41 protein-coding genes, 2 tRNA genes and 1 riboswitch (2 of these 44 cut by a window edge) are annotated in these 57,671 nt (G+C 58.8%); of the genes, 14 read left to right on the top strand and 29 right to left on the bottom strand.

What is annotated here, in order from left to right:
* The 13 genes from L1A08_RS15430 to cysS form a co-directional block, all read right to left on the bottom strand.
* A protein-coding gene (locus L1A08_RS15430) for a quinol:cytochrome C oxidoreductase (protein WP_238757339.1) crosses the window boundary here: on the bottom strand, positions 1 to 124 show its start. 1,100 nt of this gene lie to the left of the window's left edge; the window shows 124 of its 1,224 coding nt (coding positions 1–124); it begins with the start codon at positions 122 to 124; its stop codon lies off the left edge, out of view.
* A 148-nt stretch (positions 125 to 272) separates the two neighbouring features.
* The gene (locus tag L1A08_RS15435; RefSeq protein ID WP_238757340.1) at positions 273 to 1,619 is read right to left on the bottom strand and encodes a quinol:electron acceptor oxidoreductase subunit ActD; all 1,347 of its coding nucleotides are present in this window, start codon (positions 1,617 to 1,619) and stop codon (positions 273 to 275) included.
* Positions 1,620 to 1,709: 90 nt separating this feature from the next.
* Entirely contained in the window at positions 1,710 to 3,125 is a 1,416-nt protein-coding gene (gene nrfD / locus L1A08_RS15440; RefSeq protein WP_238757341.1) for an NrfD/PsrC family molybdoenzyme membrane anchor subunit, read from the bottom strand.
* 49 nt (positions 3,126 to 3,174) lie between these two features.
* Positions 3,175 to 6,513 (bottom strand): TAT-variant-translocated molybdopterin oxidoreductase, encoded by a 3,339-nt coding sequence (locus L1A08_RS15445; protein ID WP_261362885.1) that lies wholly within the window; start codon positions 6,511 to 6,513, stop codon positions 3,175 to 3,177.
* Positions 6,514 to 6,570: 57 nt separating this feature from the next.
* Positions 6,571 to 7,254, bottom strand: a complete 684-nt coding sequence (locus tag L1A08_RS15450; RefSeq protein WP_238757342.1) for a cytochrome c3 family protein — start codon at positions 7,252 to 7,254, stop codon at positions 6,571 to 6,573.
* Positions 7,255 to 7,773: 519 nt separating this feature from the next.
* Entirely contained in the window at positions 7,774 to 9,411 is a 1,638-nt protein-coding gene (locus tag L1A08_RS15455) for a flotillin family protein (RefSeq protein WP_238757343.1), read from the bottom strand.
* A 27-nt stretch (positions 9,412 to 9,438) separates the two neighbouring features.
* A complete protein-coding gene (locus L1A08_RS15460) occupies positions 9,439 to 10,107 on the bottom strand; it encodes a hypothetical protein (protein ID WP_238757344.1) in 669 nt (222 codons plus the stop codon).
* A gap of 203 nt (positions 10,108 to 10,310) precedes the next feature.
* A complete protein-coding gene (locus L1A08_RS15465; protein WP_238757345.1) occupies positions 10,311 to 11,567 on the bottom strand; it encodes a 3-keto-disaccharide hydrolase in 1,257 nt (418 codons plus the stop codon).
* A 296-nt stretch (positions 11,568 to 11,863) separates the two neighbouring features.
* The gene (locus L1A08_RS15470) at positions 11,864 to 13,225 is read right to left on the bottom strand and encodes an enolase C-terminal domain-like protein (RefSeq protein WP_238757346.1); all 1,362 of its coding nucleotides are present in this window, start codon (positions 13,223 to 13,225) and stop codon (positions 11,864 to 11,866) included.
* Between the two features lie 41 nt (positions 13,226 to 13,266).
* Positions 13,267 to 14,157 carry a hypothetical protein gene (locus tag L1A08_RS15475; protein WP_238757347.1) on the bottom strand — a complete coding sequence of 297 codons (891 nt, stop codon included), beginning with the start codon at positions 14,155 to 14,157 and terminating at the stop codon, positions 13,267 to 13,269.
* Between the two features lie 26 nt (positions 14,158 to 14,183).
* Positions 14,184 to 15,773 (bottom strand): S41 family peptidase, encoded by a 1,590-nt coding sequence (locus L1A08_RS15480; protein WP_238757348.1) that lies wholly within the window; start codon positions 15,771 to 15,773, stop codon positions 14,184 to 14,186.
* A gap of 1,016 nt (positions 15,774 to 16,789) precedes the next feature.
* Positions 16,790 to 17,275 (bottom strand): DinB family protein, encoded by a 486-nt coding sequence (locus L1A08_RS15485; RefSeq protein ID WP_238757349.1) that lies wholly within the window; start codon positions 17,273 to 17,275, stop codon positions 16,790 to 16,792.
* 12 nt (positions 17,276 to 17,287) lie between these two features.
* Positions 17,288 to 18,805, bottom strand: a complete 1,518-nt coding sequence (gene cysS / locus L1A08_RS15490; RefSeq protein WP_238757350.1) for a cysteine--tRNA ligase — start codon at positions 18,803 to 18,805, stop codon at positions 17,288 to 17,290.
* A 352-nt stretch (positions 18,806 to 19,157) separates the two neighbouring features.
* On the opposite strand from cysS, the gene L1A08_RS15495 reads away from it, so the two are divergent.
* The 5 genes from L1A08_RS15495 (at position 19,158) to L1A08_RS15515 (ending at position 24,924) form a co-directional block, all read left to right on the top strand.
* Positions 19,158 to 20,117: a DUF1559 domain-containing protein gene (locus tag L1A08_RS15495; RefSeq protein WP_238757351.1), complete on the top strand. Its 960-nt coding sequence runs from the start codon at positions 19,158 to 19,160 to the stop codon at positions 20,115 to 20,117.
* A gap of 190 nt (positions 20,118 to 20,307) precedes the next feature.
* The gene (locus tag L1A08_RS15500; RefSeq protein ID WP_238757352.1) at positions 20,308 to 21,375 is read left to right on the top strand and encodes an NAD(P)/FAD-dependent oxidoreductase; all 1,068 of its coding nucleotides are present in this window, start codon (positions 20,308 to 20,310) and stop codon (positions 21,373 to 21,375) included.
* A gap of 227 nt (positions 21,376 to 21,602) precedes the next feature.
* The gene (locus tag L1A08_RS15505; RefSeq protein ID WP_238757353.1) at positions 21,603 to 22,784 is read left to right on the top strand and encodes a M24 family metallopeptidase; all 1,182 of its coding nucleotides are present in this window, start codon (positions 21,603 to 21,605) and stop codon (positions 22,782 to 22,784) included.
* An 8-nt stretch (positions 22,785 to 22,792) separates the two neighbouring features.
* On the top strand, positions 22,793 to 24,004 hold the full coding sequence (locus L1A08_RS15510) for an aminotransferase class I/II-fold pyridoxal phosphate-dependent enzyme (protein ID WP_238757354.1): 1,212 nt from the start codon (positions 22,793 to 22,795) through the stop codon (positions 24,002 to 24,004).
* On the top strand, positions 24,001 to 24,924 hold the full coding sequence (locus tag L1A08_RS15515; RefSeq protein WP_238757355.1) for an alpha/beta fold hydrolase: 924 nt from the start codon (positions 24,001 to 24,003) through the stop codon (positions 24,922 to 24,924). Before L1A08_RS15510 ends, L1A08_RS15515 begins: the two co-directional genes overlap by 4 nt.
* On the opposite strand, the gene L1A08_RS15520 is transcribed toward L1A08_RS15515, so the two are convergent.
* A complete protein-coding gene (locus L1A08_RS15520; RefSeq protein WP_238757356.1) occupies positions 24,912 to 25,691 on the bottom strand; it encodes a rhomboid family intramembrane serine protease in 780 nt (259 codons plus the stop codon). The genes L1A08_RS15515 and L1A08_RS15520 overlap by 13 nt on opposite strands.
* Positions 25,692 to 25,942: 251 nt before the next feature.
* Between L1A08_RS15520 and L1A08_RS15525 the strand changes: the two genes are divergently transcribed.
* The 6 genes from L1A08_RS15525 (at position 25,943) to L1A08_RS15550 (ending at position 32,596) form a co-directional block, all read left to right on the top strand.
* Positions 25,943 to 26,206, top strand: a complete 264-nt coding sequence (locus tag L1A08_RS15525; protein ID WP_238757357.1) for a type B 50S ribosomal protein L31 — start codon at positions 25,943 to 25,945, stop codon at positions 26,204 to 26,206.
* A gap of 100 nt (positions 26,207 to 26,306) precedes the next feature.
* Positions 26,307 to 27,380 (top strand): peptide chain release factor 1, encoded by a 1,074-nt coding sequence (gene prfA, locus L1A08_RS15530; RefSeq protein WP_238757358.1) that lies wholly within the window; start codon positions 26,307 to 26,309, stop codon positions 27,378 to 27,380.
* Between the two features lie 242 nt (positions 27,381 to 27,622).
* The gene (gene prmC, locus L1A08_RS15535) at positions 27,623 to 28,522 is read left to right on the top strand and encodes a peptide chain release factor N(5)-glutamine methyltransferase (RefSeq protein ID WP_238757359.1); all 900 of its coding nucleotides are present in this window, start codon (positions 27,623 to 27,625) and stop codon (positions 28,520 to 28,522) included.
* Between the two features lie 185 nt (positions 28,523 to 28,707).
* The gene (gene murA / locus L1A08_RS15540) at positions 28,708 to 30,042 is read left to right on the top strand and encodes a UDP-N-acetylglucosamine 1-carboxyvinyltransferase (protein WP_238757360.1); all 1,335 of its coding nucleotides are present in this window, start codon (positions 28,708 to 28,710) and stop codon (positions 30,040 to 30,042) included.
* Between the two features lie 376 nt (positions 30,043 to 30,418).
* Positions 30,419 to 32,188, top strand: coding sequence for an aspartate--tRNA ligase (gene aspS, locus L1A08_RS15545; RefSeq protein ID WP_238757361.1), 1,770 nt, complete (start codon positions 30,419 to 30,421; stop codon positions 32,186 to 32,188).
* Positions 32,189 to 32,239: 51 nt separating this feature from the next.
* Positions 32,240 to 32,596 carry a putative quinol monooxygenase gene (locus L1A08_RS15550; RefSeq protein WP_238757362.1) on the top strand — a complete coding sequence of 119 codons (357 nt, stop codon included), beginning with the start codon at positions 32,240 to 32,242 and terminating at the stop codon, positions 32,594 to 32,596.
* Positions 32,597 to 33,043: 447 nt separating this feature from the next.
* Here the strand turns inward: L1A08_RS15550 and L1A08_RS15555 are convergent, their stop codons facing one another.
* On the bottom strand, positions 33,044 to 33,811 hold the full coding sequence (locus L1A08_RS15555) for a protocatechuate 3,4-dioxygenase (RefSeq protein WP_238757363.1): 768 nt from the start codon (positions 33,809 to 33,811) through the stop codon (positions 33,044 to 33,046).
* 351 nt (positions 33,812 to 34,162) lie between these two features.
* Between L1A08_RS15555 and L1A08_RS15560 the strand changes: the two genes are divergently transcribed.
* Complete coding sequence (locus tag L1A08_RS15560) at positions 34,163 to 34,912, top strand: hypothetical protein (RefSeq protein WP_238757364.1); 750 nt, start codon at positions 34,163 to 34,165, stop codon at positions 34,910 to 34,912.
* A 3-nt stretch (positions 34,913 to 34,915) separates the two neighbouring features.
* Here L1A08_RS15560 and L1A08_RS15565 read toward each other — a convergent pair whose 3' ends face one another.
* Positions 34,916 to 36,130, bottom strand: coding sequence for a hypothetical protein (locus L1A08_RS15565; protein ID WP_238757365.1), 1,215 nt, complete (start codon positions 36,128 to 36,130; stop codon positions 34,916 to 34,918).
* 180 nt (positions 36,131 to 36,310) lie between these two features.
* Between L1A08_RS15565 and L1A08_RS15570 the strand changes: the two genes are divergently transcribed.
* Positions 36,311 to 36,520, top strand: a complete 210-nt coding sequence (locus tag L1A08_RS15570; RefSeq protein WP_238757366.1) for a hypothetical protein — start codon at positions 36,311 to 36,313, stop codon at positions 36,518 to 36,520.
* An 18-nt stretch (positions 36,521 to 36,538) separates the two neighbouring features.
* On the opposite strand, the gene L1A08_RS15575 is transcribed toward L1A08_RS15570, so the two are convergent.
* Both L1A08_RS15575 and L1A08_RS15580 read right to left on the bottom strand, forming a co-directional pair.
* Positions 36,539 to 36,612 (bottom strand) — tRNA-Arg (locus L1A08_RS15575).
* A gap of 72 nt (positions 36,613 to 36,684) precedes the next feature.
* Positions 36,685 to 37,566 (bottom strand): Ldh family oxidoreductase, encoded by an 882-nt coding sequence (locus tag L1A08_RS15580; RefSeq protein ID WP_238757367.1) that lies wholly within the window; start codon positions 37,564 to 37,566, stop codon positions 36,685 to 36,687.
* A 169-nt stretch (positions 37,567 to 37,735) separates the two neighbouring features.
* On the opposite strand from L1A08_RS15580, the gene L1A08_RS15585 reads away from it, so the two are divergent.
* Positions 37,736 to 37,939: a hypothetical protein gene (locus L1A08_RS15585; RefSeq protein ID WP_238757368.1), complete on the top strand. Its 204-nt coding sequence runs from the start codon at positions 37,736 to 37,738 to the stop codon at positions 37,937 to 37,939.
* Positions 37,940 to 38,063: 124 nt separating this feature from the next.
* On the opposite strand, the gene L1A08_RS15590 is transcribed toward L1A08_RS15585, so the two are convergent.
* The 11 genes from L1A08_RS15590 to L1A08_RS15640 form a co-directional block, all read right to left on the bottom strand.
* A complete protein-coding gene (locus tag L1A08_RS15590; protein ID WP_238757369.1) occupies positions 38,064 to 39,539 on the bottom strand; it encodes a DUF1501 domain-containing protein in 1,476 nt (491 codons plus the stop codon).
* Between the two features lie 49 nt (positions 39,540 to 39,588).
* On the bottom strand, positions 39,589 to 44,706 hold the full coding sequence (locus L1A08_RS15595) for a DUF1549 domain-containing protein (RefSeq protein WP_238757370.1): 5,118 nt from the start codon (positions 44,704 to 44,706) through the stop codon (positions 39,589 to 39,591).
* A 366-nt stretch (positions 44,707 to 45,072) separates the two neighbouring features.
* Positions 45,073 to 45,747, bottom strand: a complete 675-nt coding sequence (locus L1A08_RS15600; RefSeq protein WP_238757371.1) for a DUF6580 family putative transport protein — start codon at positions 45,745 to 45,747, stop codon at positions 45,073 to 45,075.
* A gap of 250 nt (positions 45,748 to 45,997) precedes the next feature.
* Positions 45,998 to 46,867 (bottom strand): DUF1559 family PulG-like putative transporter, encoded by an 870-nt coding sequence (locus tag L1A08_RS15605; protein WP_238757372.1) that lies wholly within the window; start codon positions 46,865 to 46,867, stop codon positions 45,998 to 46,000.
* A 181-nt stretch (positions 46,868 to 47,048) separates the two neighbouring features.
* A riboswitch (cobalamin riboswitch) is annotated at positions 47,049 to 47,250 on the bottom strand.
* A 110-nt stretch (positions 47,251 to 47,360) separates the two neighbouring features.
* Positions 47,361 to 48,758, bottom strand: a complete 1,398-nt coding sequence (locus tag L1A08_RS15610; protein WP_390896901.1) for a sulfatase family protein — start codon at positions 48,756 to 48,758, stop codon at positions 47,361 to 47,363.
* Positions 48,759 to 49,069: 311 nt separating this feature from the next.
* Positions 49,070 to 49,143, bottom strand: a tRNA-Arg gene (locus L1A08_RS15615).
* 28 nt (positions 49,144 to 49,171) lie between these two features.
* Positions 49,172 to 50,332, bottom strand: coding sequence for a glycosyltransferase family 4 protein (locus tag L1A08_RS15620; RefSeq protein ID WP_238757374.1), 1,161 nt, complete (start codon positions 50,330 to 50,332; stop codon positions 49,172 to 49,174).
* A 170-nt stretch (positions 50,333 to 50,502) separates the two neighbouring features.
* Positions 50,503 to 51,150: a hypothetical protein gene (locus L1A08_RS15625; protein ID WP_238757375.1), complete on the bottom strand. Its 648-nt coding sequence runs from the start codon at positions 51,148 to 51,150 to the stop codon at positions 50,503 to 50,505.
* Between the two features lie 82 nt (positions 51,151 to 51,232).
* Positions 51,233 to 52,291, bottom strand: a complete 1,059-nt coding sequence (gene floA / locus L1A08_RS15630; RefSeq protein ID WP_238757376.1) for a flotillin-like protein FloA — start codon at positions 52,289 to 52,291, stop codon at positions 51,233 to 51,235.
* A 507-nt stretch (positions 52,292 to 52,798) separates the two neighbouring features.
* Positions 52,799 to 53,884: a prenyltransferase/squalene oxidase repeat-containing protein gene (locus L1A08_RS15635; protein WP_238757377.1), complete on the bottom strand. Its 1,086-nt coding sequence runs from the start codon at positions 53,882 to 53,884 to the stop codon at positions 52,799 to 52,801.
* A gap of 1 nt (position 53,885) precedes the next feature.
* Positions 53,886 to 57,671 carry the 3' portion of a DUF4175 family protein gene (locus L1A08_RS15640; protein WP_238757378.1) on the bottom strand. Its footprint extends 1,716 nt past the window's final position, so 3,786 of the gene's 5,502 nt are visible here — the last part of the coding sequence; its start codon lies beyond the right edge, outside the window; it ends in the stop codon at positions 53,886 to 53,888.

Below are 57,671 nucleotides of genomic sequence, written 5' to 3' on the forward strand. Positions count from 1 at the left end.
CGATGATGACAGCCAGCAGCAGTCCTGCCACGCCGGCGTACAATGCCAGCGTGCCCAGTTGACCGGAATTCTGCTCGAGCGTTCCGGGCTCTTCAACAGGAAGTGTGTGTCCGTGGTGTGCCATGTTGGTATCAGTCGTCGAAAAAGAGAATCGCTGACTCGAGTGCTTCTTCCAAGCCTCATGTATGGGGAACGGCTTCGATCATCCGCTCCGCCGTCGCTCGTTGCAGCTTCTTTAACCTGTAATGTTGTCTAAGGGCGATCCGTCGCGATCAGTTGGCTTCCGCCTGGAGTCGCTGCTGCTCTTCAGCAGGCAGTTGATCAATCGTTGCCGAACCGGCTCGCTGGAGAGCCCGGACATACAGCACGATCGCCCAGCGGTCCTGAATCGGAATCTGTGAGGCATAACCCGGCATCTTGCGGACACCGTGGGTGATGGTGTTGAATAGTTGGCCGACGTCCTGATTCCGGATCGGCTCGTCGTATAGAGTGATCGGTTTGATCCAGGTGCCGATGCCCGGCGAACCGGCCTGCAGCTCCATCGCCCGGCGGGAAACCAGTCCGTCTCCCTTGCCAGTCATGCCGTGACAGACCGCACAGTAGATGTTGTAACGGGCCTGGCCGCGAGCCATCAGATCTTCCGTCGGCTCCACGGGAAGTTCGGTCACCCAGGGAACGGTCGTCAGATTGAACGTCGTTCCATCCGGATTCTTGGCGTTCGGAAGCAGCATGCTGCGATCGACGTTCTCGGCCTGTTCCGGCTGAAGGCCTTCGGAATAAGCGACGTCTTCATAGAAGTCACCCCGAGCCAGCGTGCCGGCGATCACCGGTCGCATGGTGCGGCCGTCGGCGAAGACCGGCGAGGCCTTCTGTGTCTTGGCCTTCGGCTGGAAGTCCATGTCGGTCAGAATCTCGATGCGGGGCACATCCGAAGGCATGGCTCGCATGCGGGCGATCAACACCAGCGGAATCAGTCCGATCACGAGCAGGAACACGGCCAGAGGAGCCAGCAGCTTCGGCAGCGCGGCATTCTCGTGCGGTTCCATACACGGGGTGACAGACACGGGATTCAGCGAGGTCAGAAACGATTTCGTGTCGGCTTCGTGGAACTTCGGATCTTCCGATTCGATGCCCAGGAAGAAACCGTTCGTGGTCACCTTCTGGAACGGATCGACCAGGAAGATGCGGTTGTAAAGCCGCGGCAGATTGTTCAACGCCAGCATGCCGATCAAGGCACCGAAAGCCGAGAAGAGCACGGTCAGTTCGAATGTCACCGGCATATCAGCAGGAATGCTGAAGAACGGCTTGTTACTGATGATGTACTTGTAGTCCCAGGCGTTCGTGAGGAACTGCAGCGCCAGAGCGGTGGTGGCTCCCACGGCGGCACAGCCGAGCACGATAAACGGCAGCCGCGTCGGCTTCACGCCCATGGCGTCATCGATGCCGTGCACCGGAAACGGTGTGTAGCAGTCGAAGCTCTTGAAGCCGGCGTCGCGCGTCTTTTCGGCGGCGTGCATCAGCGAAGGAACATCGTCGAACTGAGCCACGTAGCCTGCGAGCGTCGGCTCGGGCGAAGCCTGAGGTTCGGCTGCGGTTTGATGTTCAACGTCTGTTGACATAGGGACCTCTTAGGTATCTACAGGGGAGAGTTCGTGACTCTCGCTTCGGTATGAAGGATCTCGTTGTTCTGTGTGGGTCTCAGCTGCTGCTTAGATCTCGGCCGTCTTCGGGTCCGGATCACGATGCTGGGCGTCCGGCATAATGCTCTTCACTTCGGCCATGGCGACCACCGGCAGGAACCGGCAGAACAGCAGGAACAGTGTGGAAAACAGACCGAAGCTCCCGATGAGCATCAGGACGTCGATCGGTGTCGGAGTGAAGTACCCCCAGCTCGACGGCAGGAAGTCGCGGCTCAGCGAGGTCACCGTGATCACGAATCGTTCGAACCACATCCCGATGTTCACGAAGATGCAAATGATGACCATGAAGATCGGATTGGTTCGGCACCATTTGATCCAGAAGAACTGCGGGCTGATCACGTTGCAGGAAACCATCGTCCAGTAAGCCCACCAGTACGGCCCGAAGGCACGGTTGACGAAGGCGAACTGTTCGTAGGGATTACCGCCGTACCAGGCGATGAAGAACTCCATCGCGTAGGCGTATCCGACGATCGTTCCGGTCGCCAGAATGATCTTGCACATGTTCTCCAGGTGCCGCGGCGTGATGATGTCTTCCAGGCCACACAGCTTACGAGCCGGCACGAGCAGCGTGACCACCATGGCGAAGCCACTGAAGATGGCCCCGGCGACGAAGTACGGCGGGAAGATCGTGGTGTGCCAGCCAGGCAGCTGCGAAACGGCGAAGTCGAACGACACGATGGTATGCACGGAAAGCACCAGCGGGGTCGCCAGGGCGGCCAGCAGCAGGTAAGCCTTCTCGTAGCGGCTCCAGGCGCGAGCCGAACCGGTCCAGCCGAGGGAGAGCACGCCGTACACGATCTGGCGAACGCGGCTCGTGGCCCGATCGCGGAAGGTTGCGAGATCGGGAATCATCCCCATGTACCAGAAGAGCAGTGACACGGTCGCGTACGTCGAAACGGCGAACACGTCCCACAGCAGTGGACTACGGAACTGCGGCCAGAGCAGCATGGTGTTCGGCAGCGGGAACAGGAAGTAAGCGAACCAGACACGACCGATGTGAATCCCGGGGAACAGACCGGCACAGATGACGGCAAAGATCGTCATGGCCTCAGCCGCCCGGTTAATTCCCGTTCGCCAGTTCTGACGGAACAGGAATAGAATCGCGGAAATCAGCGTACCGGCGTGACCGATACCGACCCAGAACACAAAGTTCACGATCGGCCAGCCCCAGAAGACTGGAGACATGTTTCCCCAGACCCCGACCCCGTTCAGCAGCAGATGCACAATGCACATCTTGAGGATGATCAACCAGACGATCGAAATCCCCAGCGCGACGAAATACATCGGCGGGACCTTCGGCTTCTCGGCCAGTACGCAAACCTGGTCGGTCACCGTCTGGTAGTTGTTATCGCCGGTGACAAGCGGAGCCCGCTGTCCCGGGATTTCCTTTGTATTGTCGTAAGAACCGAGGGAAATCGAAGCCATAGTTCAACTCAACCAGGTCTAAGTAAAAGTACGTTCTGTCTGCCTGTGATTATTCGGTGGTGCCAACCGGAGTGGACGTTCCAGCGGGAGTCGAAGTCCCTGCCGGTGTCGAAGTTCCGGTCGGAGTGCTGTGTCCCGGATCGGCGGCATGATGATCTGCCTTGCCGTGAGCGTCATGACCATGGGCATCGTGACCGTGATCGTCATGACCATGCTCGGCTTCATGATGCGTGCCGTGCTCGTCGCCGTGTTCGGCATGTTCTTCGTCGTGACCATGCTCACCCGGCTGCAGGTAGTAACCGTCCTTCAGAGACGGATGCGGGTTCCGAATCCGGGCCAGATACTGCGTCCGTGGCTTCGTATTCAGTTCCGCCAGCATGCCGTAAGTTCGCGGGTTGGCGTGGTTGATCGCGACCTGGCTCTTGTCGTCCTGAATGTTGCCGAACACGATCGCGTTCGTCGGGCAGGCTTCCTGACAGGCGGTTTCGATTTCTCCATCGCGAACCAGACGCCGCTCGTTTTTGGCGACGATCTTCGTGTTCTGAATTCGCTGCACGCAGTAGGTACACTTCTCCATGACCCCGCGGCTGCGAATCGTCACTTCCGGATTCATCACCAGCTGAACCAGCTGCTTCTGCTCTTCCATCAACGGCAGAGCGTTGCTGTAGTAGTTGAAGCGACGAACCTTGTATGGACAGTTGTTGGCACAGTACCGCGTTCCGATACAGCGGTTGTACGCCATATCGTTCAGGCCTTCGTGGCTGTGAACCGTGGCGGCGACCGGGCAGACCTGTTCGCACGGAGCGTTTTCACACTGCATGCAGAGCACGGGCTGTGTCGAGATGCCGACGTTCTCCGGCTGATCGGGATCGCCAACGAAGTAGCGGTCGATGCGGATCCAGTGCATCTCGCGGTTGCGGGCAACCTGATCCTTACCGACGACCGGCACGTTGTTCTCGGCCTGACAGGAGACCGTACACGCATTACAGCCGACGCAGCGGGCGAGATCGATGCTCATGCCCCACTGATAGTCGCCGGTCCAATCGCGTTCTTCCCACAGCGATTCGATTCGCGGCGGCATGTGCACGCGATGCGTCGCGAACGACGGATGTTCTTCGTATTCCTCTTTGGTGCCTTCGCGGACCAGAGCTCCGACTCGCTTGCCGATTTCGTTCATCCCGGCAACATCGATTGCCCAGTGCGACTGAGTCGTCGCCAGCGGATAGTTCGCACCGACTGGCGTCACCTTCACGCTATTGTCGTAGCCCATCGCACCGAGAGCCATCACATCGTAGGTGCTGCTGCCGACGGTCGGAACATCGTCCTGAGCACATCCCCCGACATGTCCGGCCAGCGTGCGGCCGTAACCGATGCAGACGCCGTAGGTGTTGTCGGCAATGCCCGGCATCTGGAAGATCGGGACGGTCATCTTGTAGTCGCCACGAGCGATCGTAACCTGATCGCCATCCTTGAGCCCCTGCTTCTTCGCAGTATTCGGGCTGATAATGGCAACGTTGTCCCATGTCACTTTGGTCAGCGGCTTCGGCGTTTCCTGCAACCAGGCGTTGTTGGCATAGCGACCGTCGTAAACGGTGTCATCCGGGAGATAAACGACTTCGGCAGCCGGTGCATCCCCTTCAGCGGACGCGGAGCCGATCGAGTCGAACCAACCCGCCAGACGCCCTTCGAGATCGCCGCTCACTTGTGGAGACGAAACGGCGGCCAGCGCGGAGTCCCTCAGGAAGCCATCGTGAACGGCCCGTTCCCAATTTCGTCCGCTGGTGCCCGGCACGAGCGTTTCAATCGTCTGACGGACAATTGCCTGTCCATCCTTCACCGACTGGTTGAGCAGCAGGGCGAGGAATTCGATCTGCGAACGACCGTGGTGCAGCGGCTGAATGAGCGGCTGCTGGATACCGACCGTGCCGTCCCAGCTGCGGCCATCGCCCCAGGCTTCCAGGTCATGAGTTTCGGGCACATACCAGGTGCAGAGTTCCGAAGTTTCGTCGTCGTATTCACCCAGACGAATCGAAGTCGGCACCTTGGCGATCAACTCGTCCAGGCCGAGCTCAGCCGGGGCGTTGTAGGCCGGGTTTCCGCCGAGAACGATCAGCGTTTTAACGGTTCCGGCTTTGAGGTCATCGACCAGTGTCCGCAGGCCCTCGATATGAGTCGGCCGATCGGAGCCTGGTGCGGAGACAGCCGTGACTGTCTGGCCGAGATTGCCAAGCAGGCTGTTGAGCTGCAGGCAGGCGGCGTGAACTTCCGCAGGCTGACGCGGGCCAGCCACAATCAGGGAGCGGCCGCGATGTGAGGTTAAGTCGTCGACGATGGCATTGAGAAACGCCTGCTTCGGATCGTTCTCGCCAGCGGCGGGAGTTTCGGTAGCACCGCCGAGCGCACCCTGCAGACGATCCCGCAGTTCCGCCACGAACGCACCAATCTGGGAGGTGGCCAGCGGGAAACGATGATCGGCTACCATGCCGAGCGAGGAGTAGCAGCTTTCGACGGCGTAGACGCGGTTCATCTCGCCATCTTCAGGAACGCGACGGTTCGCCCACTCTTTGGAATGGCGGAGCGCTTCAGGATGGAAGTCGAGCAGATCGGAATCGAGTCCGACGATGACGTCTGCGTTCTCCAGCTGATAGCGGGTGCGGAGCCGGCTGCCGAGGGCCATTTCGGCTCCGAGCAACTCGTTGTCTCGAGAGAGAGGCTCGTATTCGATCCACTGCGCGGTCGGCAATGCCTGCTGGAACTCTTCCTTCAGACGCAGACGCGACGGGGAAGAACTGGCGGACGCGAGCACGCGGACATCAGCTCCGCCGTTGCCCTGGACGTTCGAGAGCCAGCCTGCTGAGAACTTCTCGAACTGCTGCCACGTGCGCGCCTGACGACCCGACTTGGTCTTCTCACGCAGCACAGCGACATCGTTCGGGTTGTATAGATTGTTGTGGCCGCCCGTTTCCACGTCCCGCGCGATGCGATCCGGGTCATAAAGGCCAAGGACGCTTCCCTGGGTCAGACCATCGGTTCCGGCAAAGCCCTGCGGATGCTCGCGATTGACGTCGAGCTTGATGGGGCGTCCATCGATCGAGGTCGCCAGCACACCAATTGCAACGCCGGAACGCTCGAGCAGTGTCGCGTACTTCACCGGCACGCCGGGAATGCGGTTCGCGGGCCGCTGCACGTAGGTGAGGATCTTCTCGTCTTCCCAACGACAGCCGGCAACGCCAGCCAGCGTGAGCGAAGCCCCCATCACCTGCAGCCAGCGACGACGGGACACGCCTTCCGGAATAACCGAAGCCGCTTCCGGAAACTCCCGGTGCAGATACTCGTGAAAGGCCGGTTGCTCGTAATACTCTTCCAGACTACGCCAGTATTTTGCCATGGATCTCAGGATCTTGATTGAATTAAACGTTACCGAACCAACCCAGCCAGCCCGCAATTAGCGGTGGCAGGTCGAACAGTTCTCCTGCGGGTGAATTCGCAGGCTTTCGGCGACTTCCTGACCGATGTTTTCCTGCCCCGGACCCGGCTCCCAGGCCAGATTAGTGACTTCATCCACGGGTCGCAGACTCGGCGTCGGATTGCGGTGACACTTCAGACAGAAGCCCATCGCAAGCGTGGCTTTCTGCTCGACAACTTCCATGCGATCGACACGGCCGTGGCACGATACACAACTCACCCCACGAGTGACGTGGGCACTGTGATTGAAGTACGCATAGTCCGGCAGGTCGTGAACTTTTCGCCAGACGACTGACTGGCCAGTAGCCGCCGACTCGCGAATCGGCTGCAGTTTGAGGCTGTTCACGTGGATTGCGACCGTGGGCGACTGCCCGTTCTGGTCGACGCCCTGGTGGCAGTTCAGACATGTCCCCACGGGAGGAATCGCCGCATGGGCGGCCACTTCAACCGTGTTGTGACAGTAGCGGCAATCCATCTTCAGCCGACCGGCATGCAGTGCGTGACTGAATGGAACGGGCTGCTCGGGACGATAGCCGACATCCGAGGTCGCCGGGTGGACGGCGTAGGCGAACAGACCCGTATAGTAGAGAGCCCCGATCCCCAGAAACCCGACCACGGCCGGCAATAACGGGTTAATCCAGGCTGGAAAGTGAAATCGACTCATTTAATCACCAGGCTGTGCAGAGACTCCGAAAACGGAAACTGAGTACCGGGTCCGCAGGACAGCGGACGGCAGTTCGGAAAGACCTGCGGAGTTAAACGTGGAAACTCCCCTCCGAGAAGTACGGGGCATGATAGTGACTTACCCTGAAAATGGAACCGCGACCGCTAGTCGCATCGCGTGACAAATTGCCGCAGAAATCGCGCACCGTTGCAGGAGTTTTCGACATTGCTCTCGACGCGTCTGCTCCCTGTTTTCTCGAAGAAAACGCTCCGAATCGGGCTTCGGGGAAACAGCAGCTCGGCACCGTGTCGTCCGTGCGATCGGGCAGGGGACAAAGTGTCGCAGGACGGCTGTTAACGAAAAACGGGTTCCTGCCTGAGACAGGAACCCGTGGAGTATTGTCGATGAGAGCGGATTGCTCGACCGTGCAGGAGCGTTTTTCACCTGAAGCGGCGGATCTGACGCGGACGCGACGTTTGCACCCTCAAGGAAGCAGTTCCAGAGGGCTTGCGGTCGGCGTTACGCGGTGGTTGAACCGTTTCCTTCCGCCGGTTTGACCGTTGGCCGATCCTGTTCCGGAAGACGACTCTCTCCGGCGGCCGCCTCTTCCGTGCCCGTCATTTTAACGAGCGTTTCCGGCAATTCGACGCCTCCGATGTCGCGCATCACCTGCAGCATCGGCGGCAATGTTCGCGACATTCCCTGCAGGAAGTTGGAAACGTTGCTCTTGTCGCCATTCCCCCCATTCTCCCAGACGACGATCTTGTCGAACTTGATCTTGGAGATCGCTTCGGCCGAGGCACTGGCCAGGCTGTCGAGGTGTTCGAGCAACAGCATCTGGAAGGCTTCTTTCGATCCGCCACAGGCACTGATGATCTCCCGGAGGCCTTCCCCTTTCTTGGCGAGAATCTCGTACTGACCGCGAGCCTCGGCTTCGAGTTTGGCGTAATTCGCTGCCGCTTCGGCGTCGGCTTCGAGCTTCTTGCGGGCGGCAGCCGCTTCGGCTTCGACGATCGTGCGGGCCTTTTCGGCTTTGGCGGGAGCTTCCAGTTTTGCGCGCTGTTCGGCTTCGACCTTCTCGGCTTCCGCGAGGGCCGCTTTGGCCATGGCCCGGTTCTGCACTTCAAGAACGGCGGCTTCCGCTTCTTTCTCGCGGGTCTTGGACCGTTCGTACGCTTCGGCCTGCTTCACCTGCAATGTTGCCTGAGCTTCAGCGACTTGGGCATCGGCTTCGGCTTCCCCGCGATACGCCTCGGCATTTGCACTGGCAACCGCGACACGTTTCTGACGGTTGGCGTCCGCGACAAGCGTTTCCTGTTCGAACATCGCCCGCTGCTTGCCGAATTCCTCTTCCTTGCTCAGCTCGGCGACACGCACGGTCTTTTCGCGATCGGCTTCCCGGATCCCGATTTCCTGCTCGCGGCGGGCGTTGGCGACCTCGATCAGCTTGTCCCGCTCGGCGGCGACAACGCGAATTTCCCCGAGTTTCTCCTGCTCGGCGACATCCCCACGGGCTTTTTGCACCGCTTCCGAAGCCGCCTTCTGGCCGATGGCCTGGATGTAACCCGACTCATCGGTAATGTCGGTGATGTTCACGTTGATCAGCACCAGGCCGATCTTCTTCAGTTCCGGCTCCAGCGAATTCTGAATGCTGCTCAGGAACTGTTCACGGTCCCGGTTAATATCTTCAATCTTCATTGAAGCGATAACCTGTCGCAGCTGACCGAAGATGATGTCCTCGGCCTGCTTCTTAACCGCCTGGCCGTTCAACCCGAGGAGACGAATGGCCGCGTTCTGCATGAGCTGAGGCTCGGTGCCGATCGCCACCGTGAAGACCGACGGCACGTTGACGCGAATGTTCTCGCTGGAGAGAGCATCCTTCAACGGAACTTCGATCTGAATCGGTTCCAGGGAAAGATAGGCGTAGTCCTGAATGATCGGCAGAACGAGACGGCCGCCCCCGTGAATGGTGGTCGACGACTTGCCTCCGCCGACGCTCCCGTACACAACCAGAATCTTGTTACTCGGGCAGCGCTTGTAGCGACTGGCGATGAACAGGCCCAGGCCGATCATCGCCGCGACGACGACCAGCGCCACGCCACCGTAAAAGCCGAGCTGTTCGAGCTGGGCGAGAATTGGGAGAAGGGAACCAGGCATGAGCGCGACCTCGTGATGAAAGGAACGTCAGACAGCTGCGGACGCGGGATCTGCAGCTGCAGATGTTGACTGTTGCGAACGAACTTCGACCGAATCTTCGCCGGTCACCCGTGTCACAACGATCGGGGTGCCGGTCTTCAACGCGGGTCCATCCGTTGTGGCGCGATATTCCATCGTGCGCCCTCCGAGAGTGATCTGCACCTTGCCGGCACCCGTGTCTTCGCCGGGAATCGTCAGGTAAACGGTCCCCATTTCTCCGACCGCTTCATTGATTTTCACGGTGCCGTCCGAGCGAAGCTTGTAAATCTGCTTGAAACTCCAGCCAACCAGATACAGCATGGCCAGCGCGGCCAGACAGGCGGTGGCAAAGGCTTTTTCCTGCGGCATGTGCTGCAGCGCTCCGAGTCCGGTCAGACCGAACACTGTGACTGCCGCGATGATTGAGCGGAAACTGACGATGCCGACAAACCAGCCATCGGTCAGGGCATCAGGGTGATGATCGAAATCGACCTCGGCGTCTCGCAGCGAGACATCGCCGTCGAGATCGGCATCCGGAAAATCAGCATCGGGGACGTCGAGATCGGGCGTGTCGAAATCAAGTTCGCCACCGCCATCGAGCCCGATCAGGAGCATGATGAACTGAACCGTAAATATCGTGCCGCCGATGACGGCACACCATGTGAAGAGACTTTCCATGGATGACTCCGCTGAGAACGTCGGGGAAGAGGGGAATCCATCATCCATCGACTTTAACGTCGGAACCATCCGTCGGTTCACGGAAAATCAGCGAGTTCAGAAAAACTTCGAGCCTCCGCGCCAATGATGGCTCTCGGAGACTCGTGGCAATTCCAGTGACTGAATCGCAAAGATCTCTACCGCAGTAGACTCGCTGCCGAAACCTACCAGTTATACGGATAGGGCGGCAGGTCGTGATTCAGGTGCATGTAATACGGAGCCGGCGGTGCCAGCGGAGCCATGCGGTAGCTCCAGGTGTAAGGCATCCAGTCGATCGTGTATGGTCCGTAGTAGGATTTCGGGGCGTAGTAACCGCCGTATCCGTAACCGTAACTGGTGCCGCCATAGCCGTAGCTGTCGTACGACTGCGAATGAGCATCGGCGTAGGCTTCGGGGGACGGCATAGTTTCCTCGGAACCGGTGAACGGATCGCCTTCCTTGAGCCAGATGTTGCGGTACCGAACCGGATTGCCGTGGTCCTGGAGGAGAATTGTCATCGGCTCGGGACCTTCCGGCTTGCCGGCTCCCGTCTTCGTCGTGATCTCGACGGCGTCGTGAATGACGATCCCGTTCTGCTTGACCGTGATCTTCATGTTGTCGGTCTTGTTGCCTTCGTCATCGAAGCGGGCCGCCCGGAACTTGATGTCGTACGTCTGCCAGCTGAGTGGCGGCAGGCACATATTGCGTTCGGGAGCCTTCACGCGATAGATGGCTCCACAGTGGTTGAACGCCAGCGGGTCGCCGAAGGAATCGAGCACCTGCACTTCGTAACGACGCTGCAGATAGACTCCGCTGTTGCCTCGGTCCTGAGAGGTTCCCAGCGGCTTGTACGGCAGGCGGAACTCGAGATGCAGTGTGAAGTCGCCAAAAGCGTCGACAGTCTCGCAACCTTCTTCAAGCAGACCGTTCTCGGTGACCGTCATGTTCTTCCAGTGATCGTTCTCTTGCCCATTGAAGAGCACGATTGCATCAGAAGGAGCGGGCAGGCCGATAGTGGCACTGCGGCGATCGTATTTTCGCAACACGCCGAGAGAGCGGCCGTCTTCATCGGAGAATGACGCCTGGTTGCGAGCCACGCTCACGTTCAAGTCGCCAACTTCTGCAGCCACGACTCCGTCTTCGAGAACGGTTTGGGCCCGCTGTGGTTCTTCTTCATCCCAGCCGTCGCCGGGGAGTCCACCACCGTAGAGGACGACATCGAAATTCTGTTGTCCGCGGGCGACAATCTGGAGGCCGACCTTGCCGGCTCCCGGCAGGTAGCCCATGTATTCACCCTGATAGCGGAAGTCGCTGTCGACCTCGGCCAGATCCTGCGTCGCCGGAGGCGAAACTTTCGGTGCGGCGGACAGAGTGCTGCCGTGAAAGAAAGCCGCGGCGGCAATCAGTAACCCAGAAACAGCTGGTGATTTGGAAGTGAGCACAGGAACCCCTCGTTGCATCGGTGCAGAAATCAAAGTTGTACGTCGATGTTCCGGGCGCATCTCAGCCGGGGGAATCGACGAATAGTTCTACTCTGCCATCCAGAGGCGACTGCTCGCAAGATTCTACCTGCGGACCGGCGGAAGAATCTGCAAACTGCAGAAATCGTAGCGGGTCCAGCGAACGGTCCGATGATCCGGGTTGCGCCCGGACGTGGCTTTTCAGCAACACGCGATCAGAAACAGACCCTTCGCGGAGGGGAACAACGCCCCGAGATGCCGATGCCGGCCAGGTGACGTCATTGCTTCTGAAACCCGAGTCCCTGTCCATTCAGTTCGCCGGTCTGAACCGTTCCCTCGGTCACATTGAACATGCCCGGATAGTCGTCCGCCCATTCTGCATTCGGGGCCGGGCAGTACTGGCGGCCGTTGCCTTCGATCGCGGCCACACCCGGGATGCGGGCGGCCAGGGAAGCCGAGTGCAGGAAGCTGAAGCCGGGACAGGTCAAATCCTGAACACAGAGAAACATGTTCTTCTTCTGGGCAGCCGCTGAAAGCAGCAGTGTTTCGGTCTGTCCCTTACACGCCTTGAACGCGACGCCGGTGTAGCCGAGTTGTTCGGCGTCGTGCAGCGAGTCTTGATTGATCAACGACTCGTCGATCACGACCGGCTTGATGGCAGCCGCCTGATGCATCCGGTTATCCGGGAACTTCTTCAGATCCCGATGCGTCGGCTGCTCGATGTACTGCACCCGCTCAAAGGCACCCGGCGACTTCTCCTGAATCCCTTTCAGGAAGCCGAGCACGTATTCGACGTTCTTGCATTTCTCGTTGAAGTCGAGCGAGTAAAACCACTTGTCGCAGCCCCGTTCCTTTTGAGCAACTTCCGAGATGGAATCGATTTCGACGACCCGTTCGATGTCCCAGTCCAGATCGTCGCCGTTCAGTTTGATCTTCAGATGGGTCAGTCCGTCGGCCAGGATCCACTCCGAGAGCGTTTCCGGCAGTCCATCGTTGATTCGCTGTGAAATGTCGGCGTCTTTCAACGGATCGACCGCCCCGACGAGATGATACAGCGGCAGTGTCGTCTTTGGTTCTCGCGAGGTGTATTGATCCAGATACTCGCCTTTGAAGTCGTCGCCGAGGTAATGCGACAGATCATGGTTCATATATTCAGACGAAAGCACGTTGAACGAACTCTGCCCGTGCAGACGCCCGTACCCATCGTGCACGGCGGCATCGAGGGGGCTGTTGGCGACGAGCTGAGCGAGAACCGGAATTGATTCCGGCATTTCGAGTTCGGCGATCACACCCGCGGCGATCTCTCCGTACTGTTCGATGAGTGCCAGCATCAGGTCGATGGGATGACCAAACTCCTTCAACTGCACCGCAGCGACCGCCGTCTTGAGGGCGAGTTGCTTCATCGCCGTTTCGGCGGCTGGCGGTTCAGTCACTTGAGACGGCCAGGCCCACACGTTGCCAAGCGGCATGCTGCCGTGGCCGATCGCACGGCGACCATCGCGTCCTTCGAGTTCGACTTCGACGTTGATCAGATCGGTCTGGGTGACGGTCCGTCCGCCGAACTTCAGCGGCGCGCGGAAAGGGACCGGGTCAAACGTCACGTCGGCGCGGACGATGCGGGCATCACGGGAGTTGGTCATTCGTCGAGTCTTCCCTGGAGTGGTTCACTCAGAGGCAGATGTTACGACCACTCCAGACGCAGCACCTGATGATTCTTGAAAACGAGGAGTCCGACCGGTTCGATCGGATGGACATCGACTTTAACGATTTCTTCTTCGGTCGGCGCGGCCCAGAGAAGGGAACCGTCATCGTCGAGGCGATAAACCGAGTTCTCGATCGTCGCCGCCAGAGAATGATTGCCTGAATAGCTGGTTGCGATCTTGCTGACTGTCCCCTCAAGAATGAACGAACCAGCGGTGTCGCCCTGTCCGGTGAAAGCCTGAATCCCCTGATTCAATGTCGCCAGCAGTACATGGCCCGTTTTGTGTACGACGGCCATGTCGCCCACGTTCGACCAGAGTGGCTGTTCCCAGACTTTTCGTCCGGCGATGGAATACGTCGCGAGCAGGCCATGCTCAGCAGCCGCGAAGACGACCGGCTCATCGACGAGAAAGCCGACGTAGCTCAACGGCCGGAGCGTTTCGATCACCGCTGCTTTCTTGCCGCGATCATCGAGGACCAGAGCGCCCCCATCAGCGGCTGCGACGAACGTAAAGACGCCGTAAGGATCGATCGCCAGCGTGGTGCAGTCGAACGGAATCTGGACCGTCCAGACGACTTTGAGCTTCGCGTCGATCCGGGCAATGGAGTTCTTGCCGACCAGAGCGGTCCCGAACTCGCCGGTTTCGCACCAGGAAAGGATTGTCACCGGTTCCTGCAATCGCGTCAGCAGTTTAACGTTGAGGAGCGGGTCGAGCCGATAGAGCGTGCCGAGGTCGTCGGAAACGGCGTAATCACCGGCTTCGAGCATGCTCTCGAATCCGGTGATTGCTGATTCCGCACGAAAGGATAAAACGGAATCAGGAGGCCGGCCGGCCCCCTGATTCATCCACTTCGGTGGTTCGATTTTCATGTCGCAGTTTCAACTGCCCAGGCGTCTTACGGAGTGCGGGTCAGCTGCGTGTCCTGCAACAGTTCGACGGCCTTCAGGATATCCGGGTCGGTATCGAGCGACTTTTCCGTCACTCGCAGATGTTCGCTCGCATCCCGAGGGACGAGCACATCCGGTTCGACGCCGATCTTAGTGTGGTTCAGGCCGTTTGGCGAGTAGAACTTGGCGGTTGTGAGCCGCAGTCCGCACGACTGGCTGACCGGGAAGATGCTCTGCACCGACCATTTCCCGTAGGACTTGCGTCCCACAAGAGTTCCACGCTGATGATCCCGAACAGCACCGGCGACAATCTCGCTGGCCGAGGCACTGTTTTCGTCGATCAGCAACACCAGAGGAACGTTCCAGGTTCCCGCCGAGTGAGCTGAGTAGGTCCAGTTCTGATCCGACGTACGTCCCTTGGTCGAGACGAGGACGCCGTTGTCGATCAGGCGATCGAGAACTTCGACAGCTGCGGTGAGCAGTCCACCCGGGTTGCCCCGGACGTCCCAGATCAGCGATTTCATTCCCTGACGGCTGAGTTGCGTCAACGCTTCGTCGAATTCCTGTGCGGTCGTCCGCTGGAAACCTGCCAGGCGGAGGTAACCAACACCGTTGGCTTCGTCGATGATCTTCGCGATCGGAACACTCTTTACTTTCACTTCGCGTCGAACAAAAGTGCCGGTCCGGTCCTGTCCGCGAGGATCAATCCATCGCAGTTGAACGCGGCTGCCCGACTTTCCGGTGATCAGAGACGCGGCCTCATCGGTTGGCTTGTCGAGCACATCCACACCATCGACATGCGTAATGAAGCATTCTGGTTCCAGTCCTCCGGCCAGAGCAGGGCTGTCCGGCAGCACATCGATCAGATGAATCCCCTTGCCGGCTTCCGACTTCATTTCGATGCCGAGTCCGACGAATTCGCCTTCAATGTTGCTGTAGAGATCCGTCAGTTTGCCCGGCGTGAGGTAGCTGCTGTAGTCGTCGAGGGCGTTACAGCCACCGAAGACGTACTCCAGGATGATCGGCACGCGGCTGATTCCCAGTTGGCTTTCCAACCGTTCGGCGACTTCAAGAACAAGCTTGCGTCCTTCATCGGGACCGCTGATCGGCTTGTTCCAGTACTCGTCGAAGAGCATTCGACGGGCGGCTTTCAGCTGATGATTGGTCACATCGTAGACGTGATGCTTCTCGAGGAAGGCCTCATTGTTGAGCGCCAGATAGACGCTTTCCGTGCCGTGAGCCAGAAAGTAAGTCGAGGAAAGGGAATCGACATAGTGGCTGTGAATCTTCATCAGCACTTCGTCGAGCAGTTCCAGCGACTGCCGGTCGGAAAGACGCAACAGCGATTTGCCATAGCTCGGATCGGCATAACGCCGATCGATCTGCATATGGAATCGAGCCCGCCGCAGACCGTATTTGAGCTCTTCATTGTCCGGCCAGAGTTCGAGAGCATCGCGATAATGGACAATTGCATCAGACCATTTTCGCGACCGCTCGAATTCCGCACCTTCGTAGACTGCCTGCCGAACTCCATCCTTATCGAGTTCCGACTCCGGGGAGCCGGTGACTTCGAGCACGTGACAGAGAACAACAGTCATACAGATCGCGCCACAGCACGATACAAACGATTTCCTGAATAAGGACATGCAGCGTTTCCCCCTCTAGTTGCTGCAAGTCGCCGCTTGTGATTCCTCCTGAGGAATCGCCTTCCAATTTAAAAGGCAATACTTAATGCGAATCGGCCGGATGTCGCTGCGGAACTCCCAATCTGTTCCCAGAGGCGACAACTGACAGACTCACGTGAGAATTCCATTCTCGAACAGCCCGACAAGCGTGGGCGACAGTGAATGATCAGTCTCAATAACTGTTGCCTTTGAACAACAGCATTGTTGAATTCAGCATACGTCACGTTTTTGGGGCGGTCAATTTTTTATCACGCGAATCACACCGCATAATCGGCATCCTCGGACCTCCTTGTCAGATCACGTCCGAAGAAGCGAAATATCCTTAAAGAACAGGGATATGCAGCTCATCGAATCTGGAGAATTCTGGCAAGGTCTCCGGAACTGTTCACATGGTTGTTCATGTCCTGGTAGGCGAGCTGTCCGGATCGGCTGGTTCTGGGGGATCGCGGGCGGGGCTGCGCTCGGCACGAGGCCGGCGCATCCAGGCCGACATTCCACTGACCGGTTTCTGCAAGTATTCCATCGAAGAGTGTCCCCTTCGGCCGGGCATCTTCGCTGGGAAGGATGTAACGATGACTGACACACAGCATCACACCGAACATCACCCGCGACCGGATATTTCGAAAGAGAGACGAATCATGGCAGCCACCACCACCAGTACGAATACGAGCATGGTCAAAGAAGTCGGCAAGCTGCGTTCTGCCAAGCAGACCCCGCAGGGCCGGTGTTGCAGCAGCTGTCGGAGTTGTCGTTCCTGTCGCAGCTGCCGAAGCTGTCGCTCATGCCGCAGCTGTGGCTGCCGCTAAAGCAAAATCAAAATTCGTCTGCAGGAGAAGCGTCAAATGCTCTAAGCGACGATATGCGGGGATTCCAACAAAAAGCGACCGGCCAGGCGATGTCTGTTCCGGTCGTTTTTCGTTTGGGAGGGGCTAAAGCTGCAACCGCTCCCAACTCAGAGCATCCCCTTCAGGCAGGTTCTGAAGGCCGAGTAAGCGGTACATCAGCCGCAACTGGGCTCGATGGTGCATGCCATGAGTGGCCAGATGCAGAATCGTTCCGCCATACGTTTTTGGCTGTGGCGGTTCATCGAGCGTGTCGAGATACGTGGAATCGAGCATTCCGTCGTCGACAATTCGACGAGAGAATGCGAACAACTCTCCGCTAGCCGTTTCATAACGTTGGAGCAGGTCCTCGATCGACGGTCCGCGAACGATGTGATCACGAACCGGACGTTGCTGCATCAGATCGAGCCAGCATTCCACGTTCCAGACGATATGTTCGAGCGTCGCCCGCACGGTGCGATGTCCGCAATCGAACTCTCGTTCGAGCTGGTCTCTGGAAAGTCCGCTTGCGATATCGAGGAACTGACGCGTTGTCGACGCGTCGTGTCCCAGCAAACGATCCAGCAGATCCATAATCCGACCTGTCTACGCCAGCTGACGCGTGGCCACGGTTCCTTCCGGCGAGTTGCGAACTTCGTAGCCGGCATCCTGGAGTTGATTGCGGATCTCGTCGGCTTTCGCATAGTCCTTGCTGGCGCGGGCGTCGTCGATGCCTTTGCAGAGGGCTTTCACGTCGAAACCGTCGTCTCCACCGCCTTCCTCTTCGAGGTCAGCGGCGTGTTCCATCGGAGCGACGTCCAGAATCCGGTTGATGGTTCTCAAGACCGCCAGCGATTCCTGCGGATTGTCATGCGAACCGGACATCCAGGGGAACAGCACGCCGAGTGCGCCGGAGATATTCAGGTTGTCTGAAAGGGCATTCAGGAAATCAGCGAGCACCGGATGGCTGTTATCGACTTCGGCTGCTTCCCCGCCGGTCTTCGCCTCCAGCATCTTGTTGAATTCGTTCAGCTTCCGGACAGCAGTTGCCGAGTCCTTGAGTCCCTTCTCGGTGAAGTTCATATTGCTGCCGTAGTGCGAGCGGAGCAACTCGTAACGCAGGACCGCTGGGTGAACTTCGCGGCCGGTGACCTTGCCGCCGAGAACGTCGCGAACGGTGTAGAAGTTGCCTTTACTTTTCGACATCTTCTCCCCCTCGACCATCAGGAAGCGGGCATGCATCCAGAAGCGGGCGAAGTAGTCTTTGCCGGAAGCTCCGCAGCTCTGGGCGATCTCGCATTCGTGGTGCGGGAAGATGAGGTCTTCGCCCCCGGTATGGATATCGATCACTTCGCGGCCGAGTAATTTGCGAGCCATGACCGAACATTCGATATGCCAGCCCGGATAACCGGTACCCCAGGGAGAATCCCATTTCATAATGTGACTCTGATCCGGCTTCCAGAGCAGGAAGTCGGCCGGGTGTCGTTTGGCCGCCTGATCGGTTTCCTGAACCCGTCCGCCCGAACCTTCGCGAAGTTGCTCCAGCGTGTTACCGCTGAGTGAACCATACTTCGGGAACGATTCGACGCTGTAATAGACGGCTCCGTCGGTGCCGACGTAGGCGTGACCGTTTTCGATCAGCTGGGAGATCATCTCCTGCATCTCGGTGATGTTGTTGGTCGCGTGCGGAATCCGCTGGGGATACTCGAAGGCAATCTTCAGGCCGAGCTTCCGGGCATCTTCCAGGAACGCTTTCGTGAAGAAGTCGGCGACCTGATAGGGGTCGTCCGGATTTTCGATGGCTCCGTCGGGGACCCGGCCGGACTTCTTGTCTTCTTTCAGACGCTTGGCCGCGGCTTCCATCTTGTCTTCGCCACCGCCATCGGCCACCTGATCGTCGGTCATATGGCCGACATCGGTAATGTTCATGACATGAATGACATCGTTGCCGATCACTTCGAGGAAGCGACGGATCAAATCCGCAAACAGGAACGAGCGGAAATTCCCGATATGGGCGAAGTCGTAAACGGTCGGACCGCAGGAATACATGCGAACCGTTCCCGGCTCGAGTGGCTGAAATTCCTCGGTCTGGTGATTGAGACTGTTGTAAAAACGGATCGCCATCGGACAGAGCTTCCCTACGCAACGCGGTGATCTACAGAATACAGGTACGATTCGTAATCTGATGGATTTTGGCGGGCTTGAAAAGAGCAGTTTTCAGCCGGTGACGAACGAAGAAATCCCCCGCCGACCGTGAAGGCCGTAGCAGTCCCAGGATTGGCACGGGCGTTCATTAAAGCAGTTTCACGACAAGACCAACTTTGTGGTGTGGCTAAGTGTAGCCGTGACTAAACGTCCTGTTTATGAATAACGATATCTGCAAGCCTTGAAATCTAAAGGCTCCTGCTTAGAATTCCACCCCCCTTTGCTTCCCCCAAGTTAACGGGCCAACCTTTATTGCTATTCTGGAGACTCAATGAATCTGTCGCTTCGTGATCGGCGTGGCTTTACGCTGATCGAACTTCTCGTTGTTATCGCTATCATCGCGATTCTGGTGGCGCTGCTCCTTCCGGCTGTTCAACAGGCCCGCGAAGCCGCTCGCCGCAGCAGCTGCAAGAACAATCTCAAGCAGATTGGCCTGGCTCTGCATAACTATCACGATACCCACAGCGCTTTCCCCCCGCTCATCGTTCAACCGGTGAACGCTCAGGGATCCGCCAACCATGCCACTGCATGTGCCGCAAGTTGCTGGCCCGGCTGGGGCTGGCAGGCCTTTATTCTGCCGTTCGTGGAACAGCCCGCTCTGTATGACGCCGCCGGCATCGGTGAAGGCAGCAAGCCCTTCGACCGACAGACGGAAGTCCGCACGGTGATCAACACCTATATGTGTCCTTCTGACGTCGGTTCGCCGCTGGATAATGGCTCGATGTGGAACCGCTTCACCAACGATGGCTGGGAAGCTGCCAAGTCGAACTACATGGCCGCCAACGATCACGATTTCACGAACCGTGACAATGGCGATACCAGCCCGTCGCACAATCCCTCCGGCATGTTCTGGAAGCACAGCAAGGTGCAGATGCGGGACATTACGGATGGAACCAGCAACACGATTATGGTCGGTGAACGTCGATACGAGCGTTCCGGCGTCAACGCTTCGGCTGGAGTCTGGGCCGGCACCATTGCCGCGACTCACGAAAACGATTTCGGTTACGACAACTGCGGCACTGGTCACGTGAATATCAACGGCCAGGTCACTGGCTGGGATTTCGTGAAGGGCTTCAGCAGTCAGCACCAGGGCGGAGCTCAGTTCGTTCTGGCTGATGGTTCGGTCCGCTTCATCTCGGAGAATATCGATCACAACCGGGATCAGACCGCGAACAGCACCTACGAGTTCCTGCTCAATCGGCAGGACGGCGAGGTGATCGGCGAGTTCTAAGTCGCCTGACAGTTCTCCGAAACAGGGTAGCGATTCGTCGCTGCCCTGTTTTTATTTTGAGACCGGCGAACGTGTCCGCGTCGTTTTGACCAAGGCGCCGCAGCGTCAGTTGCCGCGAGAAGCCGTTCGTACTATCGTCCGTAAAAATACGTGAACCCTCCGGCTGCATTGAGTTACAAGGACTGCCCTCATGGCTGATCAGAATATCCGCAAAGTCATCATCATCGGCTCCGGTCCGGCGGCCTGGTCGGCGGCAATTTACACCTCCCGCGCCAATCTCGAGCCGCTCGTCTTCGAGGGAGCCTTCACCGAAGACAACCGGGTCAAAGGGACACTTCCGCTCGGTCAGCTCGCTCTGACGACCGAAGTCGAGAACTTCGCAGGGTTTCCGGCTGGCGATCTGACCGGCTACTTTGAAACCGCCTTCGACGAACGCAAGGCCGAAGAACTCAAGTCGACCCACCACAAGAAGGGCGTCAGCGGTCCGGAACTGATGGAACTGATGCGGAAGCAGGCGACAAACTTCGGCACCGAAGTCATCACCGATGATGTTGTTTCCTGCGATCTGTCGCAGCGGCCTTTCACCTTGAAAACACTGCAGGGCAAGGAATTCCAGGCGCACACGATCATCATCGCCACCGGAGCCCGCGCGAATTATCTCGGTCTGGAGTCGGAAGACCGCTTCAAAAACCTGGGGGTTTCCGCCTGTGCTGTCTGTGACGGTGCCCTCCCGCGGTTCCGAAACAAGCCACTTGTCGTCGTCGGCGGCGGTGATTCGGCCATGGAGGAAGCGACCTTTCTCACGAAGTTCGCCTCAACGGTTTACATCGTGCACCGCCGTGATGAGTTCCGAGCCAGCAAGATCATGGTCGAACGGGCTCTGTCGAACGAGAAGATCAACGTCAAATGGAACACGGTGATCGATGAAGTTCTCGGCGATGAGAAGCAGGGCGTGACCGGGGTGCGGATTCGCAGCACGGTCGATGAGAGCCAGACCGAAGAGCTCGATGTGACCGGCTACTTCGCCGCGATCGGCCATACGCCGAACACCGATTTCCTCGACGGTCAGGTCGAAACGCATCCTAACAAATACATCAAATGGACCGTGCCGTTCCGCACGAACACCAGCGTTGAAGGCGTTTTCGCCGCCGGAGACGTGGCCGATGACTACTACAAACAGGCCATCAGCGCCGCCGGCAGCGGCTGTATGGCGGCTCTCGACGCCGAACGCTGGCTCGCCGCCCAGGGCCATCATTGATCCAGATCTGACCATCGACGGGTGCCATGCCCACGCTCGCGTGGGCATGTTGGTATCGGACGCTGAGATACAACTGCCTGCCTAAACAAACATGGGCATCGCCCCCCCAGGCTTGTGGTCCGAATCTCGGCCCACCGGCAGGGTGGCATAGACCTTCCTGTCTGTGCACAATGGGCAAACGTGACATCAAGAACCTGTGAATCCTCTCGACAGGAAGTGAATTCCTCATGCTGACCGAAGAAGGCTGCAAGAAACGCCGTTCGCTGCTCTGGTCCCAAGTTCCCGATCATCTGGAATGGCTGCTCATTGCCGATCCCCGGCACGTGCAGTATCTGTCGAACTTCATGGTTCAGCCGCTTAGTTTCTCACTGGGCGAGCGATGCCTTCTTTTGCTCGAACGCGACGGCGAGAAGGCGACTCTGCTGGGCGATAACTTCTCAATTCGATCGGCTTCCGCTCAGGCGTTTGTCGACGAAGAAGTCGTCGAAGGCTGGTACGATCACAAGCATTCGGTCATCAATCGAGACCACGCCCTGTTTAACGCGGTGAAAACCGTGGCTGAGCGACTGCTGGGCAAACCCGGTTCGGTCGAAGCGGAATGGCTGCCCGTGGGGGCATGGGAAATTCTGGCCGCCGGTCACGAATCGCATTCGGTCTCGAAAGAAGACGGCGGCAAGCACAAAACCACGTCGCTCGATCTCGGAACGACCATCCGCTCTCTGCGTCGCAGTAAGCACGCCGACGAAATCGAACTGATGAAGGTCTGCATGAAAGCCGGCGCCGCCGGTCAGAAGCGGGCTCGCGAGGTCATCGGCGAAGGTGTCACCGAGTTCGAGATGTATCGCCAGGTTCAGGAGGCCGCTTTGGCTGCTGCTGGTCGACCGGGACTCGTTTACGGCGACTTCCGCGCCTGCACCACGAAGAATCCGAAACAGGGCGGACTGCCGACTGATTACAAACTGCAGTCCGGTGACCTGTTCGTGCTCGACTACTCGGTTGTCCTCTGTGGCTATCGCAGCGACTTCACCAACACGCTGGCGGTGACGATTCCGACTGACGAGCAAAGCAAGTTCTTCGAGCTCTGCTCGGCCGGGATGAAGGCCGGGGAAGAAATGCTCAAAGCCGGTGTGAAGTGCGCCGACGTTTACAAAGCCGTCAAGCAGCCGTATCTCGATGCCGGCAAGGGCGACATCTTCACTCATCACGCCGGTCACGGCCTCGGGCTCGGGCATCCTGAAGCCCCGATCCTCGTTCCGGAAAGCACCGACACGCTGCAGGCTGGCGACGTTGTCACGCTGGAACCGGGGGCGTACGAAGAAGGTGTCGGCGGTATGCGGATCGAACACAACTATCTGATCACCGAAACCGGTTACGAACGGTTGAGTGATCATGAAATCTCCCTGACCTGATCCTTTCCGTGGCCGAACCCTTTTCCGAATTTGTCCAACGTCAGCTGGCGACAATCCAAACCGAAGGATTGCTGCGGAAACGTCGGCTGGTCGAACCACTTGGTGAAGGGCGCTGCCGACTGAATGGTCGCGAACTCTGGGACTTTTCCAGCAACGACTATCACGGCCTGGCCAACCATCGCGAAGTGATTGCCGCGGCGTGTGAGTCGACTCGCACGCACGGTCTTGGAGCCCGTGCCAGCGTGTTGATTTCCGGATGGACGCCGGCTCATCAGGCCCTTCGCGATCAACTGGCCACCTTCGAAGCGGTCGAAGATGTCCTGCTCTGTTCGTCGGGTTACGCGGCCTGTCAGGGAGCGATTGCCGCTCTGGTCAAACCGGGCGATCTCGTCTTCTGCGATCGGCTCAACCACGCCTGTTTGATCGATGGCTGCCGGCTCTCGGGGGGATCGCTGCGGGTGTTTCGGCACTCGGAACTCGATGCCCTCGAACGGCAGCTGCAGAAGTTTCAGTCACACCAGGGACGACGCTGGATCGTTACCGAGACGGTCTTCGGTATGGACGGCGTTCTGGCTCCGCTGGCTCGGCTCGTTGAACTGGCGGAGCAGTACGACGCCACAATCATCTGCGACGAAGCCCACGCGACCGGCGTGTATGGCTCGACCGGACAGGGAGCGGTGACGGAGCTTCGGGAGTCGGGCCATTGCGACGCCGATCTGATCAACCGTCGAATCGCTGTGCGAGTCGGCACACTCAGCAAGTCGCTCGGGTCCCAGGGAGGATTCGTCGCCGGTTCCGCCGCCCTCATTCAGCTGCTGTGGAATACCGCCCGGCCGCTGATGTTCTCGACCGGATTGTCCGTTGCCGCCTGTGGAGGCGCTGCGGCGGCCATTCGAATCCTTCAGGACGATCCCGACCGCTGCAGTCGCCTGCGTAAAAGCTCAGTCGAGTTCAGACAGACTCTCAGAGATGCCGGCCTCACGCTTCTGGGCGATTCCGATTCTCCTATTGTTTCGGTTGTTCTGGAAGATCCTGACCGCACAATGAACTGGGCCAGCGAACTGGAAGTCGCCGGATTTCTTGTTGGAGCGATTCGCCCTCCAACTGTCCCTCACAACACCGCCCGACTGCGCATCTCACTCAGCTCGGTTCACTCGCCGGATGTGCTGAATGAACTGACGCAGGTCCTGTTGAAACTTCACGAAACATCGCACGTATGACTGACAACCAAACGTCTCTCACCGATCAGGATGTCCATCCTGCAATCAGCAAAGCCGGACTGGCCGACGAATATCCGTTCGCCTCGCGGTTTCTGCAAACGGAATTCGGGAACATCCACTACATCGACGAAGGGCAGGGACCGGTTCTGCTGTTCGTGCATGGCAACCCGACGTGGAGTTTCGCCTGGCGGAATCTGATCAAGCAGCTGTCGCCGGAATATCGCTGCGTCGCGATTGATCATCTCGGCTGTGGACTGTCGGACAAGCCGCAGCTTCGAGCCTATCACCTCAGTCAGCACGTCGATCGTCTGCAGAAGCTCATTGAATCGCTGCAGTTACGGAACATCACGTTGATCGCTCATGACTGGGGAGGAGCGATTGGCTGCGGGGCTGCTGGTCGGACGCCGGATCAGTTCTCGCGACTCGTGCTCATGAATACGGCGGCCTTCCGATCCAAACGGATTCCGCTTCGCATCGCTGTCTGTCGCACGCCGCTGCTTGGTACGGTTGGCGTTCGCGGGCTGAATCTCTTTGCGGGAGCCGCCGTCCGAATGGCGGTTAACGAAGCATCACCATTGCCGGAGCGGATCAAGAAGGGCTACCTGCTGCCGTACGAATCGTGGAACGATCGGATTGCCGTCGACAAATTCGTGAAGGACATCCCACTCCGTCCGACGCATCCGAGTTACCGGGCTCTTGTCGAGATCGAAGAGAATCTAGAGCGTCTCAAGGGGAAGCCGATGCTGCTGCCCTGGGGCATGAAGGACTGGTGCTTCACGCCCCATTTTCTCCGGGAGTTCCAGACACGCTTCCCATCCGCGCAGGCGGTTGAATTTCCGACAGCTGGACACTATCTGTTCGAAGAGCGTCCCGACGATCTCACTGCGGCGATTCGGCAGTTTCTCGATCAGAACTCATAAGTTGGTGGCTCGGGGATCGGCTGGCGGATGAGGTGGGCGTTCTTCAGAACGACGACCACAATGAATCCAGCTGCGAAACCGCCGATATGGGCCCACCAGGCGACGCCACTGGCTTCGGTTCCTCCCGGAGCAAACGAGCCCTGCAGCAACTGGAACAGAATCCAGATCCCCAGAAATACCTGCGCGGGCAGCCGTACGGTGAAGAAGATGATAAAAAGGGGCACCAGGGCCACCACTTTCGAGTGCGGATAGAGCACAAAATAGCCTCCCATCACTCCCGCAATGGCCCCGCTGGCTCCAATGGTCGGCATGGTGGACCCCGGCATGCTTGCGAAGTGCGCCAGTCCGGCCAGGACCCCCGTTCCCAGATAGAACAGCAGATAGCCGAAGTGTCCAAAGCAGTCTTCCACGTTGTCTCCGAAGATAAACAGGAACAGCATGTTGCCCAGGAAGTGCATCCAGCCGCCGTGGAGAAACATGCACGTGATCAACGTGAGAATCGGAGGAACGGCTGAAGGAGCGGCAGGTCGGGAGACGATCTCATATTCGCCCGGCCGTCCGCCGGGAGCCGGCTGGTACTCTTCAAGGGTGACTTCCGCTCCCGGATTGATCAGCCTGGCGGGAATCATCCCATAACGTTCCACCAGATTGGTGCCGGATCCCTCTCCCGTGATCTGCTGAAAAAAGACGACCGCACAGATGATGATCAGCAGATAGTTAATGAACGGAGTGCTTCGGGAAGGCACGGTATCGTGAAGTGGAATCATGGTGTCGGAGTGCTTTCAAGGCAGGATTTGGGGCTTCGCCACGCCGGTGAAATCGAGTGCGGTCGATGACTAACAAGTTCCGCGCCAATTGAACGGAGGAGAAGAGGATTTCTCTCCCGTTCAATCTACATTAACAGTCTGAAATCGCTTGTCAGCAGGCCGGGACGTGATTAGACTTCCCAATCACCAAAAATTGGGAGCCGCCGCAGCCGGTACGCCCGTACACAGCAGTTACCCTGGATTTTCGAGCTATGCAAAAAGACATTCATCCTGATTACCATTCCGTCGTCTTCATGGATACCGGTTCAGGCGATAAGTTCCTGACCCGTTCGACGATGAAGTCGAAGGAAACCGTGAAGTGGGAAGACGGGAACGAGTATCCCCTGGTGAAGGTCGATATCAGTGCCTACTCCCATCCATTCTTCACCGGCCAGATGAAGTACGTCGATACCGCCGGTCGCGTCGAGAAGTTCCAGAAGAAGTACAACTGGGCTCAGCGAGGAAAGAAGGCTTAGCTGCTGCGAACGCTCGCGGCGATCGGCTGATCGTACGCGTGGAACTCTTTCCCCGCTTGCCGGATAGCCCGGCTGTTCGCACTCAAGGCTAAGTTGCATCATGTTTCCCAGTCTGGAAACGAAATACCGCCGCTTTCAGGAACTCGAGAAGAAGCTGGTCGATCCGGAAATTCTCTCGGACCCCCAGAAGCTGTTGTCGATTCAGAAAGAATACGGCGGCCTGAAAAAGGTCGCCGCAGCCCTGAAGAGCTACCACGCTCTGAAGGACGACATCGAAGCGGCCGAGATGATGCTGGAGGAAGAGGACGACCCCAAGGATCGGGAGTACGCCCGCAAGGAACTCGATCAGCTCGAAGAGCAGATGGAGAAAATGCAGGAGGAACTCGAGGACCTGGCAACAGCCGGCGACTCGATTACTCGCGGCGGGCTGATTATGGAAATCCGGGCCGGTACCGGCGGCGACGAAGCGGCTCTGTTCGCCCGCGACCTCTACGACATGTATACGCGGTACCTGGATATTCAGGGCTGGAAGCACGAAGTTCTTGATTTTCAGCCCACGGAACTGGGTGGGATCAAGGAAGTCGTTGTTTCCATCACCGGCGAAGGCGCCTTCCACGCACTGCAGTTCGAAAGTGGTGGGCACCGCGTTCAGCGCGTTCCTGAAACCGAAACGCAGGGGCGGATTCAGACCAGTGCCGCCACCGTGGCTGTCATGCCCGAAGCGGACGAAGTCGAAATCGACATCCGGGATGAAGACCTGCAGATCGACACCTACCGGGCTTCCGGACCAGGCGGTCAAAAGGTTAACAAGACCGAATCGGCGATCCGCATCACGCACATTCCGACCGGAACCGTGGTGACGTGTCAGGATGAAAAGAGCCAGCACAAGAACAAGGCCAAGGCCATGAAGGTGCTGCGGAGCCGAATTCTGGAAGCCCAACAGCAGAAAGAGGCCAACGAACGGGCCGAGCATCGCCGCACTCTGATTGGAACCGGAGACCGCAGCAGCCGCATTCGGACCTACAACTACCCGCAGGCTCGCGTGACAGATCACCGCATTGGTTTGACCCTCCACAAGCTCGACCAGATAATGCAGGGGAATCTGGATGAGCTGATCCAGCAACTGCTCGAATTCGATCGCCAGGAACGACTCAACAGCCAGGCGACCGACTAACTGTCAAACTCAAGGATGGTGCAGAGATTTATCTCTGTACCGCGAAGCGGCAAGCGGCTTGTCTTGCGAGTTGTTCAAAAAATCCGCGCCGAATGACGCACAGGCAGGAATGGCTGTGCCACCCTGCCGGCAGGTATGCTTCATTGTCAGTAAGACCTTGAGTTCGAGCAGTTGGGACAGCAACTCCAGACACTGGCCGAGCCAGTGGCAACCTGATCGATCGGATTGTCAGGAGGACGTTCTTGGAACAGTCGGAAGTTCAAAAGCCGGTGACCCCCGAATCAGCCGAACCCTGGACATTGCAGCGAATCCTGCAGTGGACCACGGATCATCTGAAAAAGCATGGAATCGAATCGGCACGTCTCGAAAGCGAGATTCTGCTCGCTCACGCCCGCAAGTGTCAGCGCATCGAGCTTTACACGCACTTCAATGAGATCGTCAGTGACGACGTTCGTGCGAAGATGCGAGATCTCGTCAAACGACGGGTCAGGCACGAGCCGGTCGCCTATCTGGTCGGTCGCAAAGAGTTCTTCAGTCTCAACTTCGCCGTCGGCCCCGGCGTTTTTGTGCCGCGACCGGAAACCGAGACTCTCGTCATGGAAGGTCTCTCGGCTCTGCAGGAGGTGAAGAACCCTCGCATTCTCGAACTCTGCTCCGGCAGCGGCTGCATCTCCATTTCGCTGGCCAAACAACGGGCCGATGCCCGTGTGACCGCGGTCGAACTCCACGATGCTCCGTTTCAGGCCACGACCCACAACGCGGAGAAACTCAAGGTCGCCGACCGGATGCAGGTCCTGCAGGGAAGTCTGTTCGAACCGGTCCCCAAAGAACCGTTCGATCTGCTCGTGAGCAATCCTCCCTACGTTCGAAAGGACGAGATCCCCGGCCTGGCCCCCGACATCGTGCACCACGAACCGCACGCGGCTCTCGACGGCGGAGAAGACGGCCTTGATTTCGTCCGCGAGATTCTGACCCAGGGCCCGGACTACGTCCGCTCCGGCGGCGTCTGTCTGCTCGAAATGGATCCCGCTCAGATGAATGACGCCATCACCTTTGCAGAACAGACGGGCCAGTGGACCGACCTTCGCGGCATCAACGATCTGGCTGGGAAACCCCGGTTCCTGTTTGCCCGTCGGAAGTAAGAGTAAGAAATAGGGTGGCCCGGCCGAAGCGGCCGGGTGACGAAGTCACAAGAGGCAGCGCCATGTGCGCGAGAACGGCTCGCTGACGGACCACCTGTATGGCGCAGCCTCTTGTCGCTCCGCGACCCAGCCGTTTCGGCTGGGCCACCCATTGTTAACCCACTGTTCACCCCCCGGGAGTCGACATGGACGAGCTGCGAATCCGGGGAGGACATCGGCTGCAGGGAACGGTCTCCGTCTCTGGGGCGAAGAACGCCGCACTGCCGATCATGGCGGCGACTCTCGCCATTCCCGGGCGAACGATTCTGCACAACTTCCCGCGGCTGCGGGACACGAACAGCATGATTCAGCTGCTGACGCAGTTCGGCGTCGCGGTTGAATTTCTCGATGATCACACCATCGCTCTCGAATCGAGTGCAGTTTCCACCTGTCGAGCCGATTACGAACTCGTCCGCACGATGCGGGCCAGTGTTTGTGTCCTCGGCCCGCTGCTGGCGAGTCAGGGAGAAGCCTGCGTTTCCCTCCCCGGCGGCTGCAACATCGGCCATCGTCCGATCGACCTGCATCTGAAAGGACTCTCCGCACTCGGAGCGGAGATCGTCATCGATCAGGGCTACATCCACGCGTCCGCTCGCGAACTTCGTGGAGCAGAAATCTATCTCAGCGGGCCGCAGGGGAGCACGGTGACCGGCACCTGCAATGTGATGTCAGCTGCGGTGCTCTCTCGCGGAAGAACGATCATTCAGGCCGCAGCCTGCGAGCCGGAAGTGATTGACCTGGGTAACTTTCTGAACGCCTGCGGAGCTCAGATCACTGGTCTTGGAACCTCAACGCTGACGATCGACGGCGTCCGCGAACTGCAGGCAGTCGAGTACACCATCATTCCTGACCGCATCGAAGCCGCCACGTGGATGATGGCGGCGGGAATTACCGACGGCGACCTGACGATCGAAGGAGTTCGCGACGATCATCTGACAGCCGCGATCGAAACACTGCGGACAGCGGGATTAGCGATCGATCTTCAAGACGAAACCGCTCGCGTTCGCAGAGCAGGGGATCTCCAGCCGCTCGATGTGGTCGCGTTGCCGTTTCCCGGTTTTCCGACCGATCTGCAGGCCCAGCTGACCGCCATGATGTGCCTCGCGTCGGGCACGAGCGTCGTCACCGATCGCGTGTTCCCCGATCGCTTTCTGCACGCCGCCGAACTGCTGCGGATGGGAGCGAAGATCCGACGGGAAAGCAGTGGCGTTATCATCGAAGGGGTGAACGAACTCAGCGGAGCCTGTGTCATGGCTTCCGACCTGCGAGCCTCCGCTGCTCTGGTTCTGGCCGGACTGGCGGCTCGCGGCGAAACGGTCATCAGCCGGATTTACCACCTCGACCGGGGCTACGAAGATCTCGCCGGCAAGCTTTCCCGGCTCGATGCCGATGTCGAACGGCAGAAAGGCGGCCGGCCGAATACTCCGCAGTTTGCCGGTGCTCCCACGCCGTCCGCCTCCAAAACGTCGTCCAAAGGATAACCCCCACAGGGTGCCATGCTTGCATCGCCTCGTAGAGGCAGGACAGGCATGCCCATCGACCATCCTTTACACTCGGCCGGAGAAGGATCTGTCCTCAGGAGTCCTTTCGCAAGACAGATCCCTCATCACTTCCCGACAGACCGGAATCCACCGGCATGCTTGCCCTGCTGTCGCGATGCAGGCATGGCACCGGTTGGGATGAGAGTGGACACCTGACGAAGTCGGCTGCCCTTCGGACTTCAATCTGCGGTCCGGGGAACTATAATGCGGCTCGATTTTGCCGCGAACGTCTCGCTCGGGCAGCCCCGGCTGGCTGCCGCCCCGCTGCTAACCCCGCAGATTGACTGTACAACAGACACGACAGGACTGATTTCACGTGCTTAGAACTCATACTTGTGGCGAATTGCGAAAAGAACACGTCGGGCAGCAGGTCACCCTGTGCGGCTGGGTCGACAAATATCGCGATCACGCCGGCATCGTCTTCATCGACATTCGGGATCGGTACGGAAAAACGCAGATCAAATTCAACCTCGAAGACAACAGCGACATCCAGAAAGATGCTCGCGGCCTCCGCTATGAGGACGTCATTCAGGTCACGGGCGATGTCGTGGCCCGTCCGGATGATATGATCAATCCCAAGCTGTCGACCGGAGCGATTGAACTTCGCGTTTCGAACCTGAACGTTCAAAGCAAAGCCGCCACACCGCCATTTCTTCCCGCCAGCAGTGAATTGCCGAACGAAGAGCTTCGCCTGAAGCATCGCGTCGTCGATTTGCGACGTCCTGAACTGCAGAACGCACTGATCGCACGGCACCGTCTGACGAAGCTCGTTCGCGATTACTTCGACCGCCACGGCTTCCTCGACATCGAAACGCCCATTCTGGGCAAGAGTTCGCCGGAAGGGGCCCGCGATTATCTGGTGCCGTCGCGCGTTCATGAGGGCTGCTTCTATGCGTTGCCGCAGTCGCCGCAGATTTTCAAACAGCTGCTGATGTGCGGCGGTTTCGACCGTTACATGCAGATCGCCCGCTGCTTCCGCGATGAAGACCTGCGAGCCGACCGCCAGCCGGAGTTCACGCAGATCGACGTCGAAATGGCATTCGTCGAACAGAACGATGTGCTCGAAGTCATCGACGGACTCATCGCTGACGTCCTGCAGAAGATGAACGGCATCGAAATGACGACGCCGCTGCCTCGGTTCAGCTATGCCGACGTCATGGAACGCTTCGGCAGCGACAAGCCGGACATGCGATTCGGCATGGAACTGAACGATCTCGGCGACATCGCCAAAGAGTGCGGCTTCGGCGTCTTCAGCAAGACCATCGAAAGCGGCGGACGCGTTCGCGGCCTCGTCGCACCTCAGGCGGCTGAGAAGTACACCCGGAAGATGATCGATGAACTGACTGCCTTCGTCGGTGTGCACGGAGCGAAAGGGCTCGCGTTCTTCCGTGTCAACGAAAGTGGACTCGATTCGCCGATCGCCAAGTTCTTCTCGGATGAGCATCAGCAGGCGATCATCGAACGTGTTGGCGCCAAGCCGGGCGACTTGATTTTCTGTGTTGCAGATAAGGAAGCGGTTACCTCCGCTGCTCTGTCGGCTCTGCGAAATCGGCTCGGCAAAGAGCTCGAACTGTACGATCCAAAGTCGTTCTCCTGCCTGTGGGTACTCGACTTCCCACTGCTGCACTTCGATGCCGATGAGAAACGCTGGGTCGCCGAACATCATCCGTTCTGCTATCCGAATCCAGACGACATCGAACTCCTGAAGACCGATCCCGGCAAGGTGCGGGCGCAGTCGTACGACCTGGTCATCAACGGCTACGAAGCCGCCTCCGGCAGTATTCGTATTCATGACTCCAGGATTCAGCAGCAGGTGTTCGATCTGCTTGACATCGACGAAGAAGAAGCCGAGCTCCGGTTCGGGTTTCTGCTCGAAGGTCTCCGCTACGGCGCTCCTCCGCACGGCGGGGTCGCTCTTGGACTCGACCGCTGGGTGATGCTGATGTGCGGCTACGACAACATCCGCGACGTCATCGCCTTCCCGAAAACGCAGAAGGCTTCGGACCTGCTGAGCGGTGCTCCGTCGGAAGTCGAAGAGAAGCAGTTGAAAGAACTCCACATCCAGCTCGACCTGCCCAACGAGTAACCGGCTCGACAGCTAACCAGCTCGACAGTGGCATCTTCAGAAAGGCCCGTTATGACATCCGAACTGCATCCGCTGGCTCAGGACGTGAAACAGCATCTGGACAATCCGGATGACCGCTTCATGATGCTCGTCTACTTCACCGTGGAAGCGGGCAGGGAAGACGCCTTCAAACAGGCCTTTCATCGCCCGCTGCAGGAAACGGTCAAGGAAGAGGGCAACTGCACCTACCGGTTGATTCAACAGGCCAATGAACCGACCACGTTCATCGTGATCGAACACTGGAAGAGTCTGGCCGATCTGAACTCGCACCTGCACCAGCCGTATTTGGACGAACTGCTCGCCAACGTCGGCCCAATGCTCGCCGCGGAACCCAAGGTGGATGTGTTCCACGAGTACGTCGCGCTGTAAGCAACGTCGGGTGTCCCGAAAGACTCTTCCGGGACACCGCAGCCGGAGGAGTATGGGATTGGACCCGGAGGATTGGTGAGAGCCTTTCTCCGCGGGAAGACGAAGCGGAGCTGAATGTGCACACTCGCCAAACGGAATTCTCCTACGGCTTCGCCGCCCTGATAGCACAGCTGTCAGGGCCACCCCGATGAGATTGTCGGCGAGGGAAAAAAAACGCACTGCCAACTCAAGCAGTGCGTTTTTTTTGATAAGTCGACTGTGCAAGAACTCAAGAGTGAGTCTTCCCGGGTGGCCCCGAAAGATTCTTTCGGGGCGGCGCAGCCGTAGGAGTCCGGGAATGGATCTCCTGCTGCAAGTCCCCGTTCGGCTGCTCGAAGCGAAGGATCAGTTCTTCGGACGCCCAGCAGCATCTTCCGACGGCTTCGCCACCCCGATGAGATCGCAGGTCTACTGTGGTGGACGACCCGGACGTCCGTTGCGGCCTGGAGGGGGACCGCCGGGACGGCCGCCGGGTCTGTTGAAGCGTTCTGGTTTAGAGATGCCGCCTTTGATGGTGTGATCGTCGTCATCCGGCACGGTGCGTCCGAGGACGATATCGAAGTTCGCCGCCAGTTCGCCGATCGGGGAATCGGGGATCGGTTTGAAGTCGGCCATCACGGTTTCGCGGAGTTCCGGATCACGGATCGAACGGAAGACCCCATCGCGCTCGTTCTGTGGGTTCCCTTTCACCAGCAACTGAGTCGTCAGCACACGGCGGCCGTTCATGCTGACCGCGACGTGAATATGCGGCGTCCGTCCGGGATACGAAACCGGTTTGATCGTGCGGAAGTAGTATTCGCCACTGGAGTCGGTGAAGAAGCGGCCGTAGCCCTGGAAGTTCTTGTCGCGACTCTCGGCGTTGTTGCTGCCGGAGTGGATGTAGGCCCCTTCGTTGTCGACCTGCCAGATCTCGATGAACGCATTTCGCATCGGCTTGCCGGTGCTGCCGAGAATCTTGCCGGTCAGATGCGTGATCTCGCCGACGGCCGGCGTGGTCGAATCGTTGATCACCAGCAGATCATTGTCGGTATCGAGCGGCAGCTTGTCGGGATAGAACGGGCCTTCCGTCATGCCCGGGGTTGTCAGCATTTCGGCGAACAGCCCGGATGTCGTCCAGCAGGCGGCGGTCACAGCCGAGGCGGAGCGCAGGAAATCACGGCGGGTGCGAATCAGCATCATTTTCTCCTTCACAGTTTACTCTGAAGTATCGAACACCGTTCGAGAGGAAAGGTTTCGCCGGCGACTGAGGCAAAGGCATTCGCCCCACCGGGATGCTCCGGAATCATTCTGTCAATTGTCGTCCGCGTCGGTCGTATCGTACACCCCGAATCCGCCGCGGATTTCGCGTGGGATGTAACGATTCGTGGTCGCTCCGCCACATTCAGGATGCCGTGAATCGACATCGAAAGATGCGCCCGAACAGTCTTTTGCCTGCAGAACAGGCCTCTCCGCACTCCAGTGGAAACTGGCATCACGATTGCTTCATAGGCGTTCATGAGCCGTTCCCAACGCCAATGTCTGAATCACATGCTGCAGGTTGCAGTCCTCGGAGGACTCTGTGCCCTGTTCTCCGGAACTTCGCTGGAAGCCGGCGAGTATGTCAAACTGCTGCTGGTCGATGGGAGGACACCCGTGGGGCAGCTGGTTCCTCAGGAGCCCGACAGCGAATTTGTGATGTTGCAGTCGAGCACGAACAACATCGCGCTCGTGAGCCGCTTTCCGCGGTGGATGGTGAGAGACATCCAACCCATCGACGCCCTGTTCGTCGATGCCCCGAATGAACCGGCGTTTGAACCTCCACGGAATCCGGTTGAGATTCGTAATCAACCCGAGATCCAGAGCCTGAAGATTCGCGCCGGTTTCGATTCCTGGGATCGAGACACGCAACCGGACGGCCTGACCGTCGAGATCTTTCCCCGGGCGGCACGTCGTTTACCAGTCGACGCCGAAGGGACGATCACGTTCGAACTCTTCGCCGAACGCCAGCATCCGCTTCCGCATGAAGAACGGTTTGAATCGATCGGCCGCTGGTCGGTCGAGCTCAGCAGTGAAGACTACATCCGCCCTGGTGTCGCAGTGGTGGAGCTTCCGTGGCGGAATACCGAGCCGTACGAGAACAATGAATGGAAACCGCTCGGCTTGCTGACCGCCCGCCTGTTCGTCGCCGGTGTCGGCACGTTCGACGCTTCAGATGCGAATGTCCCTCTCCGCGAGTGGAGCCGCTTCCGCGACGATCTGGGACTGCATCGTGGTTCCCGGTATGAACTGGAACCGTAGAGTCTACTCCGGTCGAACCAGCTGCATTCTCAACGAGATTGATCCTTCATTGTCAGCCAGCTGCCCCCAGTCATCCCGGCAACGAACATAGAGCTGGCCATCTCCGCGAGCCGTGAAGGATTCTTCGTTACCGAGATCGAAGGGCTCGCTCAGCTCGTAATCGTTGAACAGGATTCCAATCAGTCGTCCGTTGCCATCGTCATCACCGGCAGCCGTCAGCTCTTCACCATCGGGCTCGATGGACCATTCTCCGGTGGTTGCAATGCTGTAGGTGTTGCCTTCTTCCACTTCGAGACGTGATGCCTGCCAACCTGCCCGAGCTTCGATTTTCGATGTGACCGTCCGGCTGCCGCGGGCCGGAGTGAATTTCGTTTTCCAGTCCCAGCTGCACAGATCGACGCGATAGCCGACAGACAGGTTCTCGACGAACAGCTTGTGCTCGAACTCGATTTCTTTCGACATGGATCCATAAACGGTCCAGAACGTGACGCCGGGGACTTCGGTCATCAGGGCCAGTCCGAGCGGTTTGAATCGCTGAGTGTAATTCTCGTTGAAGCCAAGCAGATGGCAGAGGGTCCATCGCCAGGAATAATTCTGCCAGGAGTCGCCGGTGAACTGGTTCAGATCAACGATGTCCTTCAACGGTTTCCGTTCGACCGACTTCAGGTACTTGATGACGTAGGGATCGCATGTGACCGATTTGTCTTTCGGGTCCTGCCAGTACTTGCCGACCTCGGCCATTCCCTCGCTGTACCAGACCGGCCCTGTACTGCCGAACGCCTGAGCACAGTAGGCGTGCACGGCTTCGTGCTGTGGCGTTCCCCGATCGGCAATGGCATAGACGATCGCCTTCGCCTGCCAGACGTTGCCGATCGTTCGTTTCTGCGTCATCGTCAGTCCGCCGCCCGATGTCACCGAGTCCCAGGCCTGAGGCGGGATCGTGTCCCGAGACCAGTGGGCGATGTCTTCAAAGACGTAGATCTCGATCAGGCCCGCGTTCTTCTTTCCCCAGTAGCGAGAGATCAGATCGAGCATCGTTTCAAGCCGCTCGAGCAGTTCGGCGGATTCCTCTTTATCCAGATCCGTACGGAGCAGGAAATTGCGGGAACGATACTCGCCGATGGTCGCCGTCCGTTCGTCAGCCTTTACAGAACTGGACAGAAGCGGACAAAGCAGCATCACCAGCAGACAGGCGAAACGGTCGAAGCGGTGGAACATAGGGCCTCCAATTCCGGCAGACGACAGATCGCCTCGTTCAATCGAATAGGAGAGGAGCACGCGCGAGGGAATCGTCGGCAAATTTCCGGAATTTTTTTCAGGTCGACTAAAACTGGACGTATGATCCGTTTTCGTGATCCGTCGTTATGACTGGACCGAGACATTATTCGGAGCGGATCGATGAAGAAGTTTTCGAAGCAGGTATTCGTGTTCCTCGCCGGGATCCTGATGGGATTGTATCTGGGCGAGGTCTATATCGGGAGTTCGTATCAGGTCGGCTGGACCGTCGGATATTCGGAAGCTTCACAGCTGTTCAAGGAAACGCTCGAAGCCTACCGGACCGCTGATGTGATGAAGTCGGCCCGGAACGGGGCGGCGCCGGCCGAATGAGAAAACTCAGCCCGGAAATGCACCTGGCGGGATTCGAACCCACGACCTACGGTTTAGGAAACCGTTGCTCTATCCTACTGAGCTACAGGCGCCGAGATCACAGCGGGACACGAGTTTATCATCTCAAGTTCTCTTTTGCACTCGGCCTTCCGGCGAAGAACTCGCTACGCGGGCCACTCCACTTTGAGTTTTTCCGCCAGCGCCTGCAGTTGTTCAAGAGTGTCTGCTGAGAGTTCGAACGCTTGCTCCTTGATGGCGGCTCGGGTGGCATGTTCTCCCTTGAAGGCGTCGACATGTTCGCTCAGGGCGTCAACCGTTTTCTTCATCGCGGCTTCTCCGGCAAACGCCGCCGGATCGATGACGAGAATGAAATGCTCGAACCGTTCGTGCAGGGGGCCCCGTGTTTTTGCAGAGGGGACTTTTGATCCGGTCAGTCCGCTGGTGAGCATCGCGTGAAGCATGCCAACGGTGTAGGAGAGCTCGCCGGGCAGCTGATGCTGCAGGGGACGATCTTCGCCGAAGGAGAACTCGTAGCCGGCCAGAGTCCCGCCATCGGGAAAAGCGAATGCGGCTGGCTGGCGACCGAAACGGAGTCCTTCGAGGGGGGCGTCGGGGTCCCGCTTGGGAGCAGGCGTGCTGGTCAGGCAGCAGCCAATCATTCCGGCTCGGGCCGCCATGCAGGCATAGACCAGCGGCGTGCCCAGACTCTGGCTGTTGGAGATCGCCGCTGCTCCCAGTCCCACAGTCCGGGCTTTGTCAATCGCCGCCTGGGTCCCCTTGGATGCCGCGACGTGCCCCATCCCCTCATTGGCATCGAACAGGATCGTGCCGGGCGTTTCGGACTTCTTCATTGCCAGGGCACGGGGATCAATATCTCCGACATCAATCGACTGAACCGAACTGAGCACGCTGACGCACCCGAACTCGGCCCGTCCGATGCGATCGGCTTCAATCATCCGTTGGGCGACCGTCTCGGCCTCGACAGCGTACATACCCTTCCGGATGAAGATACTCGCCAGCACCTTGGCCATGTCCGATGATGTCATACACCAGTTCTCCGATCGTTGTTCCACTGTGCAAGGCGATTCGAGTGCGGGCAGATCGCCTGCGGCCTTGTCTCAAGTCTAGGGAAAACGACTGGTAAACTCCATCGGCCGCACGTCCTTTCGTGAGTACGATAGAGAAGAGCAATCCGAAGACCACGGGAGAAGGCATATGAGCGACACCGAGAACGAACCGGTAAAAGAAAGTCCAGGCGTCCTGAAACTGATCTGCGGCTCCGCGGTGACGCTGGGCGTGGCCATCACCGCCGCCGTGACATCGTTGTCTACAGAAGAAATTGCCGTGGGAATCACCGCCTGGGTGGCGGCCACGGTCATTGGAGCCAGTGCGATGATCGCCGCGTTCCGACAAAGTTGATCGCGTGAAAAATGAGACAGCCTCTCGCCCAAAGTGAGCGAAAGGCTGTCAACTTCTCTGGTTCAGAGGGCATTCGCTGCTCGAGCAAAATCAAAATTCGACTGCAGGAGAAGCGTGAAAAGCCCTAGCTGAAGAGCTTCGTTACGGCGTGAGCCTTCACCAGTTCGCGTGGCTGGTTCAGGTGATTGTAGACGATCGATTCCGGATCGATGCCGAAGGCGTGGTAGATCGTCGCCAGGAGTTCACCCGGGTGGACTGGGTCGACGAGCGGAGCCGAGGCCGTTTTGTCGGACTGACCATAAACCGCTCCCCGCTGAATGCCGGCACCCGCGAGCAGCGCGGTGTAACAATACGGCCAGTGATCGCGACCATCGGCGCTGTTGCCGTTTCCGGAGGTACTGACCCCTTTCTGCGGACTGCGACCGAATTCACCGACGGCGACCACCAGAGTTTCGTCAAGCATGCCGCGCTCGTCGAGATCGGTGATGAGACCATAAAGTCCGCTGTCGAGCATCGGGCCCGACTTGGTTTTCATGCGGTCAGTCAGTCCGACGTGATGGTCCCAGGAATGATTGTCGGAGTTCGCCACTTTCGGCCAGATGACCTCGACAACCTTGGTGCCGGCTTCGACCAGACGGCGTGCGAGCAGACAGCTCTGACCGAAGGTGTTGCGGCCGTAGCGATCACGCAGCTCCGCCGATTCACGATCGATCGAGAAGGCGTCCCGAGCCCGGCCCGAAACAACCAGTTCCAGCGCCCGGTCGTAGTACTCGTTCAGACTCGACTTGGCCACGGCTTTATCGATCTCGGGCATCAAGTCGTTGATCTGATCCCGCAATCGAGCCCGACGTTCCAGGCGAGAAGCGTAGACTTCCGGTCGCAGCTTCAGATCGTCGACCTTGATGCGGTTCAACTTCTCCATGTCCATGTCGTCGCCGTCCGGATACAGCGTATACGGATCGAACGCCTTGCCGAGGAAGCCGGCCGTGCCCCCTTTGCCGACAACATTACTTTCCTGCAGAGGACGGGGCAGCATCACGAACGGCAGCATCGGCACTTCGGAAGGCTTCATGCGAATGATGTTGGAGCCGAAGTTCGGGAAGTCCTTCGGCGTCGGCGGTTCAAGCTGGCCGGACGGGCTGACCTTATCGGTCGTGTAGCCGGTCATCATTTGATAGATCGCCGCGGTGTGATTGAACAGACCGTTCGGCGTGTAGCTCATCGAGCGGACGAGAGTGGTCTTGTCCAGCACCTTGGCCAGATTGGGCAGGATCTCAGTGACCTTTACGCCGGGCAGAGCGGTATCGATCGCCTTGAATTCGCTACGTACTTTGTCGGGAACGTTCTCCTTCGGATCCCACAGGTCGATATGGCTCGGTCCACCTTGCAGGTAAACCATGATAATGCTCTTGGCCTGCCCCCACCCGGGAACGGCTGCTCCGGAAATCTTGGCGGCGGCCGAAGCCGACTTCAACTCCAGCATCGAGCCGAGGCTGAGACCGAGCATGCTGGAGCCACCGACCCGCAACACGTCGCGGCGAGTGAGCCCGAGGTGCTGATCGCACATATCTTTTCCGCGTTGACCTTTGATCGAAAACATGACTTTCTCCCATCGCGATTGAAATCGGCGGACTGTGAGTTGGAACGGTTTACCGGTTGAACAAAAACGCTGGGCTGTTGATCAGAGCCCAGGTCAGATCCTGGGCAGCGGTCAACCGCTCATTCTCAAGGAGCTTGGAACTCATTTCAACATCCTGTCGCAGCTGCACCAGACCGGGATCATCCTTGACGGGACGCTCGGCATTCACGACCGCGGCTTCGAGTTGCTGCAGTTTCGCGTCGGGCGGAAGCGGCTTTCGGGCCTCGGCAACAGCTGCCGTGAGCTTCTGATAGTCATCATCGAACCGTTGGAAGAACTCGAGCAGCTCGGCCGTCTGTTCGTTGGTTCGTTCTTCGGCCGGCACTTGCACCAGTTCAGCGAACTGCTGAGGCAGCCCCAGTGGAATCGGCTTCCTGGCTGTCGTCACGGACAACCGGAAGCAGCCGAGCCAGTGCTTCTTGTCCTGATACCGTTGATGCATCACGAACTTGAGTCGGGTCTTTCCGGACCCTGCTTTCGGCTCCTTCACTTCGAAAGTGGCCCAGTGAACCTTGCCCTGCTGCGGCGAAACTGCCCAGCCGTTGCCGTTCACACGCTTATCGCCATCGATCGCCGTTTTGACTTCGTAACTCCCCTGGCTGAAGTCGGCCTGGGCGTTGTGCAGCACGATCTGTTCCGGCTTGCTCTTCGGGTCACTGGCGTCGGATGCGAAAACTTCAAAGTCGGTGAGGACGAAGTTGCCACCCCCGTGACCAGGCCCCTGTCGTGGCAAATCCGGGTGAGTCAACGCTTCCAGGCGAATCGCCGTCACTTCGGACAGGTCGGTCTCGGCAATGATCTCATAATGCCCCTGACCTTCGACCAGTTTGGCGAGCACGATGCCGTCGTCCGAAGCCGTCAACTCGGCTTTCGTGGAAGCACTCATCTCCGTCGGCTGGAGCGTGGTCCAGTCCACGGAAGTGGATTCAACCTGTTTGGCCAGCCATTCGTTGAACGGCTTTTCAATATCGGTTTTGTATTCGGCGACTTTAGTTTCAGCGTCCTTGATCCGCTTCTGCCGTGCCTCCTCAGCGGCGGCCAGTCGGGGAGCCAGGTCGACCTTGTAATCTTCCAGCGTCTTTTTCGCCGCGGCGATCTTCTCGACGCGTTCCTGCTCCTTCTCAGCTCGGAGCGGTTTCCACCACTCTTCCATCTCAGTCAGGCGTTTCGCGAGCTGCTCGTGAGCATCGTCGACCGTGCTGAAGATCGGCAAGGTAGTCGCGATTTCCTTCTCCGTCGCAGGGCGGTTCAGGATTCGCAGGAACAGGGCATCGATGAGCTTCTGGTTGTCCGGCGTATTCTTCACAAGTTCGGGCAACGCGTTCTTGGGATCGGCGATGGCGTCGGCAACGGTCTGTCCGCTCACCAGTGCCATCACGGAACCGAGTTGAACATCGTTAGACCGCTCGCACTCGCAGGAGCTTTCGCGAGCCGGACGTCCGAAGTTGCTGAGGAAGCCGTCGGATAGCTTAATCTGAGCGTCGGCCAGTTCAGCCGCCCGTGTTCCCGGCGGAACGCCCGGAATCTTTGATTGCGCTCCGGTCACGCGGTGAATCGCGTCGTAGAGCGTTTCAGCGGAAAGTCGACGGGCCTGGGCGTGGGAGAAGTTGATCGTGTCATCCTCGTTCCACGTGTTCGTCGCCAAAGACAACTGATAGGTCCGCGACTTCACGATGAGTCTTACGAGATGCTGAACGTCGAATCCACTGGTGATGAACTCTTCGGTCAGATAGTCGAGCAGTTCCGGATTCGTCGGCGGGTTGCCGGCACGGATATCATCGATCGGTTCAATAATCCCGACGCCGAACATGTAACCCCACATTCGGTTCGCGTAGCTTCGGGCGAAGTAATAGTTGTCGGGAGACGTCATCCAGCTCGCCAGCTGTTCGCGACGGCTTACGGCCTCCTCGACCTGGACCTCTTCACTGTAAGGAAACTCGGGAGCGACAACCTGACCGGTCCGCTGGTGCGTGATGTCGCCGTCCTTCTTGTCAAGAACGATTTCATACAGCGGTTTGCCTGACTCGACAGCCGAACCCCCGATGTTCTTACCTTTACTCTCCGGATCGGCTTTCAGGCCGACCTGGGCGAAGAAGGCCGCCGTTTCGTAGTACTGGTCCTGAGTCCAGCGTTCGAACGGATGGTCGTGACATTTGTTGCAGTTGAATCGCACGCCGAGGAACAGATGCGTCGTGTTCTCCATCGTGTCTTCAGGAGTTCGCAAGACCTTGAAGTAAGAAGCTGGCGGGTTCTCCCGGTTGGAACCGGTCGCCGTCAGAATCTCGTTCACGAATTCGTCATACGGTCGATTCTCGGCCACCTGTGTGCGGATCCACTCACGGAATGCATTCGCTCCCTCGCGGCCCAGGAATTTTCCGTTTACCTGCAGGAGATCGGCCCACTTGTTGGAGAAGTGAGCGATGTACTCTTCCGAGCCGACCAGGTAGTCGATCATCGCGTCCCGCTTTTCACGGCTCGGACGTGGATCGGCCAGAAACGACTGCACGCCTTCCGTCGTCGGCGGAAGTCCGGTCAGATCGAGCGTGACCCGACGGAGAAACTCGGCGTCGTCGCAGATTTCCGACGGCTGAATCTTCATCCGCTTCCACTTCGCGGAGACGAGTTCATCGACCTTGTTGAATGTTTCGGGCTCTTCCCAGACGAAGCCGGTCCGATCGCCCATCACAGTCAGAGTGGTCGCCGCGTAAGCCCCTTCGTAGCGAGCCAGAATCGGAGCCTCGCCGCGACGGATCGATGTCAGCAAACCATTGCTGCTGATCGTTGCCACTTCGGTGTTTCCACTTTCGACGAACGACTCGTACGTCACGTCGCGGGTCTTACCATCGGCGTAGGTTGCGACAACGCGCACCTGTTGACGGGAGCCGATTGTCTGAATGGTCGGGTTTCTGGGAAAGACATCAATCGAAACGACGCGCGGCGCCGACTGGTTGAGGGTTGCCCCGTCAGCCAGCCAACTGCGGAGGATACGGTAGTACTGATGATCCGAAGTCGTCAGCTGTCCGCCAACATGCGGCACGCCGCCAATGGCTTTCAGCAGCATCAACGATTCATCGGGAGCAGCCGTGTTGGCTCGACGGGAAGCATGGTCATCCGTCAAAGCCCGCACGTCGAAGATGGGATCATAACCCCGTAATGAGAGCTTGAAGCCGGCTTTGCCAGCCTGAGCTCCGTGGCACGTTCCCTGATTGCAACCGAGCTTGGACATGACCGGCGTCACATCGCGAATGTAATCGACATGCAGTTCCGCCTGCTGATTCTCGACCTGCAAAGGAATCGAAACCTTCTGACCATTGAGCGATGCGGTCAGTTCCGTCGAGCCATCGCCGCGACCGCGGAGCAGTCCGAGCGAGTCCACTTCCGCGACCTGCGGATCGACTTCGAACTTCACCGAGCGGGTGACATCGAGTCGATCACCGGCTGCCGTCGTGGCGGTGACGACCAGCTGGGTATAGGCCAGCGGTCCGGAAAGCGAGACCTTCGGCGGGGTGATGGACAGCTTTTGAATCTCAGTCGGCACACTGTCCGAGCCGTCTGAATTGGTGGCTCCAAACTTCCACGAAGATTCACTCGCAGCCAGCGAGGCCGGAGCTTCGCTGAGCGGGTAGAGATCAGACTCTCGCACCAGTGTCAGATCCGTCGTACTGAAAACGCGAACCTTTCCATCGGTGCTGGTCACGGCAATCTGCTTTCCATCCGGATGGAACGCGAGAGCATAAGCACCGCGACCTGGGATGGGGACCTCTTTGATTTTGACGACGCCAGCGGTCCGCGCTTCGTCGACCTTCTTCGTCTCTTCCGCGTTCCGCTGGGCGACTCGTTTCTCGAGAATCTTCTTCATCTCGTCGGTCAGGCCGCCGTCGGTGTCGTAGGAGTAAACGGCAAGATACCCCTTGCCATCGTTGCTGCTGGCCGCGGCCAGTGTCTTGCCATCCTGGCTGTAGCCAACATCGAAAATACGCCCCGGCATTCCGGGCATTTCGCGAACGAGGTTGGCATCATCGCCGATGACGCGTTTGGTGAGTCGCTGAATGCGGTAGGTTCGCGGCGTGCCGTCCGCTCCGCCGACTAGAATTTCATCCCGTTCCGGATGCATTTGCACGGCGGCCAGTCCGCCTGTCAGAGCTCCCGGCGTGATCGAGGTGATGTTGTCGACAAACCGCTGCGTTTCGAACTCGGTCAGCTTGGCTGTTCCATCGCGACCTACGGAGACGACATGCGAACCATCGACGGAGAATGCGGTGTCCAGAACCCAGTCGCTGTGTGATCCCTGAAACAGGACTTCTTTTCCGGTTGCGGCTTCAATGACCCGCACACTGTTGTCGCTGCAGCCGAAAGAGATCTTCGTGCCGTCCGGCGACCAGCTCGCTCCGTAAACGGTGTCGTACGTGATCTGCTTCGACATCAGCAATTCGGCTTTGGCGACATCCCAGACCTGAATCTCACCCATACGAGCGGGCACGCCGCCGGCGACCGCCAGGCGGGTTCCATCGGGAGAGAACGTCACCGATTCAATGCGGTCGGAGACGCCAATCAGTCGCGAGACGATACCACTGCCGTCGGCTTTGTGAATGAGCACTTCATGGTGACCAGCCGCGGCAACCAGCGAGCCGTCTGGCGAAAAGTCGAGTGAAGTCGTAACGGGCGGCCGCGTATAAACGGGAGGATGTTCGGCATCGTAAACGACCTGAGCCGAAGCCGGCGTATCGTTATGGGCGCCCTGCTGAATCCAGGTCCGAACCAGATCGATCTGCTCGGGTGACAGGGGCGCCTTTCCCTTCGGCATCAGGGCTTTGCCCTCGTCCAGCGTGATCTGCTCGACGAGATAACTCTCCTCGGGCTTGCCGGGAACGACAGCCGCCAGAGTCGATTCTCCCCCTCTGGTGAGCAGGGAGAAGTCGGTCATCACGTAATCGCCGAGCGCCTTGGCTGGCTGGTGACATCCCTGGCAGTGCGCCTGGAAGATCGGCTTGATTTGCGTGTGATAGCTGACGACAGCGGGAGGTGTTTCGGCCGCTGGAGCAGGTTCTGCATCGGCGAACAGCGAGCCAGTCGATGCGACGATCAGCGAACAGATAGCCAGAAGGCCATGAAAGCGTGCGGTAACCATGAGCTTAAACCCGGACCTGTCAGGCGCGTGGGTGTCCGATCACAGCTTCCAGAGACAAGCGCACTCTGGCAAAGCGGAAGTCGGAACGGACATTAACTACGTCTAACGAAGATCGTACGAAACAAAAATCGTTAAGTAATGCCGATCCGCTGCAAGGCGCCCGCACCGAAGTTGAGTTGCGTCTCATTTCGTGTACGGGGAAGAAGACCTGAGGCAGGCGATGAAAATCGAGTCCGAAGAACTCTGTTTCCGGTTGGGACGCCCTTACAGGTACGGTAGCCGAGTCACTCTACTCAGCAGGCAGGTTCATATCGATATCAGATTATGCAACCTGCCACCGACTTTGCAAGTGGAGTTTCGAATTTTTCACACCCGCGATTCGCTCCGCGGAACCGCCATTCGGGACGATTCCGTAGGGCTTTCAGACAGGCGTGGCACGCCAGACAGAATCGCCGTCAGCACCGGCACGAAGATAATCATGCTGGCCAGGCTGTTCCGATAAAACGGGATCGCCTGCACGAAGCACTCCGTCAACCCAGCCAGATTGCGGGTGTACAGCATTTCCGAGCCGAGTCCCCACACCAGCACGTTCGTCACGACAAAGAACAGGGTCGCTCCGATTACGCCACTTCCCAGGTTGAACGCGACTGATTCCAGATAGCTGTCGCTCTTCTGCAGACGGCTGCCAATCGCACCCAGTCCGATCAGGCCCAGAGCGAGCACGTAAATCAGCGGCTGATGCGGATAGAAGGCCCATTCGAAGTGACCCGATGCCGTCCAGATGCCCAGATCGCCCAGCAGCCAGACTCCCATTGTCAGACCGATCGCCAGCTTCCGTGACAGTGACGCCCCCGCCACAATCGCCAGCGGCATCAGTGGCGAGAAGTTCCACACGTACGACCCGAACTGCGTCGGATCGAGATTCCAGTCGAGCCGGTAAAACACATACGGCATCACCTTCGCGGCAATCGCCAGCAGAGCCAGCATGCTCAACAGAATCCAGCGGGATGGAGAGAGTTTTACAGGAGACGTTGACGACACGAGGTTGTCCTTTATCAGATAGATTCAAACACTCTGGAGTGTATCGAAGACTCGGTATAGGAAAGATCCCGAGCGGACCAGGTCCACCCGGGAGGATCTCTTCGTACCAGCGGAATCCTGCCGCCGAATCCGAGTTCCATCGCCGGAAACCGCAGACTCTTTGGAAAAGGAGAAGCGTTCTGGTCGAAACGCTCTTCGCCGGTATTAATCATCACGTCCATTCGGCGGCAGCTTGCCGCCGTTACGGAAGTTAGTCGCGATCGTACCACACATCGTCTTCGCCGACAAAGCCGAGGTGATTGTCCTTGTTCGCCTGGACCTGAGCCGGTGTGAACCAGAACGGCAGCGGGATCGAGCTCGGACTTTTCGACTCCACATGGCCGTCCAGAAAGGCGACGTTGGCCGTGTTGTGATGCCGGAAGTGAACCGTCGGCTGCGTATTTGAAGGCGGCTCCAGTAATGGATTCTCGACCAGATACTCGTTCGGGTAGTAATCCCAGGTGTTGTAAATGGCGGAGTCTGCAAACACGATTGTCTGCGTTGTCGACTGGACATCCCGGAACTTCCGCGTCGCCGGATTTGCCGAGACCGTTACCGCTGGAAACGCGGAGTAATCGTAGTTGATGCCGTAGCTCAGATAGTGTCCGTTGTAGGCGTAACCACAGGCCGGACGGCCGAAACGCAGGTGGTCGAGCTGGCTCTCGCCGAGATCAGGGCACTGAAACACGGCGTGATTCGTTTCGATAAACGGAGCGAGCGGACCGGCCGCGAAATCGTACTGCGAATCAACCGGCTGCGTGTAATCGACGACGCCGAACCAGTAATTGATCGACCCGCGGACCGAGCCGGCCCCGGTGTTGTAGGCGATCTCGGCCGCATCATCGATCTTGTAGGGAACGAGATGCTCAGCGTGGATGTCGGCGTAATTGTGCAGCGCCAGCGCGATCTGCTTGAGATGATTCTTGCACTGTGTGCGACGAGCCGCGGCTCGGGCCTGCTGGACAGCGGGCAGCAGCAAAGCGACCAGGATCGCAATGATTGCGATCACGACAAGGAGTTCGATCAGCGTAAACGCTGAGGGGAGCCGCCGGTCAGAGGACGGCTGAAGAGAGACTTTCATGGGAGATCTTCCTGAGGAAAGCGCGCCGTCCGACAGAGACAGGCGCGAAGGAGCAGCCGGGCGCAGGATGCGCGTCAACGGCTGGATGCGGAGAAGGAGACGTTCGCAGGGCGAACGTTCAGGAAGATCCGCAGGGCGCATACAAACTCAACATGGGATGTCCTTTTGCTCGAAAGGAATCGACGAAGCCGACATCCGGGCAGGTCTTCTGGCTTCCGGATCATCCTTCATTTCTCCCCTTCCCATCGGCTCACTCGAGCAGACAGTGGGTTCGAGAAATGCGTCCCCGGTTACAGCGGCGGCACCGCAACGGAATTGCACCGTTTTCCCTATTCTCCCGCACTGGCCACAAACCGGCGGGCACCCGTATCGTGCGGGCAGTGTACTGTGGAGAAGGGGGAGTTTCAAACGCGATGCCGGCGAGCGCTTTCGCCTTGAGCGCGTACCGTTTCATTCGAACACGTTTTGAATCAGTCCATGTTCGGCCGCGATGCTATCTCGACGGGTCAAACTCGAAGGCTGGCTTTTCCTCGGGCGGCAGCGGACCGGCATTCTCGGCCCGGTACTTCGAGAAACACTCGGGATTGGGTTTCTCGGGAAGCGTCTCGCGCCAGGCGTGAAGCTTCTCCAGCAGTTCGCCAGCGATCTCGGGATGCGATGACTTCAAATCGTTCTGTTCGAGCGGATCGCGATTGACGTTATAAAGCTCAAGCACTTCGAAGTTCGCACTGGTCAACAGTCGCCACTTGCCATCGAGGATCGAGTAGGATTGACCTTTGCGGCCCGGAATGCCCTTCCAGAACAGGGGCTTCTCGCGGATCGGAGACTTTTCTCCCAGCAGCGTTGCAACCTGGCTCTTGCCGTCGGGCTGGTAGCCTTCAGGCAGGCTTGCACCAGCGAGATCGCAGAAGGTGGGCAGCAGGTCGACGGCGGAGATCCACGATTCATCGTCGATCGCACCCGCCTTGATCTTCCCCGGCCAGCGGGCAATGAACGGGACATTAATCCCGCCCTGGAGGATGGACGCCTTGCGTCCGTCTCGTCCGCCGGTGGTTCCGACGCTGCAGCCGATCCCAAACCCTTCGCCGGTCGCAGAATCGTACATCGTGGTGATCTTACCCGGGCGACCGCTCCCGGCGGGGCCGTTGTCCGAGCTGAAAATGACCAGCGTATCGTCGGCCAGCTCCAGTCGGTCCAAAGCATCGAGCAGTTCGCCGATCCGATCATCGGCATGGGAAAGGACCGACGCATAGACATTGTGGGCATCGTCCAGCTCAGGAAACCGGCGACGATATTCCGGCAGCGTGTGATGCGGTGTATGCGGCTCGTGCATCCACAAGTTGATAAAGAACGGCTTGTTCGCGGCCGCACTCTTTTCGATAAAGGCAATTGCCCGAGCGGCATCCTGATGGACGGGCATTTGTTGGCCGGCGCAGTTGAATGCTCCGTATTCGTCGTAGCCGTATTCGCTCGGCAAGGGCGAATCAGGAATCATGTTGTTGGCCAGATGCCATTTCCCAAAGTGAGCCGTCGCATACCCCGCGGACTGCAGCATCCGGGAAAGTGTCGGCACGTTTGGATCGAGCCAGTCCGGCATATTCCGTCTGGCGTTACTCTCTACCCAGGCAAAATGGCCATCGATCGTGTAACGAGCCGGGAAATGACCCGTCATCACCGCTGTTCGGCTTGGAGAACAGACGCCGCTGGCGACGGTGAAACGATGGAAGTCGGTTCCCTCTTCCGCGAGCCGATCGATATTCGGCGTCTTCAAATAGGGATGTCCGTGGCAGCCGAGATCACCCCAGCCCCAGTCATCCGTAAAGATAAACAGAATGTTGGGACGATCCGCATCGCGAGCCTGCTCGACAGCGAAAAGCGGACAGGTCGACATCAGGATGAAGCCCAGTACCAGGACGAGTGACGTCAGCTTCATGGAATGACTCCGAAAGCGATGATAAGCGGTTTGAATAAGCATAGATTGATGCTTGGGAGCCGACGACACAAGCCAACGCCGAAATCTCGGGCCGACGGAAGCAGCCGTCACATCGAGAGGGCTCGACACAGGGAGAGGCAGAGAGCGGGCTATCGGAACCAGTCCTCGCAGCCGGTTCGCTGGCTGCGGATAAACCGTAGCTTGCCGCATGCGAGTCTCGTCTCTGGAGCAGACGGCGGTGTCGCTCCGCGTTCGAGCAGGAAATGAAGCACGCCCGATAGGATTCGAACCTATGACCTACGGATTAGAAGTCCGTTGCTCTATCCAACTGAGCTACGGGCGCGTGTGAAGTGGAGGGCAAACCCTCTGATTTACTGCGTTTTCGACTCCTGCTCTGGCAGTGTACCTGCGAAATCGGCGTGCGTCGAGCGGTAGAGATCGGCGATCTGACCGACCATCTGGTCGATGCGGAAGTTCTTGCCGACGTGCAGTCGTCCCGCTTCTCCGACAGCGCGGGCCGTGTCCGGGTTCCGCAACAAATACAGCAATTTGTCCGCCAGAGCCTCGCTGTCCGAATGGGGCACAAGGAAGCCGGTTTCGGTGTCTTTAATCGCGCTGTAGATCCCGCCGACTTTGCTGGCGACCACCGGACGGCCCCAGGCCATCGCTTCCAGCATGATCGTTCCCAGCCCCTGCTTGATCGACGGCAGGCAGAAGATGTCCATCGCCCGCAGTGCTTCCTGGAAGCCGAACAGGTTCGGGACGAACGTCACCTTCTGGCTGATGTTAAGCTGACGGGCCATTTGCCGGAGATTGCGTTCCTCCGGACCGGAGCCGGCGACCAGAAACTCGATATTCGGAAACTCCTGCAGCACCCGACTGGCGGCTCCCAGAAAGAAGCTCACCCCTTTGATCTGCTCCAGTGGACCGGCTGTGCCGATGACGGGAACTCGCTTCGGCGTGAGCACGGTCTTGGTCAGCTCTTCGGGAATGGTCTCAATGCCGCTGTGGATGACCACGACCTGTTCGCCGCGGATCGACGGCTGCGTAAGCAATTCCGATTTCACCGATTCACTGACCGCGATGATCTTCTTACCGTGCGTCGAATCGAAGTTCAGCATCTCCCCGCGATTGAGATAATCGTGGACTGAAAGGATGTACGGGCAGTTGAACTTCCGGGCGAGTCGAATGCCGTGGCCAAGCATTTGCCGGGACTGAATGTGAATCAGATGCGGTGGCTGGTCGCTGAGGTCCTGAACGATGAATCGGCGGACGAGCCGACGGATGATCGGGAAATCGAAATACTGGTACTCGCGAACATTGAGTGCCGCTCGCCGTTCCGGGGCCACGTTGTGAATGTCGGGCGTGACGATGGTCGGCTGAATGCCGTAGTTGCCGAGCTGCTCGGCCAGAATGAGCGTTTGCGTGGAAGAGCCGCGAACTTCAAAGCGACCGGAGAGCAGCAGCACTCGCAGCGTGCCCCGTTTCTTCCGGGACTTGGTCGACTTTCCCGAGGATGGTTTCTGGTCCATGATGATGTCTTGCCGGGGCCGTCCAGAAGGAAAGTGGAAACGAATCAGAAACCAACGGCCTGTCGAGCAGGGAGCCCGCGTTTCCCTTTATCCTTCAACTTCTTCACCAGAGGCGAAGGGCATTCGAGATACTCTCTGAGTGTGATTCTAATCGCGATGGCGAAGCGGAATCAGCGGCGTTTTCTCAGAGCGATCGGCGGCTGAAGGATTTCATTGATGACGATGGCGTTGCGGACCGAGGACGGGTTGTGCACCATCGCGGCGAAATCGACTCGTGGCGGCTCCGACCCGGTTGTGACGAGGGCCTGCCTGGAAGTCGGAATCTGCTCGGAGGTTTCGAGAGCCGCTGCCGCGACGCCGATGGGGATCGCCTTTGTCGGCCGCTGCTGCCGGGCCTGCTTGCGAGCTTTTCGATTCGAGACCTGCGGCCGTTTGTATTGGTCGTCCCGCCGCTTCTGAGGAATCGGTTTGGGGTCCCTCGGAAGAATCGGAGCACTCGGCTCCTGCCGCTGCGGACGTGGCTTCGGCTGAGGAGCGGGTTGCTGGCGGACCGGTTCGAAGAGTTCGGCGGGCCTTTGTTCCCGTCGTGGCTGCTCCTCGGGTTGCCGCGGACGTTCCTGCTCCTGTTGCTCCTGCTGTTTCTGCACTTCCTTCAGGAAACTGTCGATCTCGTCCTGCAGTCGCCGTTTGGGGCGCTGCTGAGCCGGCTGCTGCCCACGCTGAGCCCGCTTCTGCTTTTCTTTCTGCTCATTGACGGCGTTGGAGATCCAGCCGATCGCGGAGATGACCAGAATGATCAGTCCGATTAAGCCTTCCATCTGCTCTCTCCCTCTCGATTGCCGTCGAATCAACTCAAGCAGATCAGCTGCCGCCAAAGTGCAGAAGCATCTTGAAACTGCTTTAGATGGTGACCTTGCCATCCTCAGGCGCGGCGCCGCCGGCGATCGATGTCCGCATCTGGGTATCGGCTTGAACGTTCTTCAGTTCGTAATAGTCGAGCACGCCGAGTCGCTTCGACTGGAACGCTTCGGCGACTGCTTCCGGAATCTCTGCCTCGGCGAGCACCACTTTAGCACGATTTTCCTGGGTCCGGGCGACCATTTCCTGCTCGCGGGCTTTGGATTCGGCTCGGCGTTCTTCGGCCTTGGCCTGGGCGACACGCATGTCGGCTTCGGCCTGATCGGCCTGGAGACGGGCTCCGATGTTGTCACCGACATCGATATCGGCGATATCAATCGAGACGATCTCAAACGCCGTTTGTGCTTCCAGTCCCTGGTTGAGCACAGTCTGTGAAATCTTGTCCGGGTTCTCGAGCACTTTGGCGTAGGAAGCGGTTGAACCGATTGCCTGGACGATCCCCTGCCCTACGCGGGCGATGATGGTTTCTTCGGTCGCTCCCCCGATGAGCTGCTTGATGTTCGTACGAACGGTCACACGAGCCCGGGCTTTCAGCTGAATGCCGTCGCCGGCGACCGCGTCGAGCGAACCCATTCCCTTTTTGGGATCGGGACAATCGATGACCTTCGGGTAAACACTGGTTCGCACGGCTTCGAGAATATCGCGGCCTGCCAGATCGATGGCGGCGGCGGTAATCCAGTCGAGGTCGATACTGGCGCGATGAGCGGCGATGAGAGCGCGGATAACATTCGGAACGTTGCCGCCCGCCAGATAGTGAGCTTCCAGATCCCGGGTCGAGATCGGATAGACCTGCGTCAGCCCGGCCTGCACGGCCATGATTTTACTGCGAACGACGACGGTCGGATTCACCTTCCGAATCGACATGATGAACAGATTGATCAGCCCGATCCCTGCACCGGTTGTCTTACTCTGAATCCAGAGACCGACATATCGGGCGAAGAGGGCGAAGAAAATCAGTCCCCCGAGGATCAGCACGATGATGCCGAACCAGATCGCCATGTCCCAGACTGTGGCCGCCAGAATCAGGGAGTTGCTGAACATGTGAGATTTCCTGTGGATCAACCGAAAGTTGCAGGTGCAGTCGAGAAATCAGAGACAGTCGGAAGGGTACGACCGCCTGCTCCGATGATAGTCGTTCGAGAGACGTTCGACCACTCTTCATCCTGCTCGGGGCTCGAGGATTGTAAGTCGAACCAGTTTCCCACCGGCCGGGACGACTTTATTTCATAGCGCCGGCATTCTGCCAAGAGTGTTCAGCACGGTAGATGCCTGCCGTTACGGCTCCTTCCATGAAGAACAACTGATGCCGCCGTCAACTTCAGTTGGTGGCACAGACATTCCTGTCTGTGGACAGAAAACATGGCTGCGGAAGGCATGCCAGAATAGGTGGAGACTCTGATGGCCTCGTCATGTGTTGATCGGCGGTGAATGAGAAAGAACGTCGATCACGCACAGACAGGAATGTCTGTGCCACCCTTCGGAAGTTCAGTTGTCGTTGCTTTAAGCGACGCACATCGGCGGCAGGATGCCGCCGGTACGGGCGCGGTCCTACCGCTGATAAATCGGGAGGTATCGATATTCGATCGCCAGCGCGAGTACGGCCATGCTGGTTGTGTAAACCTGCCCCTGTCGCCGTTCGGAAGCGTTGTCGGAAGACCAGCTGCCATCGGCTTCCTGCTTTTCGAGCAACACGCTGAAGAAGTGTTTGCGGGAGTCTTCCCAGTACTTGCCGCCCATCTTGTACATGCCGACGGTGCAGTAGTAGACCCCATAGAAGAAGTACGAGTCGCGGTATTCCAGCGGCGACTTCAGCAGGTACTCCGCTCCTGCAACCGCTTCCGCACTCTCGTGAACGCCGCAGACTTCGAGGCAGAGAATTCCGGTTCCGGTTCGTGTGGGAGTCGGACCGCCGCCGGGTTGATAGGCGAAGCCTTTCTGGTCGCGATTGGCACACATCTTCACGTACTCGACCGCCAGGTCGATGGATTCCGCGGGGACATCGCAGCCAATATCCTTGGCCGCCCGGAGAGCCAGCAGCTGCCAGCCGGTCACACTCAGGTCGCTGTCGCGGCTGGAAGGCTGATACCGCCATCCGCCCCGCTGACGTTCATTCTTGGGAATCGCCTGTGCTTCCAGAATCAGTCGGATGGCTCGCTCCAGGCCGCGTCGTGCCCGAGCCGCATCTTCCACACCAAGCATCCCGACGACTTCGGCCAGCATGAGAGTGCTGATGCCGTGCGAGTACATTGGGCCGTGGCTCGTCTTGTGAATGAGCATCCCGTTGGGTTCCTGATGATCGAGGACCCAGCGGATCCCGAGTTCGATCTGATCTCCGTACGGACCTTCTCCCGGAACGTGCCCGCCGGCGAGAAACGCCATGACCGCGAGCGAAGTCGCGGCAGTGGACTCGCCGATGTTGTCGATCCGCCAGGAGCCATCGGGCAGCTGGCGTTTTGACAGGTAGTCGAGCGCATTCTCGATCGCGCGGTCAATGTCACGATCGGTCCACTCGGCGGCCTGAACCGGCGTCGATGCGGCGGGCATCCCGCCCAGGAGCAGGGGAACGAACAGGATCGCCGGGATCAGCTTTCGCCAGCACGGTGAGGTAGAGAAGAACGTTGGAAGGCGGTTCATATCATTCCTCTGTCGCCGCGGGTTCCGGCTGAGCGAGCGATTCAAAGTAGCTGCGAATCAGCGGAGCGTATTGTTGATCAATCGGACGACGCCGGGCATCGGTCAGATCGGCATCAAGTTCTTCCTGCCGCTGGCCCCAGTCCCGCATGAGGGCGGAGCGGAGGACCGAGCCATCCATCTTTTCATCGCCCGCCATCGGAGTCTGATTGCCTGTGGTCGAGTCCGAGGTTTCGGACGGCTGGCCAGCCGAGGCCTGGGCGGCCATCTGCTGTTGATCGGCTCCCTGCGAATTCTCCTGGGGCGGCTGCAGGCTCTCATGAGCCCGATCCAGTGCCTGGGCAGCCTGCGCCAGTTGCTGGGCCAGCTGCTGCAGAGCCGAAGGATTCTGTGAAGGCGCGGGCTGTCCCGAATTCTCCGACGGCTGGCCGGGCGTCTGCGGACTTCCTTCCGCATTGGCCGCTTGCTGCTGTGATGGCGAACCCTGCTGGGGAGACTGTTCTGACGGAGCACCATTCTGGGACTGCTCGGCCTGCTGTTGAGAGGCCTGTTGCATTGCCTGTTTCAGCGACTCCTCAGCCTGATCGAGCAACCGCGAGGCCTGGGCGGCATCTTCGCCGACGGGTTCTGGGACGAGGGTATCGCGTTTCGTGTTCGCCAGTTGAGCCGATTCTTTCGCCAGCCGTTTCAGGGTTTCAGCGGCTTTGTCAGACGCCTCGCCAGAGTTCTGAAGATTCCCCTGCTGGCTCTGCTGTTGAGCGTTCTGCATTTCACCAGCCGCCTGCTGCGACTGGTTCTGCATGGCGGAAAGCTGCTGGCTGTTCCGCTGATCGGCAATGGGATCGGCTTTACTCTGCTCCGACAGTGTCTTGAAGGCTTCCGCCAGACCTTCGGTCTGTTCTTGAAGCTGTTGTTGAGACATGGCGCGAGCCAGTTGACTGGCCTGCGGATTCTGCGCCAGCTCCTGAAGCTGCTCGGCTATCTGCTGCTGCTGCTCGGCCAGCTCTTCGACCGCCTTCTGAGCCGATTCGTCTGTCAGTCCCTGTTCAGCCACGGCGGCCAGCTTTTCACTGGCCTGCTGGGCCTGCGGTTCGCTCTGGCGGAGTTGTCCACTCTGCAATTGTTCGCTGGCTTTGCGAGCCGACTCAGCCGCCGCCTGGAAGGTCTCGTTGAGTTCTTCCTTCTCGGGGCTCATGACTTCCGACTGCTCGGCCAGTTGCTCGGCCTGTGCGGCCAGACGCTCCTGGCTGGCCTGCAACGACTGCAACGAATTCTTGAGATTCTGCAGCAGTTCTTCGTTCGGCATGTTCCCGGCCGGCGGCTGCTCGGAACCGCTCTCGGCGGGCGGTCCTTCCGCTGCTTCCGACGGCTTCTGTTCGTCTGGCATCGCCTGGGCCATCGGAGCGCCTTCGGGGTCATCTACCTCCTCGGGGGCTTCGTTCCCGGCCACCTGTCCGGCTGGCTGCTCCATCTGCCCGCTGAGTTTGTCGAGCTGATTCCGCAGCGCCTCGGCCAGTTCTTCCGATCGCGATTTCTCGGGCTGTTGTTCGCCTTCTTGGGCTGCGTGCTGGTCCTCAAGTTCGCGGCTGACCTGATCGAGAGCTTCTTCGAGTTGCCGTTTCGCCTGCTGCTGAGATTCGGTGGCCTGTTCCGGCTGGTTGCTTTCGAGTGCCTTCTGCGATTCCCGCTGCAACTGCTGAGCAGTCATGCGGGGCAACGCAGCCGATTCTCCGTTCAGGCTCTTCGACTGTTCAGCAAGATTGCGCTGCTCGCCGGCGAGCTGACGTAACTTGTTGCGCAGTTCATTGGCCCGTTCCGGGGCCGCGTTGTCGGCGATCGCCTTCTCGGTCTTCTCATTCAACTCCTGTTGAGACTTGACGAGCTTCTCCAGTTCCGCCTTGAGTTGCTCGGGTTCGCCCTGCTTCTGAGGGAAACGCAAGGCTTTCAACTCCGGCGACAGTGGCACATCCCGCCAGGCGTCCTGACCGGACGCGTTCTTGGAATCTTCCTCGGTCTGATCGTTGTTCTGTTCTGTGTCCGCCGACGGTTCGGCGAGTTCTTTGTTCAATTCAGCGAGTTGCTCGGCGAATTTCTTCTGCGTCTCGGCCGCTTTCTTGAGATCGTTCGATTTGAGCTGCTCGTTGGCTTCGAGACCTGTTTTCACGGCTTCAGCGAGTTTTCCTTCCTGCTCGGCAGTGTCGCTTCGCAGAGCCGAACGGAGTTGTTCGAGCTGCCGAGGGGCGAGATCGGGACCGGTCTGGGGACCTGCTGGTTCCGACTGAGACGCCTTGTCTTCCAGCTCTCGGGCCAGTTGCTCCGCCTGTTCCTGAATCGGCTTGAGCTGGTTGAGTGCCCGCTGATCGCGAGCGGGCTTATCGCCCATGCTGCGGGCCAGATTTTCGAGAGTCTTCGATGCATCGCGAACGCGGTCGTCAGCTCGGTCGGTTCGGGCGGCGAGTTCATCGGCTCCCTGATCCAGCTTCGCGACGGCGTCCCGTTTCTGGGGTTCAAACTGAGGCGTCGTCGGAAGGGCGGACGCGGCCTGCATCACACCGGCGAGGCGTTCTGACAGTTTCTGCTGTTCCTTTTCGAGAGCCCGCTCCTGTTCGCTGAGATCCTGCTTGCGGGCGTCGAGTTGCTCTGCTTTCTCCGTGAGCGCGGGATCGTCCGGATTGGCTTTGCGAGCCCCCTCGAGTTTCTTCTCTTCGCCGGCCACGGCTCGAGCTTCGCCTTCGAGCTTTCGCTGCTCGTCGTGATGGGCCTTCATTTCTTCGGCGAGCGCGGCACTTCGTTTCGCCAGTTCGGTGGCGGCCTGCTGGGCGTCTGTGGGCAGAGATTCCGTCTGCTTCATTGATTCCTGAAATCGTTCCAGGGCTTCGCGTGCCGCCTGGATTTGCTCGGCGGCATTGCCGAAGTTTGCCTGTTCCTGTTCATGAGCCGCCTCCCGAGTGGCGGTCGGATTGAAGACCGGAGCCGCATCGTCGCGCGCTTCTTCGCTCGAACGCTGCGCCAGTTCCGAGGCGATCTCCCGTGCCTGACGAAGGTTTTCCGCGAGCGGCTGACTGGCTTCCGTCAGCGCCTGTTGATCATCCCGCGTCGCTTCACCAAGAGCCGACTGGAGTCGGGCCAGTTCATCGGCAGTCTCGGCGACTTCGGAAAGTTCCGACAGCAGCGCGTTCTTGGCGGCCTGCTTCAGTTCCGGACGACGTTTGAGCAGATTCTCCAGATCCTGTGACAGCGTCGACCACTCGCTCTGCAATTTCTCAAGAGGCTGCGGCTGGTCCGGCTGTTCGGTCTGCTGCGGTTCGCTCGAAGCCTCGGGCTTCTGCTCCGAGTCGTTAAGGTTGGCCGCATCCTTCGCCAGTTCTTTGGCCCGACGGGCGAGCTGCTGCAGTTCCGTCAGCTCCTGTTCGATACGTTCGGCATCTCTCAACTGGTTCATCAGTCGGTCGATTGATTTCTCGGCTTCGCGAACGTCAGTCTCCTGATCGCGAATCAATTCCATCGCATCGTTATCGCTGACCGGCTTGAACTCTTCGAGGGCCCGGGCGGTATCGTCGATCAACTGTTGAGCCGGCTCGACGTTCATCTGCGACAACGCTCTGGTAATTGGCCGCTGCTGCAACCGCCGCGACAGATCGTCAAGCTGAAGGTTCAACGCCAGTTTGGTCTGCATCCACTCCGGCTTCTTCTCGTCGACGCGCTGCTTCGATTCCTCACGCGGCTTCGGATCGAGCTGCTTGCGATCACTCTCCAGTTCACGGCGATGAGCAGCGATTTCATTCTTCAC

Source organism: Rubinisphaera margarita, from assembly GCF_022267515.1.
In the GTDB taxonomy this organism is placed as follows: domain Bacteria; phylum Planctomycetota; class Planctomycetia; order Planctomycetales; family Planctomycetaceae; genus Rubinisphaera; species Rubinisphaera margarita.

Excerpts from the sequence above, each read along its gene's own strand:
- L1A08_RS15435 (WP_238757340.1), bottom strand. The coding sequence starts at position 1,619 with ATGTCAACAGACGTTGAACATCAAACCGCAGCCGAACCTCAGGCTTCG.
- nrfD (WP_238757341.1), bottom strand. The coding sequence starts at position 3,125 with ATGGCTTCGATTTCCCTCGGTTCTTACGACAATACAAAGGAAATCCCG.
- L1A08_RS15445 (WP_261362885.1), bottom strand. The coding sequence starts at position 6,513 with ATGGCAAAATACTGGCGTAGTCTGGAAGAGTATTACGAGCAACCGGCC.
- L1A08_RS15450 (WP_238757342.1), bottom strand. The coding sequence starts at position 7,254 with ATGAGTCGATTTCACTTTCCAGCCTGGATTAACCCGTTATTGCCGGCC.
- L1A08_RS15455 (WP_238757343.1), bottom strand. The coding sequence starts at position 9,411 with ATGCCTGGTTCCCTTCTCCCAATTCTCGCCCAGCTCGAACAGCTCGGC.
- L1A08_RS15460 (WP_238757344.1), bottom strand. The coding sequence starts at position 10,107 with ATGGAAAGTCTCTTCACATGGTGTGCCGTCATCGGCGGCACGATATTT.
- L1A08_RS15470 (WP_238757346.1), bottom strand. The coding sequence starts at position 13,225 with ATGACCAACTCCCGTGATGCCCGCATCGTCCGCGCCGACGTGACGTTT.
- L1A08_RS15475 (WP_238757347.1), bottom strand. The coding sequence starts at position 14,157 with ATGAAAATCGAACCACCGAAGTGGATGAATCAGGGGGCCGGCCGGCCT.
- L1A08_RS15480 (WP_238757348.1), bottom strand. The coding sequence starts at position 15,773 with ATGACTGTTGTTCTCTGTCACGTGCTCGAAGTCACCGGCTCCCCGGAG.
- L1A08_RS15485 (WP_238757349.1), bottom strand. The coding sequence starts at position 17,275 with ATGGATCTGCTGGATCGTTTGCTGGGACACGACGCGTCGACAACGCGT.
- cysS (WP_238757350.1), bottom strand. The coding sequence starts at position 18,805 with ATGGCGATCCGTTTTTACAACAGTCTCAATCACCAGACCGAGGAATTT.
- L1A08_RS15495 (WP_238757351.1), top strand. The coding sequence starts at position 19,158 with ATGAATCTGTCGCTTCGTGATCGGCGTGGCTTTACGCTGATCGAACTT.
- L1A08_RS15500 (WP_238757352.1), top strand. The coding sequence starts at position 20,308 with ATGGCTGATCAGAATATCCGCAAAGTCATCATCATCGGCTCCGGTCCG.
- L1A08_RS15505 (WP_238757353.1), top strand. The coding sequence starts at position 21,603 with ATGCTGACCGAAGAAGGCTGCAAGAAACGCCGTTCGCTGCTCTGGTCC.
- L1A08_RS15515 (WP_238757355.1), top strand. The coding sequence starts at position 24,001 with ATGACTGACAACCAAACGTCTCTCACCGATCAGGATGTCCATCCTGCA.
- L1A08_RS15520 (WP_238757356.1), bottom strand. The coding sequence starts at position 25,691 with ATGATTCCACTTCACGATACCGTGCCTTCCCGAAGCACTCCGTTCATT.
- L1A08_RS15525 (WP_238757357.1), top strand. The coding sequence starts at position 25,943 with ATGCAAAAAGACATTCATCCTGATTACCATTCCGTCGTCTTCATGGAT.
- prfA (WP_238757358.1), top strand. The coding sequence starts at position 26,307 with ATGTTTCCCAGTCTGGAAACGAAATACCGCCGCTTTCAGGAACTCGAG.
- murA (WP_238757360.1), top strand. The coding sequence starts at position 28,708 with ATGGACGAGCTGCGAATCCGGGGAGGACATCGGCTGCAGGGAACGGTC.
- L1A08_RS15550 (WP_238757362.1), top strand. The coding sequence starts at position 32,240 with ATGACATCCGAACTGCATCCGCTGGCTCAGGACGTGAAACAGCATCTG.
- L1A08_RS15555 (WP_238757363.1), bottom strand. The coding sequence starts at position 33,811 with ATGCTGATTCGCACCCGCCGTGATTTCCTGCGCTCCGCCTCGGCTGTG.
- L1A08_RS15560 (WP_238757364.1), top strand. The coding sequence starts at position 34,163 with ATGCTGCAGGTTGCAGTCCTCGGAGGACTCTGTGCCCTGTTCTCCGGA.
- L1A08_RS15565 (WP_238757365.1), bottom strand. The coding sequence starts at position 36,130 with ATGTTCCACCGCTTCGACCGTTTCGCCTGTCTGCTGGTGATGCTGCTT.
- L1A08_RS15570 (WP_238757366.1), top strand. The coding sequence starts at position 36,311 with ATGAAGAAGTTTTCGAAGCAGGTATTCGTGTTCCTCGCCGGGATCCTG.
- L1A08_RS15580 (WP_238757367.1), bottom strand. The coding sequence starts at position 37,566 with ATGACATCATCGGACATGGCCAAGGTGCTGGCGAGTATCTTCATCCGG.
- L1A08_RS15585 (WP_238757368.1), top strand. The coding sequence starts at position 37,736 with ATGAGCGACACCGAGAACGAACCGGTAAAAGAAAGTCCAGGCGTCCTG.
- L1A08_RS15590 (WP_238757369.1), bottom strand. The coding sequence starts at position 39,539 with ATGTTTTCGATCAAAGGTCAACGCGGAAAAGATATGTGCGATCAGCAC.
- L1A08_RS15595 (WP_238757370.1), bottom strand. The coding sequence starts at position 44,706 with ATGGTTACCGCACGCTTTCATGGCCTTCTGGCTATCTGTTCGCTGATC.
- L1A08_RS15605 (WP_238757372.1), bottom strand. The coding sequence starts at position 46,867 with ATGAAAGTCTCTCTTCAGCCGTCCTCTGACCGGCGGCTCCCCTCAGCG.
- L1A08_RS15610 (WP_390896901.1), bottom strand. The coding sequence starts at position 48,758 with ATGTCGACCTGTCCGCTTTTCGCTGTCGAGCAGGCTCGCGATGCGGAT.
- L1A08_RS15620 (WP_238757374.1), bottom strand. The coding sequence starts at position 50,332 with ATGGACCAGAAACCATCCTCGGGAAAGTCGACCAAGTCCCGGAAGAAA.
- L1A08_RS15625 (WP_238757375.1), bottom strand. The coding sequence starts at position 51,150 with ATGGAAGGCTTAATCGGACTGATCATTCTGGTCATCTCCGCGATCGGC.
- floA (WP_238757376.1), bottom strand. The coding sequence starts at position 52,291 with ATGTTCAGCAACTCCCTGATTCTGGCGGCCACAGTCTGGGACATGGCG.
- L1A08_RS15635 (WP_238757377.1), bottom strand. The coding sequence starts at position 53,884 with ATGAACCGCCTTCCAACGTTCTTCTCTACCTCACCGTGCTGGCGAAAG.